The organism is Pseudomonas iranensis, from assembly GCF_014268585.2.
Classification (GTDB): Bacteria; Pseudomonadota; Gammaproteobacteria; order Pseudomonadales; family Pseudomonadaceae; genus Aquipseudomonas; species Aquipseudomonas iranensis.
The window spans coordinates 2231245-2288915 of record NZ_CP077092.1; the positions used below are offsets into that span (position 1 = coordinate 2231245).

At 62.6% G+C, this 57671-nt stretch carries 27 protein-coding genes (2 of these 27 only partly in view); 13 read left to right on the forward strand and 14 right to left on the reverse strand.

From position 1 onward, the window contains the following. A protein-coding gene (locus HU724_RS09935; protein ID WP_186565714.1) for a GlxA family transcriptional regulator crosses the window boundary here: on the forward strand, nt 1-949 show its 3' portion. 74 nt of this gene lie to the left of the window's left edge; only the last 949 of its 1023 coding nucleotides appear in the window; its start codon lies off the left edge, out of view; it ends in the stop codon at nt 947-949. A gap of 2 nt (nt 950-951) precedes the next feature. Here the strand turns inward: HU724_RS09935 and HU724_RS09940 are convergent, their stop codons facing one another. The 5 genes from HU724_RS09940 to HU724_RS09960 all read right to left on the reverse strand — a co-directional run bounded on the left by HU724_RS09940 (nt 952) and on the right by HU724_RS09960 (nt 6010). Next, a complete protein-coding gene (locus HU724_RS09940) occupies nt 952-1584 on the reverse strand; it encodes a BRCT domain-containing protein (RefSeq protein WP_186565712.1) in 633 nt (210 codons plus the stop codon). 12 nt (nt 1585-1596) lie between these two features. Continuing rightward, nucleotides 1597-1986, reverse strand: coding sequence for a hypothetical protein (locus HU724_RS09945; RefSeq protein WP_186565710.1), 390 nt, complete (start codon nt 1984-1986; stop codon nt 1597-1599). A gap of 310 nt (nt 1987-2296) precedes the next feature. Then, on the reverse strand, nt 2297-4123 hold the full coding sequence (locus tag HU724_RS09950) for a glycoside hydrolase family 15 protein (protein WP_186565708.1): 1827 nt from the start codon (nt 4121-4123) through the stop codon (nt 2297-2299). Next, nucleotides 4116-4916, reverse strand: a complete 801-nt coding sequence (locus HU724_RS09955) for a glucose 1-dehydrogenase (RefSeq protein WP_186565706.1) — start codon at nt 4914-4916, stop codon at nt 4116-4118. Before HU724_RS09955 ends, HU724_RS09950 begins: the two co-directional genes overlap by 8 nt. Nucleotides 4917-5005: 89 nt before the next feature. Further along, complete coding sequence (locus tag HU724_RS09960) at nt 5006-6010, reverse strand: family 2 encapsulin nanocompartment cargo protein terpene cyclase (RefSeq protein WP_186565704.1); 1005 nt, start codon at nt 6008-6010, stop codon at nt 5006-5008. A 244-nt stretch (nt 6011-6254) separates the two neighbouring features. On the opposite strand from HU724_RS09960, the gene HU724_RS09965 reads away from it, so the two are divergent. Beyond that, on the forward strand, nt 6255-7427 hold the full coding sequence (locus HU724_RS09965; protein ID WP_186565702.1) for an MFS transporter: 1173 nt from the start codon (nt 6255-6257) through the stop codon (nt 7425-7427). Between the two features lie 134 nt (nt 7428-7561). On the opposite strand, the gene HU724_RS09970 is transcribed toward HU724_RS09965, so the two are convergent. Continuing rightward, the gene (locus tag HU724_RS09970; RefSeq protein WP_186565700.1) at nt 7562-8695 is read right to left on the reverse strand and encodes a cupin-like domain-containing protein; all 1134 of its coding nucleotides are present in this window, start codon (nt 8693-8695) and stop codon (nt 7562-7564) included. Nucleotides 8696-8830: 135 nt separating this feature from the next. Here HU724_RS09970 and HU724_RS09975 point away from each other — a divergent pair, with 135 nt between their 5' ends. From HU724_RS09975 to HU724_RS10000, 6 genes are all read left to right on the forward strand, one after another. Then, nucleotides 8831-9571 (forward strand): thioesterase II family protein, encoded by a 741-nt coding sequence (locus HU724_RS09975; protein WP_186565698.1) that lies wholly within the window; start codon nt 8831-8833, stop codon nt 9569-9571. Between the two features lie 34 nt (nt 9572-9605). Further along, nucleotides 9606-10589 (forward strand): TauD/TfdA family dioxygenase, encoded by a 984-nt coding sequence (locus HU724_RS09980; RefSeq protein ID WP_186565696.1) that lies wholly within the window; start codon nt 9606-9608, stop codon nt 10587-10589. Between the two features lie 187 nt (nt 10590-10776). Beyond that, nucleotides 10777-14178, forward strand: coding sequence for a non-ribosomal peptide synthetase (locus HU724_RS09985; RefSeq protein ID WP_186565694.1), 3402 nt, complete (start codon nt 10777-10779; stop codon nt 14176-14178). After that, nucleotides 14175-21998 (forward strand): non-ribosomal peptide synthetase, encoded by a 7824-nt coding sequence (locus HU724_RS09990; protein ID WP_186565692.1) that lies wholly within the window; start codon nt 14175-14177, stop codon nt 21996-21998. Before HU724_RS09985 ends, HU724_RS09990 begins: the two co-directional genes overlap by 4 nt. 13 nt (nt 21999-22011) lie before the next feature. Then, nucleotides 22012-34326 carry a non-ribosomal peptide synthase/polyketide synthase gene (locus tag HU724_RS09995; protein WP_186565690.1) on the forward strand — a complete coding sequence of 4105 codons (12315 nt, stop codon included), beginning with the start codon at nt 22012-22014 and terminating at the stop codon, nt 34324-34326. 69 nt (nt 34327-34395) lie between these two features. Next, nucleotides 34396-35358, forward strand: coding sequence for an alpha/beta hydrolase (locus HU724_RS10000; protein ID WP_186565688.1), 963 nt, complete (start codon nt 34396-34398; stop codon nt 35356-35358). 879 nt (nt 35359-36237) lie between these two features. Here the strand turns inward: HU724_RS10000 and HU724_RS10005 are convergent. From HU724_RS10005 to pvdM, 5 genes are all read right to left on the reverse strand, one after another. Continuing rightward, a complete protein-coding gene (locus HU724_RS10005) occupies nt 36238-38721 on the reverse strand; it encodes a TonB-dependent siderophore receptor (protein WP_186565686.1) in 2484 nt (827 codons plus the stop codon). A 115-nt stretch (nt 38722-38836) separates the two neighbouring features. Continuing rightward, nucleotides 38837-40486 (reverse strand): cyclic peptide export ABC transporter, encoded by a 1650-nt coding sequence (locus HU724_RS10010; protein WP_186565684.1) that lies wholly within the window; start codon nt 40484-40486, stop codon nt 38837-38839. A gap of 109 nt (nt 40487-40595) precedes the next feature. Then, nucleotides 40596-41483: a dihydropyoverdine dehydrogenase gene (pvdO, locus tag HU724_RS10015; protein ID WP_186565682.1), complete on the reverse strand. Its 888-nt coding sequence runs from the start codon at nt 41481-41483 to the stop codon at nt 40596-40598. A 36-nt stretch (nt 41484-41519) separates the two neighbouring features. Next, nucleotides 41520-42806, reverse strand: coding sequence for a pyoverdine-tailoring periplasmic protein PvdN (pvdN, locus tag HU724_RS10020; protein ID WP_186565680.1), 1287 nt, complete (start codon nt 42804-42806; stop codon nt 41520-41522). Next, complete coding sequence (gene pvdM, locus HU724_RS10025) at nt 42803-44167, reverse strand: pyoverdine-tailoring dipeptidase-like protein PvdM (protein ID WP_095179475.1); 1365 nt, start codon at nt 44165-44167, stop codon at nt 42803-42805. The genes pvdN and pvdM overlap by 4 nt, the downstream gene beginning before the upstream one ends. Before the next feature lie 207 nt (nt 44168-44374). Here pvdM and pvdP point away from each other — a divergent pair, with 207 nt between their 5' ends. Then, on the forward strand, nt 44375-46000 hold the full coding sequence (gene pvdP / locus HU724_RS10030; protein WP_186565678.1) for a pyoverdine maturation tyrosinase PvdP: 1626 nt from the start codon (nt 44375-44377) through the stop codon (nt 45998-46000). Between the two features lie 1198 nt (nt 46001-47198). Here pvdP and HU724_RS10035 read toward each other — a convergent pair. Genes HU724_RS10035 through HU724_RS10045 form a run of 3 tightly spaced genes read right to left on the reverse strand, consistent with a single transcriptional unit; the run spans nt 47199 to nt 51735 of the window. Further along, the gene (locus HU724_RS10035; protein WP_186565676.1) at nt 47199-48593 is read right to left on the reverse strand and encodes an efflux transporter outer membrane subunit; all 1395 of its coding nucleotides are present in this window, start codon (nt 48591-48593) and stop codon (nt 47199-47201) included. Between the two features lie 7 nt (nt 48594-48600). Then, nucleotides 48601-50571 (reverse strand): MacB family efflux pump subunit, encoded by a 1971-nt coding sequence (locus HU724_RS10040; protein WP_186565674.1) that lies wholly within the window; start codon nt 50569-50571, stop codon nt 48601-48603. Beyond that, nucleotides 50572-51735: an efflux RND transporter periplasmic adaptor subunit gene (locus HU724_RS10045; RefSeq protein WP_186565672.1), complete on the reverse strand. Its 1164-nt coding sequence runs from the start codon at nt 51733-51735 to the stop codon at nt 50572-50574. A gap of 280 nt (nt 51736-52015) precedes the next feature. Between HU724_RS10045 and HU724_RS10050 the strand changes: the two genes are divergently transcribed. The 4 genes from HU724_RS10050 to HU724_RS10065 form a co-directional block, all read left to right on the forward strand. After that, nucleotides 52016-52498, forward strand: a complete 483-nt coding sequence (locus HU724_RS10050) for a sigma-70 family RNA polymerase sigma factor (protein WP_016773904.1) — start codon at nt 52016-52018, stop codon at nt 52496-52498. Nucleotides 52499-52631: 133 nt separating this feature from the next. Then, complete coding sequence (locus tag HU724_RS10055; protein WP_186565670.1) at nt 52632-53969, forward strand: lysine N(6)-hydroxylase/L-ornithine N(5)-oxygenase family protein; 1338 nt, start codon at nt 52632-52634, stop codon at nt 53967-53969. Nucleotides 53970-54528: 559 nt separating this feature from the next. Continuing rightward, nucleotides 54529-57228 carry a magnesium-translocating P-type ATPase gene (mgtA, locus tag HU724_RS10060; protein WP_186565668.1) on the forward strand — a complete coding sequence of 900 codons (2700 nt, stop codon included), beginning with the start codon at nt 54529-54531 and terminating at the stop codon, nt 57226-57228. Between the two features lie 230 nt (nt 57229-57458). After that, nucleotides 57459-57671, forward strand: the start of a protein-coding gene (locus tag HU724_RS10065; RefSeq protein ID WP_186565666.1) for an ANTAR domain-containing protein. The gene runs 222 nt beyond the window's last position; 213 of the gene's 435 nt are visible here — the first part of the coding sequence; its start codon is at nt 57459-57461; its stop codon lies beyond the right edge, outside the window.

The window sequence follows — 57671 nt, forward strand, 5'->3', positions numbered from 1 at the left end:
CGCCTCGGCCAACGATCTGGCTCGCCAGCGCGGTTTGCCCGCGCCCTATGCGCCGAGCGTGATCGCCAGCGGCGGCGGGGCGGTGCTGTCATCGGCGGGGTTGGCGGTGCTGGCCGAGCCGTTGCCACAAACGCCCAGCGACACCCTGATCATCGCCGGTGGCTGGGGCATTTATCCCGCCGCCGAAGACTCGCAACTGGTCGACTGGGTGCGCGAGCACGGCACTCATTGCCGGCGCGTGGCTTCGGTGTGCACCGGGGCCTTTCTGCTCGCCGCCAGCGGCTGGCTCGATGGCCGCCGCGTGGTCACCCATTGGACGCGCTGCGAGCAACTGGCCGCGCAACATCCCAATCTGCGCGTCGAAGCCAATCCGATTTTCATCAACGACGGCCCGGTGTGGACTTCCGCCGGGGTCACGGCCGGTATCGATCTGGCGCTGGCCATGGTCGAAGAAGATCTCGGCCGCGACATCGCCCTCGACGTCGCCCGGCACCTGGTCGTCTTCCTGAAACGCCCGGGCGGGCAGTCGCAATTCAGCGTGACGCTGTCGCTGCAACAACAGGGCAACCGCTTCGATGAACTGCACGCCTGGATCGCCGAGAACCTGACCTGCGACCTCGGCGTCCCGACCCTCGCCGAACAGGCCGGCATGAGCGAACGCAGCTTCATCCGCCACTACCGCGCCGACACCGGCCAGACCCCGGCGCGGGCGATCGAATTGATCCGCGTCGAAACCGCTCGACGACTGCTCAGCGATACCGGCCTGCCGGTGAAACGCATTGCAGCCAATTGCGGGTTTGGCAGTGAAGAGACGCTGCGGCGCAGTTTTCTCCGTGCCATTGGCGTGACACCGCAGGCTTATCGGGAGCGGTTTTCGGTCAGCGTTGCAGCAGATCCAGTGCCTTCAGGTGTTTTGGGTTCTATTGATGAAGATCGACCAATGACCTAAGGCTAGCCAAACAACACTTTTTGCCAATGGTCTTCACTGATGATTGCTATCGGTATGCCGCTGCCCCGAAGTTCGACGGCTTTTTTGATCTTGGTGCCGTAGGTACTGTGAAGCCATTGATCATTACCGATGCTGCCTACCACCAGATAATGAATTTTTTTGCTGACGGCGCCACCAATCAGTCCTCCTCGCTCAGTCACGCGCAATTCGCATTCCTTGCGCGGCCCGTAAGCCATGACGCCGGTAAAAAGAAAGACGCGATCCGTCCAGCTCAAGGTTGGGAAAGGATTATCGAAGGGTAGGGCATTTGGCGCTGTAAAGGTTTGGATTGACCCTACGGGCAGCCCGGCAAACTGATGAAGCATTCCCAATAGCTCCACTGATTCATCCGAATCCAGCACGCCATCGCTGAGCATCTCGGCAAGGCGCTTGTAAAGGATGTTAACCACCGGATCGCTTAGATGAACCAGATGAGTTTCAATCCATGTCTTGAGAAATTCTGCTTCTTGCTGGTTGATCTTGCCGTCGGCGGCAAGTCCCGCTGCGACACCAACCAAGGCATCCGCAGAGCGACGATCGATACGCGCTTCGTGAAAGAAACCGCTGCTTTGAAACTCCTGATGTAAATCGACCATCTCTGCCTCTCCTTAAGCCTCAACTTCCGCGACCTGATTGAAATACTTCGTCCGATCCGGCGTAAACGTCACCTTCATCTTCGTCCGCGAGCACGTCAGCGAACGCTCCTGCGCCAGATCGATATCCAGATCTTCGCCACGCAGACCCTGCCACTGCGCCAGATATTTCAGTGAGCCGTATTTCTCGTTTTTCTTCAGGCTGCGACTGACGCCACCCTTCCAGCCAAGCACCGGCAATTCACCGGCCAGGCAGCGCTGGGCCAGTTCGGGAAAGCGTTCGGCGCGCTGGCGGCCGATTTCCCAGCATTTGATCAAGCCCTTGTCGGCGGCTTCCCAGAGCTGGGTGCGGCTCAGCCCGGTGCGAAGAGGGGAGGCGATGCTGCGCTGGACGTGGTGAGGCATTCCGGTTCCTTGAATTCGGGGGTGGTTGGACAGCTCCGCTGTGCCCGTTGCGTTGGATGGTAGGTGTGGATGTAACGGCTGGCAACAAGGTATTTCGGGGTGTAAGCGCAGGTTACGGGAAGCGTTCCAACGTGACGTGAGTGGTTTTTGTAGGCGCGTTTTTTACACAGACTGTCGCCAGACGTAACCGCCGCACAGGTTTCAAGGTGGGTAGGGGCCTGATCCGGTTGTCTGGCGAGCAGGCCTGTGGTGGAAAAAAACCGTGCGCACAGAGATCGGTCTTACAAGCGCTGACGAAAAGTAGTCAGCGCTATGGCTGCCAGGAACTCTTCTCGCCACTCAATTTTCGATCAAGAAAACTCGCCGCACTGATCAACGCCAGATGCGTCAGCGCCTGCGGCGTGTTGCCCAGATGCCGGCCGTGGCTGTCGAACTCTTCGGCGTATAGCCCAAGCGGGTTGGCATATCGCAGCAATTGCTCGAACTCCAGATGGGCTTTTTCCACCTGGCCGGCGCGGGCCAGGCATTCGACATACCAGAACGAGCACGCGGCGAATGCGCCTTCGGTGCCGCTGAGGCCATCGATGTTGGCGTCCTCGTTGCGATAGCGATAGACCATGCCGTCGCGCACCAGGGTTTTTTCGATCGCTTCCAGAGTCGACAGCCAGCGCGGATCCTTGGCGCTGACGAAACGCACCAGCGGCATCAGCAGCATCGAGCCGTCCAGCGCGGTGCCGCCCTTGTACTGAACGAAATGCCCGCGTTCCTCATCCCAGAAGTTGTCCCAGATGTCGGTGTAGATCGCTTGCCGGGTCTGGTCCCAACGGGCGAACGGCGCCGGCAGCGAACGTTTGGAAGCCAGCCTGATCGCCCGGTCCAGCGCCACCCAGCACATCAGCCGCGAGTGCAGGAAGTGATGAGTTTCACCGCGCATTTCCCAGATGCCGACATCTTCGCTCTGCCAGTTCTCACAGACCTGATCGACCACTTCGCCGACGTGCCGCCAGCCTTCGTGGGAAATCGCGTCGCCGTATTTGTTGACCAGATACACCGCATCCATCAGCTCGCCGAAGATATCCAGCTGGATCTGCTCGTAAGCGCCGTTGCCAATGCGCACCGGTTGCGCGCCGCCGTGGCCGGACAGGTGCGTGAGTTCGGTTTCCGGCAGTTCCTGCTGGCCGTCGATGGCATAGAGGATGTTGAGTTTCATCGGTTTGCCGCAGCAATCGCTGACCCGACCACGCAGCCATTGCATGTAGTGGTTGGCCTCATCGACAAAGCCCAGGCGCATGAACGCATACACGGTGAACGAGGCATCGCGGATCCACGTGTAGCGGTAATCCCAATTGCGCTCGCCTCCAGGCGTTTCAGGCAGGCCGAAAGTGGCGGCGGCGAGGATTGCACCGTGGCGGCGTGAGGTCAGCAGTTTCAGGGCGAGGGCGGAGCGGTTGACCATTTCCCGCCAGCGCCCGCGATAGTTGGATTGGCCGATCCAGCCACGCCAGTATTTAAGGGTGCGCTGCATGCACAATTCGGCGGCGCCTTCGGCAAAGCGTGGGTCGTCGCTGCCGCCGAGCATGAATGCGGCGCTTTCATTGTGCTTGAGGGTGAATTGCGCGACGGCCGCTTGCGCGTCGATCTGCAGTGCCTGATCTGAAGCCAGGCGTATCGACGGCTGTCCAGCGGCGTGGAACGTCACGTCCTTTGCGTCCATCTCTGCCCGGGTGTCGGCGCGGCCGTAGTCGTGGCGCACCGCGCAACGCAGGTTGAACGTCGCCAAGCCGCTGACCACGCGCACCCGGCGCATCAGCAGGGGCAGGGCGTCGACATCGTCACCGATGGGCAGCAGATCGGTGATTTCCACCACCGCGTGTTCGCTCAGCCAACGGGTCTGCAAGACGTTGGTGTCGGGTAGATAAATCTGTTCCCGGCGCGCATCCGGCAAGTCCGGCGCGAGCTGGAAAATCCCTGCTTCAGGGGTATCGAGCAGCGAGCAGAAGATCGTCGGGCTGTCGAACTCCGGCCAGCAGAAAAAATCCACGCTGCCCTTGTCGTTAACCAGTGCGGCGCTGCGCATGTCGCCGATGATGCCGTGGGCACCGATGGGACTTTGTTGTTCCACTTCAGGCTCAGCCATTGCCGCGAAACTCCGGATAGAGGCTCATCCCGCCATCGATGAACAGGGTGGTGCCGACGATGTAGTCGGACAGGTCGCAAGCGAGGAAAACCACTGCGTTGGCAACATCCTCGACATCGCCAATGCGTCCGTAGGGAATCAGCTCAAGAAGTTTTTCGCCGGCCGCGCCTTCAGTGGCTTCTGTGTTGATGGCCGTACTGATTGCACCGGGCGCGATGCTGTTGATACGGATGCGCTGGTGGCTGACTTCCTGAGCGAGGCTCTGCATCAGCTGATCGACGCCGCCCTTGGACGCCGCGTAATTGACATGCCCGGCCCATGGAATGCGCTGGTGCACCGAACTCATGTGAATGATCTTGCCCGCCGCGCGCGACACGCCTTCGCGCACGCCCTGACGCTGGAAAATCCGCAATGCCGCGCGGGCGCAAAGGAACTGCCCGGTGAGGTTGACGCCGATTACCGTGTTCCAGTCGTCGAGGGTCATGTCCACGGCAGCAGCGTCTTTTTGCAGGCCGGAATTGGCCACCAGAATGTCCAGCGAGCCGAAGGCTTCGACGGTCTCGGCGAACAGCCGCTCGACATCTTCTTCTTTCGAAACATCGGCGCCGATGGCGAGGGCCTTGCCGCCTTCGGCGTTGATCTGTGCAGCCAGTTCTTCGGCGGGTTCGGCGCTGCTGTTGTAGTTGATCACGACCGCAGCGCCGGCTGCAGCGAGTGCTTTGGCGACGGCATGGCCGATGCCGGAGCTGGCACCCGTGACCAGCGCCACCTGATTAGCGAGGGAAATCTGCATGACGATTCGCGCCTTGGTTCCAGAGACTTAAGTAGCTGACTGATGGCCCGTGGCGAGAGTTCATCTGCAACCATGAAAAGTTGGCAGCTTCAGACCTGATAGCGGCCACTGCTGCGATGCCATTCGACGTTGCCAGCCAGCCAGCTCTTGAGTCCGCGCAGGTAGCGTTGGAGTAGCTGCGAGGCGTGCGGCAATACCGCCCGTTCTGCCGCCTCATACAGATGCATGATGTCATCGTGAACGGCAGCACTTTGCGCCATGGCCTGCGCGGGGGAGCAGCCCTGTTCTTGGATCAGCAGCAAAGGCAGGTTGAAATCGCCGATACCGGCCTGCTGTTCCTTCAGCGCGGAAAACAGATCATTGGCAATGATCGTGGCGCTGGCGGCCAGCGCCGTGACGCGCCTCACCTCAGGTGCGCTGTATTCATTGGCCGGCAATTCATACCCGCCGATGATGTCGATCAGCGACAGGCACGGCAGAAAACTGTTGACCTGACGTTGAGCCAGATATTCCCAGAGCGCGGGCGTGAACCCTTCGATACGCCAGGCCGCTTCGGCGGTCATGGTGACGAACATGGCAATGATTTCATGGCGAACGCGGGCAACCTGCGCCGCGGTCGCGAAAGTCTCGACCCGCCTCAGATAGGCACGCAGCGCGACCAGCACCGGATCGCCGCTCAAGGCCTGCTCGAGCTCAGGGCGGAACCGTGCGCTCAGGTAAACCGGTTCCAGCGCCGCCAGCGCCAGGGAAAGGCGCGGCCCGACCATTCTGGGTTCGGACCCGGTTCGCTCATCGTCGCAGTAGTAGTCGTCCACGGCGAACAATGCGGCGAAACATTGCGCCGCGAGCAACAGCCGATCGGGCTCATCGGTGTCGGTATGACACAGCATGGCGAAGCGCCCGAAACCCATGGCGCGGACCTTGTCGTGCCGACCCGGGAAAATCCCCACCTGCTCGATCCACGGCATCAGCCGATCATCCACCTCGTCTGCCAGCGCGGCGTTGTTGCGAAAGGGCGCCAGGCCATACAGAGCGGGGACGGCCCAGGGCACTTTTTCCGCTTCGGGTGAGACGAACATTGACGATTTGTCCATGGCGAGACTCCTGAGTGCGTTTGCAGGGTTCACGGTGACACATGAAGATCCAAGGCCTCATCAAAGCGCAAAAGGCAAGGGACCACACCTGTCAGGTCTGACAGGTCAGCGTGGGTTTTCGACCAATGGTCATCGTCGTTCAGCGCTGGAAAGATCAGTGGCCTTCACAGACCGCTAACAATTGCGCGCTTCCACGGCATTCAAGGCTATGGCAACTTGGCCGCCCCTGATGAGGCTGCAATCGATGGCAAATCCCTACCGCGAATTGTTCTCCGCCCCCGGTGCCCGTGCGTTTGTACTGGCCGGGATGCTGGCGCGCATGCCGATTTCCATGACCGGCATCGGCCTGATCACCATGCTTGCGCAGTTGAACGGCGGATATGCGCTGGCGGGTGCGGTGGCGGCAACGTTTGCTTTGGCCACGGCGTTTTGCGCGCCGCAGGTATCGCGGCTGGTGGACCGTTATGGGCAGGGGCGGGTGCTGCCAATCGCAGCGCTGACCGGTGGCGGCGGGTTATTGATGTTGCTGCTGTGCACGCGTTTGCAGGCGCCGGACTGGACGTTGTTCGTCTTCGCCGCGCTGGCCGGGTGCATGCCGAGCATGTCGGCGATGGTGCGGGCGCGCTGGACCGAGATCTATCGTGGCCAGCCGCAATTGCAGACGGCGTATGCGCTGGAGTCGGTGCTCGACGAAGTGTGTTTTATCGTCGGGCCGCCGCTGTCGGTGGGCCTGTCGGTCGCGGTGTTTCCCGAGGCCGGGCCGCTGGCGGCGCTGTTGGCCCTGGCCATCGGCGTGACGGCGTTTGTCGCCCAGCGCAGCACCGAACCACCGGTGCACGCGCAGGAGTCGCAGCATCAGGGTTCGATCATTCGCTCGACCGACGTGCAATGGCTGCTGGCGTTGATGCTGGCGATGGGCGTGATCGTCGGGGTCATCGATGTGGTCAGCGTCGCTTTCGCTCAACATCAGGGCCAGCCGGCAGCGGCGAGTATTGTTTTGTCGGTGTACGCAATCGGCTCGTGCCTGGCCGGGATTGCCTTCGGTGCGATGCGTTCGAAACTGCCGTTGCCGCGCCTGTTTCTCTACGGCGGCGTGGCGACGGCGGTGACCACGCTGCCGCTGCTTTTGGCGAGCAACATCCTTGGCTTGTCGGTGGCGGTATTCATCGCCGGCCTGTTCTTTTCACCGACGCTGATTGTCGCGATGGCGCTGATCGAACGCATCGTGCCGCCGGCCAAACTGACCGAAGGCCTGACCTGGCTGGTGACCGGGCTGAGCATCGGCGTGGCGATCGGCGCTGCTGGCTCCGGCGCGCTGGTGGATGCGTTTGGCGCGCGTAGCGGCTTCTGGCTGGCGATTGCGGCGGGAGCGGTGGTGCTGATTTCAGCGTTCCAAAGTTTCCGTCACTTGAAATAAAAATCCTGTTGTAGGAGCTGACGAGTGCAACGAGGCTGCGATCTTTTGACTTTGACTTTGGATTTTGAAGATCAAGATCAAAGATCGCAGCCTCGTTGCACTCGTCAGCTCCTACGCTCCTACAGGAAATGGGGTTACCAACCTCGTCCTGAGTTGATCCAGAAGTTGACGGACAGCGACGTCGACACCGACTCCACCTGATGGAACCAGCCCTCTGGCAAAAACAGCAGATCCCCAGCCTCCAGCGTCACTCGCAAAAACGTCACCTCCCGCGCTGCCGGGAAGCGCTCATAGTCCGGCGCATCCGGGTTGAAGTCGCAGCCATCCAGGCCACCCTTGGGCGCGGTCGACCAAGTGCCCAGTGCCTCGCGGTGATGCGGCGCGGCAAGGGTGAATTTCTTCTGGCCCCAGACCTGGGCGAAGAGGTTGTCTGTGTCATCGCGGTGCAACGGCGTCAGCGTGCCCTTGGGGCCGATCCAGATGCGCGGCGGGATGAACAGCGACGTGTCGAAGTAGGGCGGGTACTGGATCTGCTGCAACAACTGCGCCGGCAGGATGTTGTTGCCCATGTACGCCGGCGGCTCGCCATCGGCGCCTTTGATTGCCGGGCTGTCCAGCGAGGCGATGAACTCGGCCATCGAGGTCGAGCGGAAATCACGCTCGGTGGAAAACGTCTTCTTCACGTAATCGCCATGGCGGGTGATGCCCTGCAGTTCAGCGAAATGCACCAGTGATTCCTCGCGGCTCAGGCTGAACAATGGCCAGTCGTGCAGGGCATCGCTGATCACCAACGGAGTGCCGTTGGGCAGATAACGGGTTTCGAATTCGTGCCGGCTCAACTCGGCGCGCGCACGACGTTCGACGCTGGTCTGGCGAGGCAGCGCGGCAGTGAGCTTTTCGCTGAAGCGTGGCGGCGTCGGGTAGCGCTTGTTCATGTCGACCTTTTCCACCGTGCCGCCACCTTGGCGGGCGTGGTCGATGATCTGCGGCAACATCGTCGCCAGGCCCATGTTGCCGCCGATCTTCAGCCGCCCGCTGGCGAACAGTTCCTCGACGTTGACCACGCCGGCCATGATCCCGAGGAAGTCCTTTTGCGCCACTTCAATGGTCACGTCCGGGCTTGGGTGGCGCCCGACTTCCGTGCGCTGGCTGGTCTTGATGTCGTACCAGTACGCCTGCTGCGCGCTGAAAATGAACTGGAAAACCCCCTCGATGCCGACCGCGCCGGCGTTGGCGAACAACTTGCCCAGAATGCTCTGCAGGTCCACGGTGATTCCCTCGCGATTGTTGTTTTTTTCCTGAACAGGCAACGAGCGGCTGGCGGGGGAATTTAGCGGCCGGCGACTAATTTGTCCGGCCAGTGATCCGTCTTTCTTGCAGACACATTTTTCAAGGAAAGCGCGGTGACCAAGCTGACATTGCTGTGCCTGCCCTATTCGGGCGCCAGCGCCATGGTTTACAGCCGCTGGCGGCGCCAACTGCCGACGTGGCTGCAATTGCAACCGGTTGAACTGCCGGGACGTGGCGCGCGGTTCGATGAACCGCTGCAAACCGACATGCGCGCACTGGCGCGGCAACTGGCGCGCGAGCACAAAGCGGGGCTGCAAGGCCCGTACGCGTTGTTCGGGCATAGCCTCGGTGCATTGCTCGCCTGCGAAATGGCCCATGCCTTTCGCGAGTTGGGTGTGCCGGAGCCGCTGGCGCTGTTCGCCTCCGGCACCGCCGCACCGTCCATGCGCAGCGATTACGACCGCGGCTTTGCCGAACCGCGCAGCGATGCAGAGCTCATCGAACAGTTGCGCACCTTTCAGGGCACCAGCGAAGAAATCCTCGCCAATGAGGAATTGATGAGCCTGACCCTGCCGGTGCTGCGCGCCGATTTCATGATGTGCGGGCGCTTTACGCCTGCCGAGCGGCCCTTGCTCAATTGCCCGGTGCACGTGCTCGGTGGCAAGGAAGACCGCGCCACCACCGAACAGCTGATCGGCTGGAGCAAGGAGACCCTGGGCAGTTTCTCGGTGGACATGATGACCGGCGGGCACTTCTTCATTCATGAGCACGAAGCGCGGGTCATTCGCACGATCAAGACGCATCTGGAAGTGCATCACCGGCGCCATGCGCAGGCCGCGCAACCGGCGTTTTGAGACCGCCTCATCTATCATTTTCAGGAGGCCAGTCATGGCTGTTGCTCTGGGGTTTTCCGTGCGGCCGTTGCTGCCGCAGCGCGGACGTTTGCCGCTGTTGGTCGAGGCGGGCGATGCCGACACCGATCTGTTGGCGGTATTCGATGAATTGAAGGCCTTGGTCGACGAGCACCTGCTGCGCGACGGTGGTGTGCTGTTTCGCGGTTTTCGCCTCGATGGCGCCGAGCAGTTCCGCCAGTTTGCCGCGAGTTTCGGCCATCCATTGCTCAACTACGAGTTCGGCTCGACGCCGCGCACCAACGTCACTCAAGGCGTGTACACCTCCACCGAATACCCGGCGCACCAGAGCATTCCGTTGCACAACGAGCAAGCCTATTCCCGCGACTGGCCGATGAAGATCTGGTTCTACAGCATGATCGCCGCCAGGTCCGGCGGCGAGACGCCGATTGCCGACAGCCGCGAAGTCTACCGGCGCATCCCCGTGGCGATCCGCGAGCGTTTTGTCAGCAAAGGCCTGATGTACGTGCGCAACTTCGGCAATGGCCTAGATGTCGCTTGGGAAGACGTGTTCAGCACCGAAGACCGTGAAGTCGTCGAGGCCTACTGCAAGGCCCACGGCATTGTCTGCGAATGGAAGGACGACGGTGAGCTGCGCACGCGGCAGACCTGTCAGGCGGTGGCGGTGCACCCGGTGACCGGCGACCACGTCTGGTTCAATCAGGCGCACCTGTTTCACATCTCCAACCTGCCAGCGGACGTGCGCGAAAGCCTGCTCGACATCGTTGACGAAGAAGACCTGCCGCGTAACGTCTATTACGGCGACGGCTCGCCGATCGAAGACGAAGTGCTGGCGCAGATTCGTGCGGTGCTCGACGACTGTGCGATCAGTTTCCCCTGGCAGGAGGGCGATGTGCTGATGCTCGACAACATGCTTTCGGCTCACGCGCGCTCACCGTTCGAAGGGCCGCGCAAAGTCATCGTGGCGATGGCCGAGGGGCATTCGCAGGACGTGCGCTGACCTGTTCGCAACCCTTCAACTCAAATGCCGAATCCGGGCCTGTACCGGCTTCGGCATTTGTCTGTCTGGCCTTTGTACCGTCGGGCCGTGATTGCCGCTGGCGCGCTAAATCGTTGCGCGGGCCATTCGTTCTTGTTGATACGACCGGGTCTCCAGGTCACGCCGCCGATCAGCAAGGACTCCACGCATGAATGCCGCAGACGCACAGAAACTAGCCCGCCGCTTTATCGAATTGCCTCAGGACAAACGCCGTCTGTTCCTCGCCGGCATGGCCCGCGAAGGCATCGATTTTGCGCAGCTGCCCATGACCGCCTGCGACGGCATCGCCGAGCGTGACGGCCTGTCTTACGCGCAGCAGCGCATGTGGTTTCTCTGGCAACTGGAGCCGACCAGCGCCGCCTACAACCTGCCGATGGCGGTGCGTCTGGAGGGCGATCTGAACGTCGAGGCACTGGAACAGGCCTTCAGCCGTCTGGCGGCGCGCCACGAATGTTTGCGCACCACCTTCGGCCAGGACGGCGAGCGTGCCTTCCAGCGTGTGGCCGAACCAAAGCCACTGAAGTTGCCGGTAACTGACTTGAGCGAATTGCCCCAAGCCCAGCGCTGGCCGCTGGCGCAGCAGCACATGATGGCCGAGGCGACCCAGGCCTTCGACCTGCAGAACGGCCCGCTGCTGAGCCTGCGGCTGTTGCGCCTGGCCGCGCAGGAACACGTGCTGCTGCTGACCCTGCATCACATCATCGCCGACGGCTGGTCGATGAACATTCTGATCGACGAATTCATGCGCACTTACGACGCGCTGGTCGCCGGGCGTGAACCGACGCTGGCGCCCTTGACCGTGCATTACCGCGACTATGCGCTGTGGCAGCGCAGCTGGCTGGAGGCCGGTGAGCGCGAGCGGCAACTGGACTACTGGCGCACGCAACTGGGCGACGAACATCCCGTGCTGGAATTGCCCACCGACCGCGCTTATCCGGCGCAAGCCAGCCATCAAGGCGCACGCCTGGAAACGGTGATCGACGCAGCCCTGCGCGAAGAACTGAAAAATCTTGCCCAGCGTCAGGGGGTGACCTTGTTCGTGGTGTTGCTGGCAGCGTTCAAGACCCTGTTGCATCGCTACAGCGGCCAGACCGATATTCGTGTCGGCGGGCTGATTGCCAACCGCACCCGCAGTGAAACCGAAGGGTTGATCGGCTTCTTCGTCAACACCCAGATTCTGCGCAGCGTGGTCACCGCACAAACGCCATTCGCCGAGCTGCTGCAGAACCTGCGCCAGGCCGCCCTCGGCGCCCAGGCCCATCAGGATCTGCCGTTCGACGCCCTGATCGAAGCCCTGCAACCGGCGCGCAGCCAGAGCCACAATCCGCTGTTTCAAGTGATGTTCAACCACCAGCCGCTGGTCACCGATTTGCACCAGGCGCAACTCGCTTCGGGCTTGCGCGTGGGCTATCTGAGCGAGGAACAACTGGCCGGCAGCGCTCGGCAACATGCGGCCACCAGCGACCTGATGCTCGACACTCGCGAGGAGGGCGAGCAACTGTTTGCCGCCTTCACGTACGCCACGGATATTTTCGACGCCGCGACCATCGCCGCGCTGGCCGGGCATTGGCGCAACATTCTCCAGTCGGTGTGCCGCGATCCGCAGCAGTTGATCGGCGAAGTGGCGATGCTCGCCGACAGCGAACGCCACGGGTTGATCCAGGCCACAGCGCCAGCGCCTCGCTTTATCAGCGTGCAAAGCTTGTTCGAAGCGCAGGTCGCGCGCGCTGCGCAAATGCCGGCGGTGCTGTTGGCCACCGCGCCTTCACGGGCATTCAGCTACGACGAACTAAACGTTCGAAGCAATCGCTTGGCCCATCAGTTGCGCGCACAGGGTGTCGGCCCGGACGTGCTGGTCGGCGTCGCACTGGGGCGTTCGCTGGAATTGGCGGTGGCGCTGCTGGCGGTGCTCAAGGCCGGCGGTGCCTATGTGCCGCTGGATCCGCAAACCCCGGCCGAACGCTTGCGCCATGTGCTCGCTGACAGTGGTTTGCAACTGTTGCTCAGTGATCAGCAAAGCCTCGCCAAGCTGCCGCCACTGGATGGCATCGAGTGCCTGTCTCTGGAGCAATTGCCCGACAGCGAGCAGAGCGACAACCTGCCGGTCACGGTCGAGGCTGACAACCTCGCTTACGTGATCTACACCTCTGGCTCCACCGGGCGGCCGAAAGGCGTGGCGGTCAGTCATGGCGCGCTGAGCGAGTTCATCGCCCGCGCCATCGACTACAGCGATCTGCGCGAAGGCGACCGGGTTCTGCAATTCGCCACCAGCAGTTTCGATGGCTTTGTCGAGCAGTTTTTCCCACCGCTGTGCCATGGCGCCAGCGTGGTCATGCGCGATGCGCCGTTGTGGGACAGCGCGACGCTGCATCAGGTGATAATCGATCAGGGCATCACTCTGGCCGACCTGCCGGCGGCTTATTGGTATTGGCTGGTGCAGGAATACGCGGCGAAACCGCCGGCCAGTTTCGGCGCGCTGCGGCAGATTCACGTTGGCGGCGAAGCCATGGCGGTGGACGGTTTGCGCTTGTGGCAACAGGCCGGGCTCGGCCATGTGCGCCTGCTCAACACCTACGGCCCGACCGAGGCCACGGTGGTCTCGACGATTCATGACTGCACCGCGCTGACCGCACAGGACGTGTCGTGGCGTGGCATGCCGATCGGCCACGCACTGGCAGCGCGGCGTCTGTACGTGCTCGACGATGATATGAACCTGCTGCCGCAAGGCGCGGTGGGCGAGTTGTACATCGGTGGGCCGGGGCTGGCGCGCGGTTATCACCGTCAGCCGAGCCTCAGCGCTGAGCGGTTCATCGCCGACCCTTTCGCCGACGGCCAGCGCCTGTACCGCACCGGCGACCGTGCGCGGCTGCGCGGCGATGGCGCGCTGGAATATGTCGGCCGGGTCGATCATCAAGTGAAGATTCGCGGCTTCCGCATCGAACTGGGCGAGATCGAATCGCGCCTGCAGCAATGTCCGGGCGTTCGCGAAGCAGTGGTGCTGGCGGTGCCGTTCGCCGGCGGTGCGCAACTGGTCGCCTACGTGGTGACGGAGTTGGCAGTGCTCGCGAGCACGGCAACGCAAACTGCGTTCCGCCAGCAGACCCGGGCCGTGCTGCAAGCCAGCCTGCCGGATTACATGGTGCCGGGGCATCTGCTGTTGCTGGCGAACCTGCCGCTGACGCCGAGTGGCAAGCTCGACCGCAAGGCCTTGCCAGCGCCGGATCCGGCGCAGTTGCAGGGCGATTACCGCGCCCCGCAATCGCCGGCCGAACAATGTCTGGCGCAGGTCTGGGCCGAGGTGCTGCACGTGCCGCGTGTGGGCCTGGACGATCATTTTTTTGAACTGGGCGGCCACTCGTTGCTGGCCGCGCAGGTGATTGCCCGGGTCAAGGAGCAGATGGGCGTGGTGCTGCCGCTGCGCAGCCTGTTCGAAAAACCGCTGCTCGCGGATCTCGCCGAGGTGCTTGAGCAACTGGCCGAGGCGAGCGGCGACGACGACTGGTCCGACATGGATCAGTTCATGAATGCTTTGCAAGGAGAAGAAGTATGAGCGGCACGATGGCGGAACGTATTGCAAAAAGGTTCGTCGGCCTGCCGCTGGAACAGCGTCGGCTGTTTCTCGCCAAGCTGCGCGAGGAGGGCAAGGATTTCAGCCTGTTGCCGCTGCCGGTCAGCCGCCACGACTGCGCGCAGATTCCCCTTTCATTCGCCCAGCAACGCCTGCTGTTTCTCTGGCAACTGGAACCGCACAGCGCGGCATACAACATGGCCGCTGGCTTGCGTCTGAAAGGCCGGCTGGACGAGTCGGCCCTGAGCCGCTCGTTCGATCATCTGCTGGCGCGCCATGAAGTGTTGCGCACGGTGTTTCACACCGACGGTGATCAAGCGCATCAGCTGATTCTCGAACAACAAAGTATTGCGCTGGAACGCTTCGACCTGACTGGCACCGCCGCGCAAGAGCGCGAAGAACTGCTCGCGCAACACGTGCAAGACGTCACCGCGCAACCGTTCGATCTGCGCCATGGCCCGCTGTTGCGCGCGAGCCTGTTTGCCCTGGCCGACGATGAGTTCGTGCTGGTGGTGAGCATGCACCACATCGTCTCCGATGGCTGGTCGATGGACGTCATGGTCAAGGAATTCGTGCAGTGCTATCAGGCGTTCAGCCTGCAGCGCGAGCCGCAATTGCCGGCGCTGCCGTTGCAGTACGCCGACTATGCGATCTGGCAGCGGCGCTGGCTGGAGGCCGGCGAGGGCGAGCGCCAGCTCGACTACTGGCGTCAGCAATTGGGCGACGAACATCCGCTGCTGGAAGTGGCGCCGGACTTTGCCCGACCGCTGACGCAAAGCTTTGCAGGACAGACCCTGAGTTTCGATTTCGGTGCTGACCTTTCGCAGCAGCTCAATGCCTTCGCGCGCAGCCAGGGCATCAGCCTGTTCATGCTGGTGCTGGCCGGGTTCTCGCTGTTCCTTTCGCGTCTGGCCGGCGAGCGCGACATTCGTGTCGGCGTGCCGAATGCCAACCGTGGCCGCGCCGAAGTCGAGGGACTGATCGGTTTCTTCGTCAACACCCAGGTGCTGCGTTGCCAGGTCGATGAGCGCGGCAGTTTCGCCGATTTGCTCGCGCAGGTGCGTGAAGCGGCGTTCGGCGCACAGGCACATCAGGAGTTGCCGTTCGAGCAACTCGTCGACGAATTGGTCGCCGAACGCACCCTGGGCCACAACCCGCTGTTCCAGGCCAAGTTCAACCAGAACGTCGGCATGCAGAAACAACGCTCGATGGCCTTGCCCGGCCTGACCGTCGGCGAATACCCGCTGGCCAAGGACGGCACGCACTTCGATCTGGCCTTGGATATCACCGACGACGGCGCGCTGATCCACGGCCAGATGACCTACGCCAGCGATCTCTATCGGGCGGAAACGGTCGCCGGTTTTGTGCAGATTTTGCTGGATCTGTTTACCCAGTTGCTCGACTCGCCGCAGGCGCCACTGCACACGGTTGCCACACCACCGCCTGCTGCGCTTGCCAGCCAACGCGAACCGGCGTTGACGGTGTTGCAACACTGGGCGCGTGAAGTGGCTCGGCAGCCGCAGGCGCTGGCGGCTCGTGATTTGCAGAAGACAATGAAGTTCCAGGCGCTGGATGAGGAGGCCAATCGTCTCGCCCATTATTTGCGTGCGCAGGGCGTCGATGTCGGCGACCCGGTGGCGGTGCTGCTGGAACGTTCGCTGGACTGGCTGACTTGCCTGTTGGCGATTCTCAAGGCTGGCGCGGTGTACATGCCGCTCGACGTCAAGGCGCCGAGCACGCGCCTGCAACAGATGCTCGGCGCTGCGCAGGCGCGGGCGCTGATCGGTGCTGAAGGCGACGCACGGCTCAGCGAATTGGCGGGTGAGAGCTGTCAGGGTCTGGAGTTTGCGCCGGGGCAATGGCAGTCACTGCCGACGTCCGCGCCTGAACTGACGCTGTATGCGCAGTCGCCGGCCTACGTGATTCACACCTCCGGTTCCACAGGGCAACCCAAGGGCGTGCTGGTCAGCCACGGCGCGCTGGGCAGTTATGTGCGCGGTGTACTCGAGCGTCTCGCGCCAGCGCCCGAGGCGAGCATGGCGCTGGTCTCGACCATCGCCGCTGACCTTGGCTTCACCGTGCTGTTCGGTGCGTTGTGCTCGGGCCGACTGCTGCATGTGCTGCCGGAAGAACTCGGCTTCGACCCGGACCGCTTTGCCGAATACATGGCCTGCCATCGCGTTGGCGTGCTGAAAATCGTCCCCGGACATCTCGCCGCGCTGTTGCAGGCGGCCAAGCCTGCCGATGTGCTGCCGGAACACGCGCTGATCGTCGGCGGCGAAGCCTGTTCGCCGGCGCTGGTCGAGCGCGTGCAGCAACTGAAACCGGGCTGTCGTCTGATCAACCACTATGGCCCGAGCGAAACCACCGTGGGCGTGCTGACCCACGAGGTCGAAGAACTCGCCGCCCAGGCGCGCAGTGTTCCGATCGGCACAGCGCTGGTCGGAGCCCATGTCCATGTGCTCGACGATGTGCTCAACCCGGTAGCTGATCAGGTTGCCGGTGAGTTGTACATCGGCGGCGACAGCGTTGCCCTGGGCTACCTGAATCAGCCGGGGCTCACCGCTGAGCGTTTCCTGCCTGATCCGTTTGGGAACCCCGGCGCGCGGGTGTACCGCAGTGGCGACCAGGTCCGGCGCAATCGCGAGCAGGCGCTGGAATTCATCGGTCGTGCCGACGATCAGGTCAAAGTGCGCGGCTACCGTGTGGAGCCTGCGGAAGTCGCGCGGGTGTTGCTCAGCCTCGATGGCGTCAGCGAAGCCGCCGTGCTCGCGCTGCCACTGGATGACGACCCGGCGCGCCTGCAACTCCTGGCATGGTGCGTGCCGGCGGTGGGCGCGAAGGTGCAGGCGCAGGAACTGCGCGAGCAGTTGCAGGCGCGGCTGCCGGATTACATGGTGCCGGCGCAGTTGCTGTTGCTGGAAAAGCTGCCGCTGACTGCCAACGGCAAGCTCGACAAGCGTGCCTTGCCAGTGCCCGGCGTGGTCAGCCAGCAGTTCGTCGCGCCGGTCGGTGAGATCGAGGAGAAACTGGCGGCGATCTGGGCCGAAGTGCTCAAGCTCGAAAGGGTTGGCAGCAGCGATAACTTCTTCGAGCTGGGTGGCGACTCGATCCTCAGCTTGCAGATCATCGCCCGGGCCAAGCGCCAGGGCATCAAGCTCAGCCCTAAGCAGTTGTTCGAAAAACAGACCATCGGCCAATTGGCTACCGTCGCCAAACTGATCGAAGCCAAACCGGTTGCCGTCGCGGCACCAGTGGCACGCGGGCCGTTGCCGTTGCTGCCGATCCAGTTGCGCTTCTTCGACACGCCGATTGCCCAGCGCCAGCACTGGAACCAGTCGGTGATGCTGCAACCGACCCTGGCGCTGGACGCCGTGTATTTGCGCAAGGCGCTGGCGACGTTGGTCGAACAGCACGAAGCGCTGGCCTTAAGCTTTGTGCAGTCGGGCAATCACTGGCAGGCACTGCCGCAGCCGCAGGGTGATGCCGAATTGCTCTGGGTTCGCGAGCTGGACAGTCTCGATGCCTTGCCGGCCGTGGCCGACGCGGCGCAGCGCAGCCTTGATCTGCAACGCGGGCAGTTGCTGCGCGCGGTGCTGGTCACTCTGCCGAATGCCGAGCAGCGCTTGTTGCTGGTCATCCATCACCTGGTGGTCGACGGCGTGTCGTGGCGCATTCTGCTTGAGGACTTGCAGCAGTCTTACCAGGCATTGGCGGCGGGGACGGCGGCGGTGTTGCCAGGCCAGAGCAGTTCGCTGCACAACTGGGCCGAGCAGTTGCATCGTTATGCGCAGAGTGAAGCGCTTGCCGGCGAACGCGATTATTGGCGCCAGACCCTGGCGGCGGAAGACGCGGCACTGCCACAAGATTTCGCCGTGGACAGCCAGACCCGCGCCCAGGCCGCTCGCGCCAGTACGCGCCTGAGCCAGACATTGACCGACAAGCTGCTGAAAGTCGCCCCGGCGGCGTACCGCACGCAGATCAACGACCTGTTGCTGACGGCTTTGGCGCGGGTGCTGTGTGACTGGAGCGAGCAGCCGTCGGTGTTAATCCAGCTCGAAGGCCATGGTCGTGAAGACCTGTTCGACGACATCGACCTGAGCCGCACGGTCGGCTGGTTCAGCAGCCTGTTCCCGGTGCGCCTGACCCCGCAGGCGAGTCCCGCTGCGTCGCTGTGTGCGATCAAGGAGCAACTGCGGGCGGTGCCGGGCAAAGGCATCGGTTATGGCGTGCTGCGTTACCTCACGCGTGCTGCCGAGTTGCAGGCGCTGGCGCAACCTCGGGTAACCTTCAATTACCTCGGTCAGTTCGACGGCGCGTTCAGCGCTGAGCAGGGCGCGTTGTTCCTGCCAAGCGCTGACAGCACCGGCGCCAATCAGGATGGGCAGGCGCCGCTGGGCAATTGGCTGAGTGTTGACGGCCAGGTTCTCGGCGGTGAGCTGGAACTGACCTGGACCTTCGGCACCGGCATGTATCGCGCCGAGACCATCGAGGCGTTGGCCGAGGCTTATCGCTGCGAGCTGGAACGCCTGATCGAACATTGCTGCGCGAGCGGCACAGGTGGCGTGACACCTTCGGATTTCAACCTCGCCAACCTGACCCAGGCGCAGCTGTCGGCATTGCCGATGGCGCCGCGTGACATCGTCGATCTGTACCCGCTGTCGCCGATGCAGCAAGGCATTCTTTTCCACAGCCGCAACGAGCCGGACAGCCCGGCCTACACCAATCAGCTGCGCGTCGACGTCGAGCAGCTCGACGGCGAGCGCTTCCGCCAGGCCTGGCAGCAGACCGTCGATGCCCACGATATTCTGCGTACCGCGTTCGTCTGGCCGCAGGATGCCGCCGCGCCGGTGCAAGTGGTGCGCAGCCGCGTGCAGATGCCGTGGCAGGTGCAGGACTGGCGCGGTCGCGCTGGCCTGGATGTCGCGCTTGATCATCTCGCCACTGAAGATCTGCATAACGGCTTCGATCTGCTCGATGCACCGCTGTTGCGCGTGACGTTGGTGCGCACCGATGAGCACACTCATCACCTGATCTACACCTGCCATCACATCCTCATGGACGGCTGGAGCACTTCGCAGTTGTTCGGCGAAGTGCTGCAACGTTACGCCGGCATCGTGCCGAGCGCAGGGCAGGGGCATTATCGCGATTACATCGAATGGCTCGGCCAGCGTGATCAGCAAGCCAGTCAGCAGTTCTGGCGCGCAGCGCTGGCGGACCTTGAACAGCCGACGCGACTGGCCAGTGCCCTGCCGGTCAGGCACGCGGCGAACGGCTATGCCGATCACGAGCAGGTGTTCAGCGAACCGCTGACCGCAGAACTGAACCGCTTCGCCCGCGAGCAGAAAGTCACCCTCAACACGCTGTTACAAGCGGCGTGGCTGCTGCTGTTGCAGCGCTATACCGGGCAGGATCACGTGGCGTTCGGCGCGACGGTCGCCGGACGGCCGACGGATTTGCCGGGTGTCGAGCAGCAGATCGGCCTGTTCATCAACACCTTGCCGGTGGTGGCGGCGCCATCGCCGGAGATCGGCGTCAGCCAATGGCTGCAACAGGTGCAAGACCTCAACCTGGCCTTGCGCGAGCACGAACACACGCCGCTGTATGACATTCAGCGCTGGGCCGGTACGGGCGCCGGGGCGTTGTTCGACAGCATTCTGGTGTTCGAAAACTACCCGATGGCCGAGGCGTTGGCGCAGGGCCCTGAGACGGGCCTGAAGTTCTCGGCAATCCGCCGGCAGGAGCAGACCAACTATCCGCTGACGCTGGTGGCGATCACCGGCCGCGAGCTGAGTCTGGGCGTAAGTTACGATCAGGCCAGCTTCGACGCTCAAGCGATCCGCGTGTTGAGTGCGCAGTTGCAAGGCCTGCTCGAGCAGTTCCTCGCCGACGCCACGCAGCCGCTGGGCACGCTGCAACTGCTCGCCGAGCCACAACGGCAACAAGCGATCGAGTGGGGCAAGGCGCCGGTTACCACGCCGGATCAACGCACGGTGCTGGCGTACATCGCCGCGCAGGTGCAGCGTCAACCGCAGGCGAACGCGGTGCTGTTCGCTGAGCAATCCATCGATTACCAAAACCTCGATGCCCGGGCCAATCGTCTGGCGCACAAGCTGCAAGGCATGGGCGTCGGGCCGGAAGTGCGCGTCGGCGTGTGCATGCGCCGCACGCCGCAGATGCTGGTCGGCTTGCTGGCGATCCTCAAGGCCGGTGGCGCTTATGTGCCGCTGGACCCGGATTACCCGCAGGAACGCTTGCTGCACATGCTCGACGACAGCCGCGCGGCGGTGCTGCTCACTGAGCCAGCGGCATTGGCGATGCTGCCCGAAACCTTGAGTGCGCAGGTGCTGCTGGTGGACGAGAACGTCGCCAGCGAATACCCGGCCACTGCGCCGCTGGTTAACCTCGCGGCAGACAATCTGGCGTACGTGATCTACACCTCCGGCTCCACCGGCAAACCGAAAGGCGTAGCGATCAGCCACGGCAATCTATCGGCGCTGATTCAATGGTCGGCTGGGGTCTATCGCGAAGAACAATTGCGCGGCGTGCTGGCCTCGACCTCGATCTGCTTCGATCTCTCGGTGTGGGAAATCTTCGTCACGCTGGCCTGCGGTGGCTGCCTGGTATTGGCCGACAACGCCCTGGCGGTGGCCGATTTGCCGGCGCGCGATCAGGTCACCCTGATCAACAGCGTGCCGTCGGCGATTGCCGCGTTGCAACGGGCCGGGCAGATTCCGGCTTCGGTCGGCACCATCAATCTGGCCGGCGAACCGCTCAAGCAGAGTCTGGTCGACAGCCTCTACGCCAGCACTCAGGTGCAGCAGGTTTACGATCTTTACGGGCCGTCGGAGGATACCACTTATTCGACCTTCACCCTGCGCACGCCGCAGGGGCGGGCGAACATTGGCCGGCCACTGGACAACACCGTGGCCTACCTGCTCGACAGTCAATTGCAGGTGCTGCCCGAGGGCGTTGCGGCCGAGCTGTATCTGGCGGGTGCCGGGGTGACGCGCGGCTATCTGCGCCGCGCCGCGCTGACCGCCGAACGCTTTGTGCCGAATCCTTACGCGAGCAACGGCGAGCGCCTGTACCGCACCGGCGATCTGGTGCGCCAGGGCGACGATGGCAACATCGAGTACATCGGTCGCGCCGACCATCAGGTGAAGATTCGCGGTTTCCGCATCGAACTCAGCGAGATCGAAGCGCGCCTGCTGGAACTCGACGATATCCTTGAGGCGGTGGTACTGGCGCAGGACGGCGCCGCTGGCAAACACCTGCATGCCTACCTCGTCGCCGCGCCGGACAGCGAGCGGTCGACGCTGGCCGAGCGGGTGCGCAGTGCGCTGGTCAGCCGCTTGCCGGCGCACATGGTGCCGGGGCATCTGCACCTGATCGACGCGATCCCGCTGACGCCCAACGGCAAGCTCGATCGCAAGGCGCTGATGGCGTTGGGCGAGAGCCCGACGCATGAGCAATACCTAGCGCCGCAAAGCGATCTGCAATGGGAGGTCGCGACGATCTGGCAGGAAGTGCTGGAGGTCGAGCGGGTAGGGCTGGCGGACAACTTCTTCCAGCTCGGCGGTCATTCGTTACTGGCAACGCTGGTGGTGACCCGGGTGCAGGAACGTCTGGGCGACAAGGTGCCGCTCAAGGCGCTGTTCGAGACCGACACGCTCAAGGATTTCTGCGCGCGGATCGAAGCGCTGCGCGTCGAAATGTCGCCCGTTCAGGATGAATTGGCTAAATCACTGGAGGCCCTCAAACGTCTATCCCTCGATGATCTGGAAAAACTGATTTCTTGAGAGGGAAAAACGCGTGCAAGAGTTAATCGAGTCGGTAGGACAACTTTCGGCTAAGCAAAGAAAGGCTCTGGCGGTTCTGCTCAAGCAGAAAGGCGTCAACCTCTTTGACATTGCCCCGGTTTTCAAGCGCACGGCTGAAGAGCCGTTGCTGCTGTCCTACGCTCAGCAGCGCCAGTGGTTCCTCTGGCAGTGGGCACCGCACAGCGCGGCCTACAACATTCCGACGGCCCTGCGCTTGCAGGGGCCGCTGGATGTGCCGGCACTGGAACGCAGCATCGCGGCGCTGATCGAGCGCCACGAAACCTTGCGCACGGTGTTCTCTCAAGACAGCGCGCAACCCTTGCAAGTGGTCCTGCCCGCAGGACCTTTTACCCTCGATATTCACAACCTGAGCGCTGATCTGGCGAATGACCCGGAGCACTCGATCGAGGCTTTCGTCCAGACCCAGAGCCAGAAGACTTTCGATCTGCAGCACGGCCCGTTGCTGCGTGCCGCGCTGCTGCAGGTCAGCCCTGATGACCATGTGCTGGTGCTGACCCTGCACCACATCGTTTCCGATGGCTGGTCGCTGCAAGTGATGATCGAGGAACTGGTGCAACTCTATGCCGGTTTCAACCTCGGTCACGACGCCGGTCTGCCGGCCCTGCCGATTCAATACGCCGATTACGCCTTGTGGCAGCGCCAGTGGATGGAGGCCGGTGAGCAGGAGCGACAACTGGCCTACTGGCAGGAAAAGCTCGGCGGCGAACAACCGGTGCTGGAACTGCCGCTTGATCGCCCGCGCGCGGTCGATCAAAGCTTCGCCGGCGCCAGCCATAACCTGATTCTTGATCCGGCGCTGAGCAATGCCCTCAAGGCCTTTGCCCGGCAGGAAAACGTTACCCTGTTCGTGTTGCTGCTGGCCTCGTTTCAGGCCTTGCTGCATCGCTACAGCGGGCAAAGCGACATCCGTGTCGGCGTGCCGGTGGCCAACCGTGGCCGGGTGGAAATCGAGCGCCTGATCGGCTTCTTCGTCAACACCCAGGTGCTCAAGGCGGATGTCGACGCAGAGCTGCCGTTTATCGAACTGCTGCGTCAGGTCAAACAGACGGCGCAGGAGGCGCAGGCGCATCAGGATTTGCCCTTCGAGCAACTGGTCGAAGCGCTGGAACCGGGCCGCAGCCTCAGCCACAGTCCGCTGTTCCAAGTGATGTTCAACCACCAGGCCGAGCGCCGCGCAAGCGTCGCCACACGCCTCAACGGCCTGAACATCGAGCCGCTGGAATGGCAGCGCCAGACCGCGCAATTCGACCTGACCCTCAACACCACCGAACAGGCCCACGGCATCGAAGCGGTGCTCAAGTACGCCACTGACCTGTTCGACGCAGCGACCATCGAGCGCCTGGCGCAACACTGGACCGCGCTGTTGCAAGCGATCATCGCCGAGCCGAGCCAGCGCATCGGCCAATTGTCGATGCTCGACGCCGGCCAGCAGCAACAGCTGTTGGCGCAATGGAATCCGTCGCTGATTGAACAACCGCTGACCCAGTGCATCCAGCAAGCCATCGAGGCCCAGGCCGAGCGGCATGCCGATGCGGTGGCGGTGAGCTGTGCCGGGCAACGCCTGACCTACGCCGAACTCAATCACCGCGCCAACCTGTGGGCGCATACGCTGATCGAGCAGGGCGTCGGCCCGGACGTGCGCGTCGGCCTGGCGGTGGAGCGTTCGCTGGACATGATCGTCGCTATTCTCGCGGTGCTGAAGGCCGGCGGCGCCTATGTGCCGCTGGACCCGAGCTACCCGGATGACCGCTTGAGCTACATGATCGACGACAGCGGTATTCAATTGCTGTTGACCCAGGGCCATTTGCTCGGGCAGCTGCCGCTGCCGCCGGGGCTGATCTGCCTCGATCTGGATCAAACGCCGGAGCACGGCATCGCAAGCAACCCGCCATGCCTGACCACGCCGGACAATCTGGCCTACGTCATCTACACCTCCGGTTCCACCGGCAAACCCAAGGGCGCGCTACTGCCGCACGGCAACGTGATGCGCCTGTTCAGCGCCACCGAGCAGTGGTTTGATTTCGGCGCGCAGGACAGCTGGACGCTGTTCCATTCCTACGCGTTCGACTTTTCGGTGTGGGAGATTTTCGGCGCGCTGCTGTACGGCGGCAAACTGGTGGTGGTGCCCCACGACGTCAGCCGTTCGCCGGAGGATTTCTACACGCTGCTGTGCGATGAAAATGTCACGGTGTTGAACCAGACGCCGTCGGCGTTCAAGCCGCTGATGCAGGTCGCCTGCGAGTCGAGCCGCAGCAACGCCCTGCGTTATGTGGTGTTCGGCGGCGAGGCGCTGGAAGTACAAAATCTGCGTCCGTGGTTCGAGCGTTTTGGCGACCGCACGCCGACGCTGATCAACATGTACGGCATCACCGAAACCACCGTGCACGTGACTTACCGGCCGTTGTCGCTGGCGGATCTGCAGAGCAATCACAGCAGCCCGATCGGCGCACCGATTGTCGACCTGTCGTGGTACTTGCTCGACAGTTCGCTCAACCTGGTGCCGCAAGGCTGCATCGGTGAGTTGTACATCGCTGGCGCCGGTCTGGCCCGTGGTTATCTGAATCAGGCCGGCATGAGCGCCACGCGCTTCGTGCCCGATCCGTTCAACCGCAGGGCCGGCCAGCGTCTGTACCGTACCGGCGACCTCGCACGGCTGCGCGGCGATGGGGTGATCGAGTACATCGGCCGTATCGACCACCAAGTGAAGATCCGTGGTTTCCGCATCGAGCTCGGTGAAATCGAAGCGCAACTGCTCAAGCATCCGCAGGTGCGCGAAGCGGTGGTGCTGGCGGTGGACGGCGTCAGCGGCCAGCAACTGGCGACCTGGGTCGTGCCGGTTGAGACATTGAACGCGGACGAGCAGGGCGCGTTGCGCGATTCGATCAAGGCGCACCTGCGCGAAACCCTGCCGGATTATATGGTCCCGGTCAGTTGGGCGTTCCTCGACCGACTGCCGCTGACCGCCAACGGCAAGCTCGATCGCAAACAACTGCCGCAGCCGGATGTTGCGCAGGTGCAAGAGGCCTACGCGGCGCCGCGCAGTGAACTGGAACAGCGTCTGGCGGAGATCTGGCAGGACGTGCTCAAGGTTGAACGGGTCGGCCTTCACGACAACTTTTTCGAGCTGGGCGGCGATTCGATCATATCGATTCAAGTGGTCAGTCGCGCGCGGCAGGCCGGCATTCGCTTTACGCCCAAGGACATTTTTCAGCACCAGACCGTGCAGCGTCTGGCCACCGTCGCGCAGCAGAGCGATGCGGTGCAGACGGAGCAGGGCGAGGTGCTTGGCGAAGCGCCGCTGACGCCGATCCAGCAGTATTTCTTCCACAGCGACATCCCGGCGCGGCATCACTGGAACCAGTCGATCCTGCTGACCCCGGCGAAAGCCCTGCAAGCCACGGCGCTGCAACAGGCGCTGGCGCAGGTGCAAAAGCAGCATGACGCCTTGCGTCTGCGTTATCGCCAAACCGAGCAGGGCTGGCAGCAAAGCCACGGCACGGCGGATCAGCCACAAGCGTTGTTGCGCACTTTCACGCTGGACGACAGCGCGGCATTGCCAGCGCTGTGCCTGGACCTGCAACGCAGCCTCGATCTGCAAAACGGCCCGCTGATCCGCGCGGCGCTGATCGATTTGCCGGACGCCAGTCAGCGTCTGTTGCTGGTGATTCATCACCTGGTGGTCGATGGCGTGTCGTGGCGGATCCTGCTCGAAGATCTGCAAAGCGCCTATCAGCAGATCAGCAGCGGACAGAGCGTGCACCTGCCGGCCAAGACCAGCGCGTTCAAGGGCTGGGGTTTGCGCCTGCAAGAACATGCGCGCAGCGCTGCGCTGAACAGTGAGCTGAGTTACTGGCGCGAGCAGTTGCGCGACGCGCCGCTCGGTTTGCCATTGGACAATCCGCAGGGCCAATTGAACAACCGCTTCGAACGCAGCGTCGACACGCGGCTGGACGCCGAACGCACTCGCCAGCTGCTGCAACAGGCCCCGGCGGCCTACCGCACTCAGGTCAACGACCTGCTGCTGACCGCACTGGCGCGGGTGCTTTGCGAGTGGACCGCTAGCGACAGCGCGTTGGTGCAGCTCGAAGGCCATGGCCGCGAAGACCTCTTCGATGACATCGACTTGAGCCGCACCGTGGGTTGGTTCACCAGCATGTTCCCGGTACGCCTGACACCAAACGCCAGCCTGGAAAGCTCGATCAAAAGCATCAAGGAGCAACTGCGCGCGATCCCGAACAAGGGCATCGGCTATGGCTTGCTGCGTTATCTCGGCACCGCCGACGCACAAGCGGCGTTGCATGAGCTGGCGCAACCGCAGGTGACGTTCAACTACCTCGGCCAGTTCGATAACAACTTCGATGAAGACGCCTTGTGGCGGCCTGCCACCGAAGACAAGGGCGCCGGTCAGGACGCAAACGCGCCGATGGCCAACTGGCTGACCATCGATGGACGGGTTTATCAGGGCCAGTTGAGCCTGACCTGGACCTACAGCAGCGACGTCTTCGAAGAAGCGACCATTGACGCTCTGGCCCGCGCCTACGAAGTGGCGCTGAGCGAATTGATCGACCACTGCCTCAGCCATGCGGGCGGCCTCACGCCGTCCGACGTGCCGCTGGCCGGTTTGTCCCAGGCGCATCTGGACAGCCTGCCGATTGCCGCCCAGCGCATCGAGGACATCTATCCGCTGGCGCCGATGCAGCAGGGCATTCTGTTCCACAGCCTGTACGACGCCGACGCCAGCGCCTACGTTTATCAGATGCTGCTGGACATCGACGGCCTCGACGTTGCGCGGTTCCAGCAAGCCTGGCAACGGGTGGTCGATCGCCATGAAGTGCTGCGCGCAGGTTTCATCTGGGGCCGCGATGGCCTGGACGCGCCGTTGCAGGTGATCAATCGCCAACTGACCCTGGAAATGCCGGAAATCGACGTGCGCGATGCCGCTGATCTGCCGGCGGTGCTTGAAGCACGGGCGCAGGCCGACCGTGAACGCGGGTTCGATCTGCAGAATCCGCCGCTGTTGCGCCTGTGCCTGTTGCGCACTGCCGACGATCGCCATCGACTGATTTTCACTTGTCACCACATCCTCATGGATGGCTGGAGCAACTCGCGGATGTTCGGCGAAGTGCTGCAGGATTACGCCGGCCAGCCGGTGTCGAGCGCGCAGGGCCGCTATCGCGATTTTCTGGTCTGGCTGCAGGACCAGGACAAGGCGGCCGCGCAGGAATTCTGGCGCGGGCAACTGGCCGAACTCGACGAGCCGACCCGACTGGCCTCGGCCTGCCACGGACGCACCGTGCCGGGGCCGGGCAAACAGATGCATCGTCTGCATTTCGATGAAGCGTTGACCCAGCGTCTGAACAGCTTCTCCCGTCAGCAACAGGTGACCCTCAACAGCCTGGTGCAGGCGGCATGGCTGCTTGTGTTGCAGCGCTACACCGGCCAGGCCACGGTGGCGTTTGGCGCCACGGTATCCGGGCGTCCGGTGGATTTGCCGGGCATCGAGGAGCAACTGGGGCTGTTCATCAACACCTTGCCGGTGATCGCCAGCCCGCAGGCCAGCCTCAGCGTCGGCGATTGGGTGCGCAGCGTGCAGGACAAGAACCTGCTGTTGCGCGACTACGAACAGACGCCGTTGCAGGACATTCAGCGTCTGGCGGCGTTGAGTGGCGAAGCGTTGTTCGACACCTTGCTGGTGTTCGAGAACTACCCGGTATCCGACGCGTTGGAGGCCAATCCGGGCGGGCTGCGTTTTTCCGGTCTGGAGCATCGCGAGCAGACCAACTACGGTCTGACCCTGATTGCCGGCGCCAGCGAAGTGCTCAACCTCGATTTCAACTACCTCACCGAACACTTCGCCGAGCGCAGCGTGCTTGCTCTGGCGGCGCATTTGCGTGAAGTGCTGGAGCAATTTATCGCAGCGCCGCAACGGGCACTCGGCGAGATCGGTCTGCTGCCGCTGGCCGAACGGCAGACGCTGGCGCAGTGGAGCGACAATCACGCGGCTTATCCGGCTGAGCGGTTGATCTCGCAGAGCTTTGAAGCACGGGTGGCGGCGCATCCTCAGGCACTGGCGTTGAGTCATGCCGGCGTGGCCCTGAGCTACGGCGAACTGAACCGGCGGGCAAACCAGTTGGCCCGGCATCTGGTGACGCTGGGTGTCACCGCCGAAGTGCGCGTCGGCGTGGCGCTGCCGCGTTCGGCGGAACTGGTGATCGCCCTGATGGCGGTGCTCAAGGCCGGCGGCACCTACGTGCCGCTGGACCCGGACTACCCGGCCGACCGCGTGGCCTACATGCTCGACGACAGCCAGGCGAAAGTCCTGCTGACCCAGCAAGCCTTGCTGGCGCAACTGCCGTCCAGCGAAGCCCACGTGGTGCTGGTCGAGGCCGGCGGCGAGGCGTTCGCCGCGCAAGCGCCGGACAACCTGCCGGCGCGCGCCGACTCGGCCAATCTTGCCTACGTGATCTACACCTCCGGTTCCACCGGCAAACCGAAAGGTGTGGCCATCGCCCATCGCAACGTGCAGGCGCTGATTCATTGGTCCGCCGAGGTCTACAGCGAGGACGATCTGCAAGGCGTGCTGGCCTCGACGTCGGTGTGCTTCGACCTGTCGGTGTGGGAGATTTTCGTCACCCTGGCGCGTGGCGGGTCCATGGTCATGGCGCGCAATGCCCTTGAGCTGCCGGACTTGCCCGAGCGTGATCAGGTGCGCCTGATCAACACCGTGCCGTCGGCGATTGCCGCGTTGCAACGCATCGGCCAGATCCCGTCGTGTGTGCGCATCATCAATCTGGCCGGCGAGCCGCTCAAGCAGGCGCTGGTCGACACCTTGTACCGCGAAACTTCGGTCGCCCACGTTTACGATCTGTACGGGCCTTCCGAAGACACCACGTATTCGACCTGGACTCGTCGTGAACTCGGCGGTCAGGCCAATATCGGCCGGCCATTGCGCAATACCACTGCGTACCTGCTCGATGAGCAATTGCAGGAAGCGCCGCTCGGCATTGCAGCGGAGCTGTATCTGGCCGGTGAGGGCATCACCCGTGGCTATCTGTTGCGCCCGGGCCTGACTGCCGAGCGTTTCGTGCCGAATCCGTTGGCGAGCAACGGCGAGCGCATGTACCGCACCGGCGACCTGACGCGTTTCATGGACGACGGCCGTATCGAATACGTCGGTCGCATCGACCATCAGGTCAAAGTGCGCGGCTTCCGTATCGAACTCGGCGAAATCGACGCGCGTCTGCTGGCCCAGGCCAGCGTGCGCGAAGGCGTGGTGCTGGCGGTGGAAGGCGTCGGCGGCCAGCAACTGGTGGCTTATGTGGTGCCGGCCGAGGCCGATCAAAGCCTGGCGCAACTGGACTCGCTGAGTGCTGAGTTGCAAGCCGCGCTCAAGGCGCATCTGCCGGACTACATGGTTCCGACGCAGTGGCTGTTCCTCGAACAGTTGCCGCTGACACCCAACGGCAAACTTGATCGCAAGGCCTTGCCGGCACCGGATGCCAGCCAGGCACAACGCGATTACGTCGCGCCGTCGACGCCGCTGGAGCAGCAACTGGCCGAGGTCTGGCAGGACATTCTGAAGATCGAGCAGGTCGGCGTGACCGACAATTTCTTCGCCCTCGGCGGCGATTCGATCATCTCGATTCAACTGGTCAGCCGCGCGCGGCAGCAGGGCATTTGCTTCACGCCCAAGGACCTGTTCCAGCAGCAGACGGTGCAGAAACTGGCCGTAGTGGTTTCGCATGCAGACGTGCAATCCGCCAGCGCTGCCGACTACCCGTTGGCGCAACTGGATCAGGCGCAGCTCGATGCCTTGCCGGTGCCGGCAGAGCTGATCGAAGACGTCTATCCGCTGTCGCCGATGCAGGAAGGCATGCTCTTCCACACCCTGTCGGATAACGGCAGCAGCCTCTATGTGCAACAGGTCAGCCTGCCGATCAAGGGCCTCGACGTTGAGCGTTTCCGCCGGGCCTGGGAATTCATCATCGTCCGTCAGGCGATCCTGCGCACCAGTTTCCATTGGCAGGATGGGCTGGCCAAGCCGTTGCAGGTCGTCCATCGCCAGGCGCCGCTGCAGATGCAGGTGCTCGATTGGCGTGGGCAGGACTGCAGCGAGGCGGCGATTGCCGAGTTCGCCAGCGCTGATCGTGCGCTGGGCTTCGACTTGGCTGAAGCGCGATTGCAGCGGGTGACCCTGCTGCAGCTGGGCGACGAGCAGTACCAGATGATCTGGACCAGCCACCACATCCTGATGGACGGCTGGAGCAGTTCGCGGCTGTTCGGCGAGGTCTTGCAGTACTACTCCACGGGCGAGGTGACTGGCGAAAATGGCCGCTATCGCGACTTCATTGCCTGGTTGCAGGCGCAGGATCAGGATGCCCAGGAGCTGTTCTGGAAGGCGCGTCTGGCGGTGGTCAACGAACCGACCGCGCTGAGTCAGGCGATGCACCCGCGTCACAGTGCCGACGTTACCGGTCACGATGCGCTCTATTCGAATTGGGACAAGGCGCAAACCGCGCGCCTGCTGGAGTTCTGCCGCGATTTGCGCATCACCCCCAACACGCTGATTCAGGGCGCGTGGCTGCTGCTGTTGCAACGCTACACCGGCCAGCAGACGGTGACCTTCGGCGCCACCGTATCAGGGCGTCCGGAAAGTCTGCCGAACGTCGGCAACATGCTCGGCCTGTTCATCAACACCTTGCCGATCATTCAGACCCCGCAGGCCGATCAGCGTCTGGCCGACTGGCTGGGTGAAGTGCAGGCCTACAACCTCGACATCCGCGATTACTCCCAGGCACCGCTGGCCGATGTGCAGCGCTGGTCGAACCTCGGTGGTCAGGCGCTGTTCGACAGCATCGTGGTGTTCGAGAACTTCCCGATCGACGAGCGCTTGCAGGAAGAAACCAACACCGAGCTGACCTTCGGCAAATCCATCGGCCACGGCGTGACCAACGTGCCGATGGACCTTGCGGTGATGCTCGGCGACGAGTTGTCGATCGAGTACCTGTACCTGCGCAGCCACTTCAGCGCCGAGGCGGTAGAAGGCATTCGCCTGACCCTGGAAAACACCCTCGCGGCGATGATGGCCGCGCCGTATGAGCGGCTGGGCAACTTGCAGCGTCTGTCCGCTGAACAATGGCAAGCGGCGCAGGCCTGGAGCGCCGAGCCGGCGCACCGCCATGAGCCTCGCCTGTTGCCGGAGTTGATCAGTCGTCATGCGCAACAGCAGCCCGACGCGATCGCGGTGCAATGCGCCGGCGAAAGCCTGAGCTACGCCGAACTGGAGCGGCAGGCCAATCGACTTGCGCAGTGCCTGATTGCCCACGGCGCCGGGCCGGAAGTGGTGATCGGCGTGGCATTGCCGCGCTCGCTGGAAATGCTGGTGAGTTTCCTCGCCGTGCTCAAGAGCGGTGCGGCGTACGTGCCGCTGGACATCGATTATCCGCCCGAGCGCTTGACGTACATGATCGAAGATTCGCGCATGGCCCTGCTGCTGACGCAAACCAGCCTGCGCGCGACATTGCCTGCACCACAAGGCGTGCGGCGTCTGGAAATCGATCAACTCTATCGCAGTCTTTACAGCGATGCTGCCCCGGTCTGCGATGTTCACGAGCAGAGCCTGGCCTATCTGGTTTACACCTCCGGTTCCACCGGACGGCCGAAAGGCGTGGCCGTGACCCAGGGACCGCTGAGCATGCATTGCCAGGCCATCGCCGAGCTGTACGAAATGGACGCGAGCAGTTGCGAGCTGCACTTCATGTCGTTCGCTTTCGACGGTGCCCATGAACGCTGGCTGAGTACCTTGTACAGCGGCGGTCGTCTGGTGATCCGCGACGGTTGCCTGTGGACGCCGGAGCAGACCTATCAGGCCCTGCATGATTACGGCGTGACCATCGCTTGTTTCCCGCCGGCCTATCTCAAACAACTCGCCGAGTACGCCGCCGCCAGTGGCATCGCACCACCGCCAGTGCGCATCTACTGCTTCGGTGGCGATGCGGTGCCGGAGCAGACCTTCGAACAGGTCAAAGCCGCGTTGCGTCCGCAATACTTCACCAACGGCTACGGCCCGACCGAAACCGTGGTCACGCCGATGCTCTGGAAAGTCGCCATCAGCCAGCACTGCGAAGCGGCGTATGCGCCGATCGGTCGCGCCGTCGGTGCGCGTTCGCTGTACGTGCTCGACGACGATCTGAATCCGCTGCCGCCGGGTTTTGCCGGTGAGTTGTACATCGGCGGTTACGGCGTCGCTCGAGGTTATTACGGGCGCCCCGACCTGACCGGCGAACGCTTCGTGCCCAACCCGTTTGTGCCCGGCGAGCGCCTGTACCGCAGCGGCGATCTGGTGCGCCGCCGCGCGGACGGCGTGGTCGATTACGTCGGGCGCATCGACCATCAGGTCAAGGTGCGTGGCTTCCGCATCGAGCTGGGCGAAGTCGAGGCCAGCCTGCGTCAGTTGCCGGCGGTGAGCGATGCGCTGGTGATTGCCCGCGACAATGCCTCCGGCAAGCAACTGATCGGTTATGTGGTCACCGCCACGGGTGATGATATCGGCGATGAACTCAAGGCCGGGCTGCGTGCTTCGCTGCCGGAATACATGGTGCCGGCGCAGATCGTCTGCCTCAGCGCATTCCCGGTCACGCCCAACGGCAAACTCGATCGCAAGGCCCTGCCGGAGCCGGAGTTCAAAAGTGACGAATATGTAGCGCCGCGCACCGAGCAGGAACGCCTGCTGGCGGAAATCTGGGCGCAAGTGTTGCAGGTCGAGCAGGTCGGTATCAGCGATAACTTCTTTGAACTGGGCGGCGATTCGATCCTCAGCCTGCAAGTGATCTCGCGGGTGCGAAACCACCCGACGCTGCAGATGGAGCTGAAGCTGCGCGATCTGATGCGCTATCAAACCATCGCCGGCATTCTCGAGCAGCAAGTGGCGAAGGAGGGCGCCGGGCAAGCGCTGCCGGACCTGACTCAGGTTGCCGCAGAGGGCGCGTTCAATCTGCTGCCGATCCAGCAATGGTTCTTCGCCGAAGGCATGGCCGAGGCGCATCACTACAACCAGTCGTTGCTGCTCAGCGCACGTCAGCCGCTGGATCTCGATGCACTGGAACAGGCGCTGGGCTTGATCGAACAGCATCACGATTCGCTGCGCCTGCGTTTTTCCAACGACGGCGGACGCTGGTTGCAGCGCTACAGCACCAGCGCCTCCGACGAGGCTGTGCTGTGGCGCCGTGAAGCGCAAAGCAGCGAAGAGGTCGAAGCCTTGGCCAACCTCGCGCAGCGTAGCCTCAAACTCAATGACGGGCCGGTCTGGCGGGTCATGCATGTGGCGTTGCCGGATGGTCAGGCGCGGTTGCTGGTGGTAATTCATCACCTGGTGGTCGACACCGTGTCGTGGCGGATTCTGCTCGACGATCTGAAAGTCGCTTATGAGGCGTGCGTGCAGGGGCTGGTGCCGCAGCTGCCGATTCGCACCAGCAGTTACCGTTCGTTTGCCGAAGCGTTGCAGGCGCAGGCACCAGTCATAGCCGAGCAGGAATTGAGCTATTGGCTGGAGCAACTGGATCAGCCCGGCATTGATCTGCCGTGCGATAACCCGCGTGGCAAGAACCTTGTGCGGCAACAGGCGCAGGCACGGCTCAAGCTGTCCCGCGAGCACACCGAACAACTGCTCAAACAGGCCCCGGCGGTGTACGGCACGCAGATCAACGACTTGCTGCTGTCAGCGCTCAGCCGCGCGCTGTGCCGCTGGAGCCAGCAACCGTCGGCGCTGATTCTGCTTGAAGGGCACGGTCGCGAAGACCTCTTCGAATCGATCGACCTGAGCCGCAGCCTCGGCTGGTTCACCAGCATGTTCCCGGTGCGTTTGCGCCCGGACAGCGACGACATCGGCCAGTCGATCATCGATGTGCAGGCGCAACTGGCGGGCGTACCGCAGAAGGGCATCGGCTACGGCGTGTTGCGTCATCTGGCCGGGCCGGAAATCTCGGCGCAACTGGCTGCATTGCCGCAGGCACGGGTGACGTTCAATTACCTCGGGCAGTTCGACCAGAGCTTCGATGAACAGGCGTTGCTGGTGCCGGCACTGGAAGAGACCGGCGACAACTACAGCCTCAAGGCGAACCTGGGCAACTGGCTGGAAATCGTCGGCCAGGTCTATGACGGGCAACTGGCCTTGCGCTGCATTTACAGCAGCCAGCGTTACCGCGCCGGCACCATGAATGCGCTGATGAGCGATTACCAGCGCGAGCTTGAAGCGTTGATCGAACATTGCGTGGCACGGGTGGGTTGATCACCCGGTCTTTTGCGCGGGCGCTGCCCAGGCGCGCCCGTCCTATCGCGGATACAAGGATTTTTATCGATGTCGTTACACCCTGATCTGGAAGCTTTCCTCGACCTCGCTCAAGACAGCCAGGACGCCGGCCTGCCGGCCATGCACCAACTGACCCCGAGCGAGGCCCGCGCCACCTTCGAACAGACCACCGCGCAACTGCGCTGGCCGGCGCCGCAGGATGTTGAACTCACCGAGATTGAGACACTGGCCCGCGATGGTGCGGCGCTGGCGTTGCGTTTGTATCGACCCAACGGTGTTGGATCGCCGCTGCCGGTGCTGGTGTATTTCCACGGTGGCGGATTTGTCGTTGGCAGTCTGGATTCCCATGACGGCGTCTGCCGCGAGTTTTGCCAGCGCACGCCGTGTGCGGTGCTTTCGGTCGGTTATCGACTGGCGCCGGAGCATCGCTTTCCGACGGCGCTGGAGGATGGCGAGGACGCTTTGGCCTGGCTGGCCGAACAGGCTGCGAACCTCGGACTGGATGGTTCGCGCGTTGCGTTTGGCGGTGATAGCGCGGGTGCCACATTGGCGACGGTATTGGCGATTCAGGCGGTGCGGCAGCCGCACACGGTGGCTATCGCGCCGAAGGCGCAGTTGTTGTGTTATCCGGTGACCGATGCTTCACGGGTGCATGATTCGCGGCTGTTGTTTGGCGAGGGGTATTTGCTCGAGAACGACACGCTGGAGTGGTTTTATCAGCACTATGCGCGTGGGCCGGAGGATTATCTGGATTGGCGCTTTTCGCCGTTGCTGGCGGAGGATTTGCGTGGGGTGGCGCCGGCTATTGTGGTATTGGCCGGGTTTGATCCGCTGCTGGATGAGGGGCAGGCTTATGTCGACAGGCTGCGTGGGCAGGGGTTTGAGGTCGACGTCGAGGTTTGTGCCGGGTTGACTCATGATTTGTTGCGGTTGGGGGCGGTGGTGCCTGGGGTTCTGGAGGTGTATTTGCGGGTGGGTGGGGCGCTTGCGCGGGCTCTTGAGATTGGGTGAATATCCGTTGCTTTGGTAGCGGCTGCTGGCGGTTTCGCCTGACGGCGACTTACTTTTTTACAAGCGCCAAAAAAAGTAAGCAAAAAACGCTAGCTCCTGCGTTCGGCCCTCGCAGGCTCGGGTTCCTTCGCTGCGTGATCGATCCGGGCGCAGCGGCTACGGTTTGCTTCGCTGCACCTCCTTCCGCTGTGTCTGGCTGCGCCAGACGGTCGCTGCGCTCCCACGCCCGGATCAATCCCTCCACTCAGCCTTCCGATGTCGCCGGTGGATCAAAAGCACTCGAGCTAACGCTCATTGTTGAGTGATTAGAAGCGTCGCATGGCTTGAGATTTTCGGTGGATTCGCCCCTCACCCCAGCCCTCTCCCGAGGGAGAGGGAGCCGATTTGTGTGGTGTTCAAAACCTGCATTCGACTCGATATCTCATGTTGCCGTACCTCGTCCAAACACCTCGGTCAGTTCCCTCTCCTTGCGGGAAAGGGCTAGGGAGAGGGAGCCGGAGCCGATTTGCGGGCTTTGCAGAATCTGCATTCGACTCGGTATCGCAAGTCGGCGTACTTCGTCCAAACACCTCGGTCAGTCCCCTCTCCCTCTGGGAGAGGGCTAGGGTGAGGGGATCTTGATCTGGCTTTTTGATTTTTTGCCTCTTCGGCAGACTTCGTTACGGGATCGATCCAGGTGTGGGAGCGCAGCGAGCGGGCCGTACGCCGGGGCAAAGCCTTTTGGTTCCTTTTTGCTGGGCCGGCACTCCGGCGTTTGAAAAAGGGACTCGCTGTAATTGCGAAACCATAAGAAGCCTTCACCGCAACAACGGATATGCCCCCAATCCCAAAAATCAAAAAGCCCCGCCAAGGCGGGGCTTCTAAACAACATCAGACCAATCAGAAATCAGCCTTCACCGACATCACAAAATTGCGCGGATCCCCATAGAAGTTACCGAACCCCTCGGTACCAATGGTCGCGTAATAACGCTTGTCGAACAGGTTATTGCCGTTCAACGCCACCGACCAGGTGTCATCGATCCGATAACCAATGCGACCGTTCCAGACGGCATAACCCGCGCCGTCGACATTGTCCCCGCCCAGAGGCGAAACGCGGTAGGTGCCCGTCTGTGCATTGACACCCGCACCAATGGTCACACGGTCCAGCGGTCCGCTCAGGGCGTAATCACCCCAGACGCGCAACAGGTGACGCGGCACGTAGGAGTTGTAGACCGCGCCATCCTGAGTAGCATCGGCGTCTTCCAGCACTTTGGTCTGGGTGTAGGTATAACCGGCCAGCAATTGCAGGCGGTCGATCACTTCACCGCTGACTTCAGCTTCAAAGCCCTGGGCGCGGACCTTGCCGGAGTTGATCTGGCAGGAGCTGTCTTCGCACCGCAGGTCATCCTGGGCCGCGTCTTTCTGGATGGTGCGGAACAGGTTGAATGTGGTGTTCAAGCGACCGTCGTACCACTCACCCTTGATCCCCAGCTCGTAGCTCTGGCCAATCAGCGGCTTGAGCGTGCTGCCGTCGATGGTTTTGTACGAGCCTTGCGGGGTGAAGATGTCGGTGTAGCTGGCGTAGGCGGTCAGGTTGTCGTTGAGGTCGTAGAGCAGGCCGGCGAACGGCGTGACCTGGCCGGTTTCGGTGGATTGGGTGTTGACCTCGGTGCCTTCGCCACGGAAGTACTGCACCGAGTCGGTGTCGGATTTGTACCAGCTGACCCGGCTGCCGAGTACCACGGTCATCGGGTCGGCGAGTTTCAGGCGGGCGATCGAGTAAGCGCCATATTGCTTGATGTGCATGTCCACCGGGCCGCCACGGGAGGCGTTGGCCAGGTAGTAGCTTTCATCCGGCTGCGGGATGTTGTGGTTCGGGTTGAACACGTTCTGACGCTGTGGCAATGCCGCCACCGCGTAGAAGTCGTCCTTGTGCGAACGGCTGGCGTTGGCGCCGACGATCAGTTCGTGCTGCTGGCCGAAGGCGTCGAATTTGCCGTCGACGTAAGCATCGAAACCGTAGTCGCGCTGATCGTAATCATAGGTACTGCCGAGCATCAGCGTGTTGGTGGCGGTCGCGCCCAAGGGAACTGTGCCGCTCGGGAAGGAATATTCCATGTCCTGAGTATTGCGCGAGTACACGCCGGCAACTTTCAGCGACCAGTCATCGTTGAACTGGTGCTTGACGTCGGCGAAGTAGGTGGCGCGTTTGCTGCGCTGGTTGTTCCACGAGGTGTTCAGGCAGGTGGAGCGTTTCAGGTGCAGGTCGGAACCGTCGGCGTAGCGCGGCAGGCCGCCCCAGCACGGGGTGGCGTCGACGTCTTCATAGGCCATGCCCAGACCGAGGGTGGTGTCGGGGCTGAGGTCGAAGTCCAGGGCGCCGTAGTAGATCTGGTCGCGGCGTTCAGCCACATCGTAGAAATACTGACGGGTCTGCTGGGTCACCACGGCGCGGCCACGGACAGTGCCGGCGTCGTTCAGCGGGCCGCCGGTGTCGACCTGGCCGCGATAGTTGTCCCAGGTCCCGGCCGACAGCGACAGCTGCGTGTGCGGGGTGTCTTGGCCGCGCTTGCGCACGAAGTTGACGCCGCCGGCGGTGCCGCCCGCGCCCTTCATCATGCCGGCCGCGCCGCGGAGGATTTCCACGCGGTCATAGATGGCCATGTCGCTGTTGAAGCTGTCCGCCTGCACGTAGCTGCTGCCGATGTCCAGCGGCACGCCGTCGTACTGGTACTGGCCGGTCATGCGGAAACCGCGCGAGTAGAAATACTTGCCGCCCATTGGCGAGTCGTAGACGGTGATGCCCGGGGTCTTCTCCATCACCTGTTCGATGGTGTTGAGGTTCTGGTCATCGAGCATCTTGCGGGTCATCACCGTGACCGACTGCGGCGTTTCCTTCAGCGAGTGCACGCCCTTGCCGATGGTCACGCCGCCGGTGGTGTAGGAGTTGCTGCCTTCGGTGGTGGCGCCGAGGCGGTTGGCGTTGACGTTGGTCGGCGCCAGCTCCATCGCGCTGCCGCCAGTGGCCGGGCCGAGCACGGTGACGGTGTTGCCGTCACGCTGATAGCGAATGCCGGTGCCGCTGAGCATGGCCTTGAGCGACTCGTCATCCTGATAGCGGCCGTTGAGGGCGCTGGAGCGCAGGCCTTGCAGGCTTTCCGGGCTGTAGACGATTTGCAGGCTGGTCTGCTGACCGAGGGTTTGCAGGGCCTGGGCCAGCGGTTGGGCCGGGATGTTCAGGGTCCATTCCTGGGCCTGGACATACGGCGCTGCCGCGAGGGTCAGTGCCAGACCCAGGCCGCTACCGGCCAGGCGTGTGCGGGTCGCGCCGTGCATCAGCAGGGCTCGAGTCAGAGGGCGAAGCATGAAACGGGATGCGGACATGAGGTTAAGACCTTGGCAGGTATAGTTGTTAATGGTTCTTATTCATCTCATTAAGACGAGGAAGCCGCGGCAAACCGGAAAAGTTTTTTCTCCGGCCCGGTCGCGGCTGCCTCGATCAAGCGGTTTGCAGTTCGCTTCTGACCTTGCCGGCCTCCATGCGCACCAGTTGATCGGCGACGTCGAAGTAACGGTCGTCGTGGGAAATCACGATGATGGTTTTGCCCAGACGCTTGAGGTCGGGGAGCAACTCGGTATAGAAAATCCGCCGGAAGGTCGGGTCCTGATCCGCCGCCCATTCATCGAACACCAGCACCGGGCGCTCTTCGAGCCAGGCGTTGACCAGTGCCAGGCGTTTGCGCTGACCGGTGGACAGGTCGGTGGTGCTGAAGGCGCCGTCGCGCACGCTGACCTTGTGCGCGATCTCCAGACGTTCGAGGTAGCGGGTGGCATCCTGCGGCACTTCACGATCGCCCTGGATCAAGTCATCGAACAGGTAGTAGTCGGCGAAGATCGTCGTGAAGTTCTGCCGGTAATCGTCGCGGTTGACCGCAGTGATCGGCTTGTCGTTAACGCGAATTTCGCCCTCGGTCGGCGCGTACAGGCCCAGGAGCAATTTGATCAGCGTGGTTTTGCCGCAGCCGTTCTCACCGACGATAAACACAATGTCGCCCTGTTCGATGCGCAGGTTCACCGGGCCGAGGCGGAACGGTTCGCTGCCTTCGACGGGCGGGAAGGCGTAGCGCACGTTGCGCAGTTCCAGGCTGTTGACGGCGGCTGGCTTGCTGCCCTGATCCTGCAGCAACAGGTGTGGTTCCGGTGAGGAGAACTGTTCGCTGAGTTCGGCGATGCGGCGGAAGGCAATCTGTGCGCGGCTGATGATCGGCAGGGTGCTGATCAGGTGTTCCAGCGGCCCCTTCATGTACAGCAGCACCAGAACGAAACCGCTCATCACCGCTTTGTCGGCACTCGGCCACAGCGATTGCAGGGCCAGGGCCATGCCGATGACCACGAAGAACAGCATCGAGCCAAACGACTTGGCGATGACGAAGGTGTTGATCGATCTGATCTGGGTGTCGCAGATTTTCTCGGCGGTTTTCTGAATGCCGGCGACGAACATGCGCTGGCGACGCGGCCGGTGGATACGCAGTTCCTTGGCGCCTTCGGCAATTGCGTTGTAGTGCTTCTGCAGTTCGTCTTCGCAATCGCGGGCGGCGTAGAAACCGCGCATGCCTTTGGCCCGGGCGATGGCCTGGATGGTGCTGCCGATGGCGATGGCCACCAGCATCATCAGGAACATCGGCCACGACAGCATGGCCAGATAGCCGAGACAACCAAGGGTCACGGTCATGGAGATCGCCAGGGGCGCGAAGGCGAAGGCGAAGTCGCTGATGGTATCGACGTCGTGGGTCAGCACCGGAATCAGGCGATGGCTGCGATAGCGTTCGATCTGGTCGATCGGCGCCGACAGGACTTTCTCCCCCAGTTCTTTGCGCAGTTTGGCGATGATGTGCTGGCCGACGTAGTTGGTGCCGATGTCCGACAGGATCGTGGTCAGCAGGGCCAGGGCGCAGAGGCCGGCGAAGATCATCACCACGGTGCGGGTCAGGCCGTCATCGGAATGCAGGGCGTTGTTGATGGTCGCCAGCAGCACAGTGACGCTCAGGCCGCCGAGCATGCCGAGCACGATGGACGCCGAGACGATCAGGCGGAAGGGCTTGAGCAGGGCGAACAATTCGTTGATCGCCCCACGCGTAGGCTTGGTCATGGAGGATTCCTGCTTCGATGCGGAGGGAGTGCCGGTACTTAAGGAAAACGAATGGTCGCGGAGTTTCTTTAACCGAGCGCAGGCGTGGCTGCGCTCGTCGAGGGCGGGATCAGAGGTCGCGCACTACGCGAAAGCCCAGCCAGTCGCCCTTGCTGGTCGGCCAGCTGCTGTTGCGGTTGCCCGAGCGGGAAAAGATCGGCGCCTCGCCCCAGTCATTGCCGCGCATGACCTGGCGTTCGCAGTTTTCCTGGGTCCATGGGCGACCGTCGGCGGGCACGCCGGAGTAGTCCGGGTGGTAGCAATCGGCTGTCCATTCGTAGACGTTGCCGTGGGCGTCGAACACGCCAAACGCATTGGCCGGGAAGGTGCCGGCCGGCGAGGTGAAGTTGTAACCGTCGGCCGCGCCGTAGGTGTTGGCGTGCTTGGAAATTTGGTAATCCTTGCCCTCATCGAACGGGAACGGGAAAGGCCCGGTGCTGCCGCCACGCGCGGCGTATTCGCGGATCGATTCGCTTTGCAGGCGATAGGCGTGGCCGGTCTTTTTCGACAGCCAGTCGATGTAGCCCTGGGCTTCGGCGACGTTCATGCACACCGCCGGATCGCGGGGCGTCTGTTTGAATTCCGGTTTGCCGGCGGTGCAGCGGCGGCCGGGGCGGTCATCGAAGTCGTAAGGTATGTTGCCGGTCTCGCGCACATAGGCGTCCCATTCGCCCACCAGCACCTGCGAGCGGCTGATAGCGAACGGTTTGCTGAACGTCACGGTGTGCAGCGGGCCTTCGTCGGGTTGGCGGCCGACTTCATCGTCCGGTGTGCCCATGGTGTAGCTGCCGGTCGGCAGCACGACCATTTCCGGGCAGTCCTTGCAGTCCTTGAACACTTTGCCCGCAGCGGGCGCGGTCGCCGCCAGCGCGCTGCCGGGCAACAGCGCAGCGCAGAGGGCGCTTAGCGCCAGTGCGGGCAGGGCTTTGGAGAGGAGTGACGCGTGAGGCTTTTTCATGGGTCGTCTCTTTGAAAGGAAAACGGCAGTCGAGGGTCAGGCACGCAGCTTTTTGCCGAGGATGTCCATGAAGCGATCCACTTCGGCTTCGTTGTTGAGCAAGCCCGGCGCGGTGCGAATCACCGGCCCGACGTCGCGGCTGACCGCGTCGCAGATCACCCGGTTCTGCATCAGCCAAGTAGCTACTTCATCGCTGTCCTGACCCTTGATCCGGAAGAAGGTGAAACCGGCGGAGAACTGCGAGGCGAGCGGGGTCACCAACTCGATGTTGCGGTGCTCCTGCAAGCGTTGCTTGAGGTAACTGTTGAGCTGATGAATGCGCGTCTGCACCTCGGCCTTGCCCAGTTGCAGGTGCAACTTGAAGGCTTCGTCCAGCGCCCAGCGATGCTCGAAAGCGTGGTAGCCGCCCGGGGTCATGATGGTCGAGAAAGCCGTGGCCTCGGAGAAGGTCGGCACGCTGGGGCTGACGTATTTCAGTTCTTCGGTGCGGCTGCAGACGATGCCGGTGCCGCGCGGGCCGAACATCCACTTGTGCGTGCCGGCGATGAAAAAGTCGCAGTTCATCTGCGGGAAACTCAAGTCGTCGACGCCAAAACCGTGCACGCCATCGACCACGTAGATCAGTCGATCCTGGTCGTCGCGCTGGCGGTTGTGCTCGTCGACCAGCCGCGAGATCTCGCTGATCGGCAGCTTCACGCCGCTGCCCGAATGCACCCAGGTCATGCCCAGCACGCGGGTCTCGGGGAGGATATTGCGATTGATCGTGTTGAGCACCTGATCCAGCGAAATGCTCTGCGGGGTTTCGAACAGCTTGAGTTTGCGCACTCGCGTGCCGTCGCGACGGCTGCGGAAATCGAGAATGTTGCGCGTCGAATAATGCTCATGAACCGTGGTGAGAATTTCCTGATCCGCGCGCACTTGCACGCTGCCGTAGATCATCGCCAGGCCTTCGGTGGTGCTGCCGGTCAGGGCGATCTGCGCCGGTTTGGCTTGCAGGTACTGGCCGGCCCAGTGACGCACGTTTTCTTCACGCTTCTCGGTGACGCCCAGATCCCAATCCATCGCCAGACCCGGATTCAGATCCAGCGCCGCGCGATGGCGTTCGATGGCTTCGCGCACCGGTTGGGGATGCGAGGTGACGAGGAAATTGGCGAAGTGAATCGCCTGAGGATCCTGCTCGAACAACTGACGCAACTGCGCCCATTTGTCCCGCGAGGCATTCGGCACAGCAGCGATGGCCGCCGGTGCAGTCAGGCTGGCACCCAGGGGCAGGGCGGCGGCGAGCAGGCCCGCCTGCTTCAGGAAAGTGCGACGATCAGTCATGGTCGAGCCACCTCCTGGCGTGACGCCAGCGCCGGTTTCGCGGCTTTTTGTACCTGATCCCAGACGCGCATGAAGTTGCCGCCCCAGAGCTTGGCGATGTCCGCTTCGGAGTAGCCGCGCTGCAGTAGCTCGGCGGTGACGTTGCGGATCTCGCCGACGTTTTCCCAGCCCTTGATGCCGCCGCCGTCGTTGAAGTCCGAGGCGATGCCGACGTGGTCGATACCGATCTTGCGCACTGTGTAATCGATGGCGTCGCCGAAGTCCTTGAGGGTGGCTTTCGGTTCTTCTTCAAGGATCGCGTAGAGGCCGCTGGCGTACTGGCCGAGCTTCTGTTCCGACCAGGCGGTGATGATCGGATCGCCGGGCATCAGCGCCATCGCCAGGTTGGGCAGCGGCGGCAGATCGAAGCGTGCACGCAGCGCATTGAGTTTGTCCTGCGTGCCTTGGGTCAGCGGTTTCAGGTATTGCGAGAAAGCGACCACTTGCACCACGCCGCCACTGTTCTTGATCAGTTGCAGCTCTTTGTCGCTGAGGTTGCGCGGGATATCCACCGCCGCCCGGGGCGCCGAGTGCGAGGCCACCAGCGGTGTACGGCTCAGTTCGGCGACTTGCTCGAGGGCTTTGGTCGACATCTGCGAAACATCGATGATCACGCCCAGATCGTTCAAGCGCTGCACCGCTTGTTTGCCGATGTCCGACAGACCGTCGAGGGCATCGGGCGAATCATTGAAAAACGGCAGCGGTCGCGATGAGTCGGCCCAGCTGTTGTTGCCGATGTAACTGAAACCGAACATGCGCATGCCGCGCCCGGCCCACAGGTCGAGCTTGCTCAGGTCATTGCCCAGCGGGTAGGCGTTGAGCATGCTGATGAAGATCGCAAACTTGCCTTCGCCGTGCAGACGGCGGAAATCATCTGGCGTGTAGGCGATGCCGGCCTGATTGGGGAAGTCGCGGACAATCCCGGAAATGATCTTGTAGCGCACCTCCTGCTGATTGCGCGCTTCTTCGACAAAACCCTCGGTGGGACGGTGCGGGGCGTTCGGGCCGTTCCACATTTCCGGCCAGCCGAATACCGTCAGCGCCGCGCCGGACAGGCGTCCGCGATTGGCCTTGATGAGGTCGAACTGGCCCGAGCCATCCTTGTCGGCTTCGTGGTCGTGGCTGCCGAAACTCAGCGGCACGGTGATGTGGCTGTCGAACGACAGCAGGCGATCCTGCAACTCCGTCGCCTGTTTCATTACCTTCACCGGGTAGCCGGGGTTGTTCCAGTAATCCCAGGCCAGAAATCCTGCGCCGGCACTGATCGCCAGGGCCAGCGGCAGGCCGATGAATAGAGCCTTTTTCCAACGCGGTTTTGTCATTGCCATCTCATTCAGGTTCGCCGTCGAGGTACAGGCGCAGGGGCCTTTGCTATCTGGGAAGAACGAGTGGCTGCACGGCTAATTTAGGTGTGCGTTACAAATGCCCGGCAGCGGCGCGGGTGATGATTGCCGGCGGCGTAAATTTCCGCGCCGAGCAAACGTCCTAGCTTGGATAAAGCCTGCTTCATGGCTGACACAGGTAGGGCAATGACGATCTCTCGACGCTGGTTCATGGCGGGCATGGCACTCACGGGCGCCGCGCTGCCTGCCGCTTTTTATGCACATCGTGAACTGACTCGCGAGGAGTTTCCGATCACCCCTGGCGAGGCCACGGTCGATCTGGCGGACACTGCCGGGCAACAGCTGGCGGACAATCTGCGCGGGGTCTGGGACATTCGCTTTACCGGTGCGGCGGCCGGGCTTGATGGTCTGCCGGCGCAAGGCCTGGAGCTGTTTCTCGACATTGCCCATCGTGGGCGCGGTTTGCGTGGTTATCTCGACACCGGAGCGAATCTGCGTGCCGACGGGCCTGTGCGTTATCAAGTGATTGGCGATCTGGCACCGGGCAACGGCGCCGAGATGTATTGGCGCCTGCTGCGCACCGATGCGCCGCTTGCGCCGCCGGTGTATGAATTCAAAGTCAAACTGGATGAAGTCTGGGCGGCGTTCGGCAATGCCGGCAGCGCCACGTTCACCGGGCAGGTACTGCGTCTGGATCGGCCGTTGGCCTTGCCCGAGCTGGACAATCAGTTCATCGCTATCAAGCGGCGTTTTCCCGAGGCCCGTGAACGCACCGGGCTTAATCCGCAACTGTTGGCCTGGCTGGTGGCGCCCGAGCATCGTTTGTTCCATCAGCTCTGGCACGCTACCCGCGACAAGTGGCACAAGCTCTCGGAGAAAAAACGCGAAGCGCTGCGCGGCATCGGCTGGCAGCCCGGGCCGCGTGACAAGGAGCGCGACGCCCGTGGGCCAAGCAAGGATCGCAATGGCTCGGGCGTGGATTTTTTCTTTATGCACCGGCACATGCTCGGCATCGCCCGCTCGATGCAGGACTTGCCTTCCTGGCCGGCGTTCCCGCCGCCGCAGCCTGAGCTGGAACGGGACCGCCAAGGCTTCGCGCGTTATTTCGACAACCACGACGGCAACTCACTGCCGCCGACCTGGCTGGCCGAGGGTGATGACGAGTACACCAAATGGGTCAGCGACATCAAAGCGGCGGAGACTTTCCAGAGCAATTTTCTGGTCTGGGAATCGCAGTATCGCGACCCGCGTTATTTGTCGAAATTGACCCTTGGCCAGTTCGGTTCGGAAGTCGAACTGGGCCTGCACGACTGGCTGCACATGCGCTGGGCCTCGGTGGCGCGGGATCCGTCCAACGACATTCCGGTGCCGATGGCGCGTGATCAGGCGGACTTCGCTGCGCGCTGGTATGCGCCGGAAAACGACTTTCTCGGTGATCCGTTTTCCTCCCATGTGAACCCGGTGTTCTGGCGCTTTCATGGTTGGATCGATGATCGCCTGGAAGACTGGTTCCGCGCCCATGAACGTTTTCATCCGGGCGAAGTGAGCCGTTTGGAAGTCAACGGCGTGCCGTGGTTTGCACCGGGACGCTGGGTGGAAGTCGCCGACCCCTGGCTCGGCCCCGACACCCACGGCTGCAGCACCGTGCCCGGCCTGCAAGTCGGACGTTCAGTGGAGATGGACCCGGAAACCATGAAACTGGCGCTGCGCATCACTTTTGGCGACGAAGACAACATGACCGAACTGTTCCGCAAAGTGCCACAGCGCCCCTGGTATGCGCGGCACCTGAAGGTCAAGGGCCGACAGCTCTAGATTGGTTCAACACACACACACACACACACACACTCAGAATAGTTCGCAATCCCCTTGTGGAAGCGAGCCTGCTCGCGAATGCGGTGTGTCATTCAGGTGCATCAGTGCCTGACAGGACCTCTTCGCGAGCAAGCTCGCTCCCACATGGGCCTTGGTCGTGCCGAAAATTTCTGTCCAAACCGAATTCCATTTGTGGGAGCGAGCCTGCTCGCGAATGCGGAGTGTCATCCAGATGCATCAGTGCCTGACAGGACCTCTTCGCGAGCAAGCTCGCTCCCACATGGGCCTTGGTCGTGCCGGAGATTTCGGTCCAAACCGAATTCCATTTGTGGGAGCGAGCCTGCTCGCGAATGCGGAGTGTCATCCAGATGCATCAGTGCCTGACAGGACCTCTTCGCGAGCAGGCTCGCTCCCACATCGGGCCTTGGTCGTGGCGGAGATTTCTGTCCAGACCGAATTCCATTTGTGGGAGCGAGCCTGCTCGCGAATACGGTGTGTCATTCAGATGCATCAGTGCCTGACAGGACCTCTTCGCGAGCAAGCTCGCTCCCACATGGGCATTGGTTGTGCGGAAAATTTCGGTCCAATCCGAATTCCATTTGTGGGAGCGAGCCTGCTCGCGAATGCGGTGTGTCATTCAGATGCATCAGTGCCTGACAGGACCTCTTCGCGAGCAGGCTCGCTCCCACAGGGGGCCTTGATCGTGCCGGAGATTTCGGTCCAAACCGAATTCCATTTGTGGGAGTGAGCCTGCTCGCGAATGCGGGGTGTCATTCAGATGCATCAGTGCCTGACAGGACCTCTTCGCGAGCAAGCTCGCTCCCACATCGGGCCTTGGTCGTGGCGGAGATTTCCGTCCAAACCGAATTCCATTTGTGGGAGCGAGCTTGCTTGCGAATGCGGGGTGTCATCCAGATGCATCAGTGCCTGACAGGACCCCTTCGCGAGCAAGCTCGCTCCCACATGGGTCTTGTTCGTGGCGGAGATTTCGGTCCAAACCGAATGCCATTTGTGGGAGCGAGCTTGCTCGCGAATGCGGTGTGTCATTCAGATGCATCAGTGCCTGACAAGGCCTCTTCGCGAGCAGGCTCACTCCCACATGAGGCCTTGGTCGTGGCGGAGATTTCGGTCCAAACCGAATTCCATTTGTGGGAGCGAGCTTGCTCGCGAAGGCGTCGGTTCAGTCGACGCATCTCTGTCAGATCACCTCCCAGCCACCCCCCAGCGCTTTGTACAAGGCAATGCTCGCCTGCAACCGCGACAGGCGCAGTAGCACGTTGAGGTCTTGCGCCGCATACAGCGTGCGCTGGGTTTGCAGGACGGTGAGCAGGTCTTCGGCGCCGGCCTGGTAGCGGCTCTGGGCGATGTCGAAGGCGGTTTGTGCCTGGTTCAGTTCTTCGCTTTGCCATTGCCGTTGTTCATCGAGGCCACGAATGCTGCTGAGGGCTTTTTCGACGTCGGCGAAGCCGTTGATGATTGCCCCGCGATAGGTCTCCAGCAATTCGTCCTGCCGCGCCTTGGCCTTGTCGCGTTCGGCGCTGAGGCGGCCGTTGTTGAAGATCGGCGCGGTCAGCCCCGAGGACAGGTTGTAGAACGTCGTGCGCAGCAGGTCGGCGGCAAGGTCGGCGCCGCTGCCGAGGCTGGCGGTCAGGGTGATTTTCGGCAGCATCGCGGCGCGGGCGACGGTGACATCAGCCTGGGCTGCGGCGAGCTTGGCCTCGGCGCTGGCAATGTCCGGACGCCGGCTGAGCAAGTCGCTCGGCACGCCGCTGGCGATGTCCGGCCAGTGCAATTGGGCGAAGGATTGCGTGGGCAACGGTAACGCTTGCACCGGTCGGCCGAGCAGGGTGGCGAGGCTGATCAGTGCTTCGCGGGCCTGTTGTTGCACCAGCGGCAGACGACGCTGTTGTTCGGCCACCAGGCTTTTCTGCTGGGCCAGCTCCAGCGCGGTGGCGCTGCCGGCGTCGAAGCGGGTCTGCACCAGATGCAGCACGTTTTGCGCATTGGCCAGATTGAGTTCGGCAATGCGCGCCTGCTCACGCAAGGCCAGGGCCTGGGTGTAACTGTTGGCGACGCCGCTGAGCAAGGTCAGCTCGACGGTGGCGCGGTCGAACTTGCTGGCCTGTACGCCGAGCACGGCACTGTCGCGGGCGGCTCGCTTACCGCCCCAGAAATCGATCTCGTAACTGGCGCTGAGCTCGGCATCGTAATAGTCAAGCGAGCGATTCTCCGGGCTGACATCCAATTGGCTGTAGCCCTTGCCGTGGATCAGTTTCTGCCGGTTGGCATTCAAACCGGCCTTGAGCTCGGGCAGCAGCGGGGCGCCGGCGATGGTTGCGCTGGCCTCGGCCTGTCTGACCCGCGCCACGGCGGCGGCGAGGTCGTAGCTGCCCAGCCGCGCCTGTTCCACCAGCCGCTCCAGCTCGGGGCTGCCGAATTGCGTCCACCATTGCCGATTGCTCTGCAGCGCGCCGTGGCTGTCGCCGGACTGCCACGCGCTCGGTGGCTGCACGCCGCTGTCCAGGCGCGGCGCCGGGCTGCTGCAGGCTGCCAGCAACAGGCTGGCGGCGAGGAAGGTCAGTCGCACTTTCATAGGTCGATCATTCACTGGTAAGGGCCGTGACCGGGTCAAGCCGGGCAGCTTTGCGGGCCGGCATAAAGCCGAAGATGACGCCGGTGACCAGCGCACAGGCAAACGCACCGATCACCGCCAGCCCTTGAAAGGCGATCGCCACGCCGCTGAGCAACAACACGCCGCCGACCAGCAGCGCCAGGCCGATTCCGGCGATTCCGCCGACCACCGAGAGCATCAGCGCTTCGGTGAGAAACTGACGGAGGATGTCGCGCTGACGGGCACCGGTGGCCATGCGAATACCGATCTCGCGGGTGCGTTCGCGTACGGTCATCAACATGATGTTCATCACGCCGATACCGCCGACCAGCAGGGAAATCGCCGCAATTGCCCCCAGCATCAGCGACAGCGTGCCTTGCGTGCGCGCTTCGGCCTGGATCATCGCGGCATTGTTGGTCAGCTCGAAATCCTTCTTGCCGTGGTGCCGACGCAACATCGCTTGTTCGATGGCCTGTTCGGCGTCCTTGACCTTGCGCGCATCCTTGGCGGCAATCACCACGTATTGCGGATTGCGGCTGCCGAACAGGCGCGTGCTCGCCGCCGAATAGGGCACGGCGATGCGATTGTCGCTATCGGAGTCGCCGGAGCTGGCGCCTTTTTCCGCAAGCACGCCAAGGATCTGGAACGGCACGTTTTCGATGAGAATGTATTGACCGATCGGGTCGGCGACATCCTTGAGCAATTTGTCGCGGACCTTGGTGCCGATCACCGCGACGGCGGCGGCGCTGTCCTCGTCGGCCTGGGTGAAGTAACTGCCCTGGATCACCGGCCAGTTGAAAATCTGCGGAAAGTTGGTGTCATTGCCGCCGACGTAACTGCTGTGGTCGGCATTGCCAAAGCGCACCCCGGCGGTCGAGCCGTTGACCGGCATGATCCGTTCCACCTGGGGCAGGGCGGACAGTTCGGCAACGTCGTCGAGGGTGATGATGCCCTCCGGCGTGCGCGGGTTCGGCGCCGAGCCGCTGAGATAAATGATGTTCGAGCCGAACGCACCCATTTGCGCCATGACCTGACGCTTGCTGCCTTCGCCGACGGCGAGCATGACCACCACCGAGGCCACGCCAATGACGATGCCCAGCAGGGTCAGCGCCGTGCGAAAGCGGTTGATCCACATCACTCGCCACGCCGCTTGTACAGCGTCAACCAGTTCACCTTTCCAGGCGCCGGTCTGGCTGCTGCCGTTGCTCAGGCGCTGGCGCAGGTCGACCGCTTGCAACGCCCCGGGATTGGCCACAGGCGGCGCGCACGCGTGCTCGGCGCTGTCGCTGATGATCAGACCGTCGCGGATTTCGATGATGCGCTTGGCCCGTTGCGCCACTTCGCGGTCGTGGGTGATGAGGATCACCACATGACCCTGATCGGCGAGTTCGTCGAGCAGGGTCATGACCTCGGCGCCGCTGTGGCTGTCGAGGGCGCCAGTCGGCTCGTCGGCGAGGATGATATGGCCGCCGTTCATCAGCGCACGGGCAATCGACACCCGCTGTTGCTGGCCGCCGGAAAGCTGATGCGGACGATTGCCAGTGCGAGTGCCGAGGCCGAGACGTTCCAGCAGTGCGTGAGCTCGGGCATGCCGCTCGGCGGCCGGGGTGCCGGCATAGATCGCTGGCATCTCGACGTTTTCCTGGGCCGAGCCGGAGGGAATCAGGTGGTAGCCCTGAAAGACAAAACCGAAGGCTTCGCGGCGCAGCCAGGCCAGTTCATCGCTGTCCAGCTGCGCGACATTTTCCCCGGCGAAGCGGTATTCGCCGCTGGTCGGGCGGTCGAGGCAACCGAGAATGTTCATCAGCGTCGATTTGCCCGAACCGGAGGCGCCGACGATGGCGACGAACTCGCCGGCATGGATCGACAGATCGATCCCGCGCAGCACTTCCACCAGCGGGCTGTCATCACCGCCATAGGCTTTGCGGATCTGCCGCAGGTCGATCAGGGGCGTGTGCATTCAGCCTCCATGACCAGCGGCCGGCGCGCTGAGAACATGCTCGCCCTCGGCCAGACCTTCCAGCACCTGGGTGCGCAGGCGATCGCTGATGCCGGTGCGTACTTCGCGCGCCTGAATATCACCGTTGGCAGCGACGATCTGCGCTCGCTGCCACTGCGGACGCGAGCCCGGTTGCAGGGCGGCAGTCGGCACGGTCAGGGTGTCTTGCGCCTGTTGCGCGACAAAGAACACCTGGGCGGTCATGTCGGTCATCAGGCTGTTGTCGGCGTTGTCGACGTCGAGCAGCACGGTATAAAGAACCACCCGTTCGCTGCCGCTGCGGCCGCTGGTGGGGCTGCCGCCCTGGTTCTGTTCGAGCGGACGCGGCGGCACCGGCAGAATCTGCCGCACCGTGCTGCTCCAGCGCCGAGTGCCGCCGCTGAGGGTGGTGAAGTAGGCGCTCATGCCGGGTTTGACATGGCCGATGTCGGCCTCCGAAACTTCGGCCCACACCGTCATCGGCGACAGTCGGGCGATGCGCAGGATCAGCGGGGTCTGTTGTTGCGCGTTGAGGGTCTGGCCTTCGCGCGCCCCGACGGCGACCACGGTGCCGCTCATCGGCGCATAGATGCGCGTGTAACCGAGTTCCGCCTCGTCACTGCGCAGGCTGGCCTGGGCCTGACGGATCTGCGCCTGGAACATGTCGATGCGCGCCTGGGTTGCGCGGACCTCGGCGCGCGCGGTCTGCACGTCTTCTTCGCGGGTGGCGCCTCCGGCGGCGAGTTTCTGCTGGCGCTGGTATTTCTGCTGCGCCAGATCGTGCTGGGCACGTTGCTCCTGCAACTGCGCCTTGAGGTTTTCGATGGAAAAGCGCCCGGCATCGAGCTTGGCTTTCTGTGTCGACGGGTCGATTTCCACCAGCAACTGGCCTTCCTTGACCGTATCGCCGGCCTCGACGTGAATCTTCTGAATCTGCCCCGAAGCCTGCGCGCCGACATCCACATAGCGGCGTGGCTGCAAGGTGCCGAGCGCTGTCACGCTGTTTTCGATATCGCCGCGGCTGACCTGCACAGTGGCAACGGCGTCGCGACCGGGTGGCAAGACTTGCCAGGCAGCGACGGCGATCACGGGAATCAGACAGAGAGCGGCAAACAGCGCGCGACGGGCGGGGCGGGGACGATTCATGCAGGGTTCCGGCCAGTGGTTGCGGCCCGTCGCAAGGCACGACAGACACAGGGGCTGTCCTGTAAACGAGGCATGGGCGACGGAATTTAGCCGCAGACACATCGAGTTACCGCACGCCGGGCCACCACTATTTGTCCGGGATATGGAATCAACTCTTTAAATCTATATGAGAATTACTATAAATTACGCACTTCAAGTTGCCACTATCTTGCTACTGCGTGATTTGCAGGTCTGATCAGTGCGCTCAAGGACAGAAACGGCATCGATGCGGTCGGGAGTCATGTTGGAAAACTACTATCGTGAGCTGGTGTGTTTCCTCAACGCCAGACTGGGCAACCGTCAGGTCGCCGAGGATGTGGTGCATGACGCCTATGTACGCGTGCTGGAGCGCTCCAGCGAGGTGCCGATCGAACAACCACGGGCCTTCCTTTATCGCACCGCGCTGAACCTGGTTATCGATGATCACCGCCGCAACGCGCTGCGCCAAGTCGAATCGCTGGACGTGCTCGATAACGAAGAGCGCTATTTCACCCCGTCCCCCCACGGCACCCTCGATCACGGCCAGCGTCTGGAAATGCTCCAGCGCGCACTGGCCGAATTGCCGCCGCTGTGCCGCGACAGTTTTCTGCTGCGCAAGATCGAAGGGATGTCCCATCCGGAAATCGCCCAGACCCTCGGCATCTCCCGGGCGCTGGTGGAAAAACACATCGTCAACGCCATGAAGCATTGCCGCTTGCGCATCCAGCAATGGGATGGCCAGTGATCCGCACCGGTTAAATTTCCTTTCATCGTCCTCGTTCCTACTCAACAGACGACCTGCTGACCTGATTCAGGCCGGTCAGGCCACCCAGGCTTTATTTCCCCGCGTTGAGGGGTTCATCCAGAGGACACTGGAAATGACACAGGCAATTGCATCGCCCATCGTTCACGACCTGATCGGCGTCGGTTTCGGCCCTTCGAACCTGGCACTGGCCATCGCTCTGCAGGAGCGCGGCGTGACCCAGGGCGAACTGGATGTGCTGTTCCTCGACAAGCAGGCCACTTACAGCTGGCACGGCAACACCTTGTCGACGCAGAGCGAGTTGCAGATTTCCTTCCTCAAGGACCTGGTGACCCTGCGCAATCCGACCAGCCCTTACTCGTTCGTCAACTACCTCAAGCACCACGGGCGTCTGGTCGATTTCATCAACCTCGGCACCTTTTATCCATGCCGCATGGAGTACAACGACTACCTGCGCTGGGTGGCCGGGCAGTTCACCGAGCAGAGCCGTTATGGCGAAGAAGTGCAGTTCATCGAGCCGGTTCTGCACAACCAGCAGGTCGAAGCCTTGCGGGTGATTTCCCGTGATGGTGAAGGCCAACAGTTCGTGCGCACCACGCGTTCGGTGGTGGTCAGCGCTGGCGGCACGCCGCGTATTCCGCAGGCGTTCAAAGCGCTGAAGGGCGACCATCGGGTGTTCCACCATTCGCAGTATCTGTCGCAAATGGCCAGGCAGCCGTGCGTGAACAATCAACCGATGAGCATCGCCATCATCGGAGGCGGGCAGAGCGCGGCGGAAGCCTTTATCGACCTGAATGATTCGTTCCCGTCGGTGCAGGTCGACATGATCCTGCGCGGTTCAGCGTTGAAGCCTGCGGACGACAGCCCGTTCGTCAACGAAGTGTTCTCGCCGGAATTCACTGATCTGGTGTTCCAGCAGAACAGCGTCGAGCGCGAGCGCCTGGTCAACGAGTACCACAACACCAACTATTCGGTGGTCGACATCGACCTGATCGAACGCATCTACGGCATCTTCTACCGGCAGAAGGTTTCCGGGATTGCCCGCCATGCGTTCCGCACCCTGACCACCGTCGAGAGCGCCACTGCCACGGCAAACGGCATCGAACTGGCCGTGCGCAACAACGCCACCGGCGAAGTCACGGTGCGAATCTATGACGCCGTGGTACTGGCCACCGGTTACGAGCGGCAGATGCACCGCAAGTTGCTCGCGCCGCTGGAGGAATACCTCGGCGAATTCGAAGTCGATCGCAACTACAAACTGATCACCGACGAGCGCTGCAAGGCCGGCATATATATGCAGGGCTTCTGCCAGGCCAGCCATGGCCTGAGCGATACGCTGCTGTCGGTGCTGCCGATTCGCGCCGACGAAATCGCCGGCTCGCTGTATGAGCATGGCAAACAGCGCGGGCACAGTCGCTCGGTGGCGGAGCTGTTGCTGGCGACTGCCAGCTGAATCTGCATTGCCTGACATATCGCCTTCGCGAGCAGGCTCGCTCCCACAATGGTTCTGTGAACGCAGGCCAGAATGCGGGAGCGAGCCTGCTCGCGAAGGGGCCATGGAAAGCCCCACAGATCCTGAATCTGAACCCTTCCTGAACACCCCCCACATTCCCCGAAAACACCCCTTCCAGCCGTTTCGCTGCGGGCGTAAGCTGCGCGCGTTTTCATCAATTGCGGAGACCCACAGTGGGTACTTGTTCGAGTGACAGTTGTCGGCCGGTCTCGATCACCGGCAGATTCTCGGCAAGATAACGCGCAGCCTTTCCCTGCCGTTGTCTCGCCGTAACAGCGAGCAGCGGCATCCCGTGCACGACCCGTTCTGGGTCGTGTCTCGACGTCCTTCTCATCGACGCTGAACCAGGCGTGATGGCGACCTCAATCGTCAGCGCCGCCTATCGACACGCCTGTCATTCCCGACGGGCGCGCCACGCCTTGCCGCGCCGGTTGTCCCGGTGCCAGGGCGCGGCGGTACCTGCTCGACGGTTTCCCGGCTGACCACAGGGGACACAGCCATGAAACTCACGCTCAAGGAATTTTTCGCAGGCTTTCTGCGCAGCCGCCACATCGCCCGGCACTTCCGTCGCCTCGCGTTGCTGGATTCGATCAACGACACCAAGGTCAACCGTGAAGTGCCGCCGACGCTGGCCAGTACGCTGGTGGCTGCCGCCCATGCCGACAGCGCCGCGTTGCTGTCGTCGTTGGGCACGCACGGCGAGGGGCTCACCGAGGTCGAGGCCGATGTACTGCGCGCGCAACACGGCCTTAACGAAGTCGAACACGAGCAGCCGCTGCCGTGGTGGACCCATCTGTGGCACTGCTACAAAAACCCGTTCAACCTGCTGCTGACCTTACTCGCGGTGATCTCCTGGCTGACCGAAGACCTCAAGGCGGCCGTGGTGATTTTCTCCATGGTGGTGCTGTCGACGCTGCTGCGCTTCTGGCAGGAGAGCAAATCCAATCAGGCCGCCGATGCGCTCAAAGCCATGGTCAGCAACACCGCCACGGTGCTGCGCCGCGATGGCCCACGCCGGGAGCTGCCGATCAAGCAACTGGTGCCCGGCGATCTGATCGTACTCTCGGCCGGCGACATGATTCCCGCCGATTGCCGCGTGCTCAGCGCCAAGGATCTGTTCGTCAGCCAGGCAGCAATGACCGGTGAGTCGATGCCGGTGGAGAAATTCACCCGGCAGACCGATCGCGACACGCGTAACCCGCTGGAGCTGGACAACATTCTGTTCATGGGCACCAACGTTGTCTCCGGCAGCGCGATTGCGCTGATTCTCACCACCGGCAACAGCACCTACTTCGGTGCGCTGGCGCAACGGGTCGGCGCGACGGACCGGGCGGTGACCTCGTTTCAGCAGGGCGTCAACAAGGTCAGCTGGCTGCTGATCCGCTTCATGTTCGTCATGGCGCCACTGGTACTGTTCATCAACGGTTTCACCAAGGGCGACTGGAGCGAAGCGCTGCTCTTCGCGCTGTCAATTGCCGTCGGCCTGACTCCGGAAATGCTGCCGATGATCGTCACCTCGACCCTGGCCAAAGGCGCCGTGTTCCTGTCGCGCAAAAAAGTCATCGTCAAACGCCTCGACGCGATCCAGAACTTCGGCGCCATGGACGTGCTGTGCACCGACAAGACCGGCACTCTGACTCAGGACAAGATCTTTCTGGCGCGTAATGTCGATGTCTGGGGTGAGGATTCTGACCATGTGCTGGAACTGGCCTACCTCAACAGCTACTACCAGACCGGCCTGAAAAACCTGCTGGATGTGGCGGTGCTGGAACACGTCGAAATCCATCGCGAGTTGAAAGTCGGCAGTGCGTTTCGCAAGGTCGATGAAATCCCGTTCGACTTCAATCGCCGGCGCATGTCGGTGGTCGTGGAGGGCCGCGGTCAGCCCCATCAATTGATCTGCAAAGGCGCGGTGGAAGAAGTGCTGGCGGTGTGCAGCCGGGTGCGTCACGGCGAAGTTGATGAGGCATTGCGCGATGAATTGCTGGCGCGGATTCGCCAGGTCACCGGCGCTTTCAACGCCGAAGGTCTGCGCGTGGTGGCGGTCGCGGCTCGCTCAATGGCAGAAGGGCGCGAGACTTACAGCCTGGCTGATGAACAGGAACTGACGCTGATCGGTTACGTGGCGTTCCTCGATCCACCGAAGGAAAGCACCGCGCCAGCGCTCAAGGCCTTGGCCGAGCATGGCGTAGCGGTCAAGGTGCTGACCGGTGACAACGAACTGGTGACGGCGAAAATCTGCCGTGAGGTAGGCCTCGCCCAACAGGGTTTGCTGCTGGGCAATGACATTGAGCGCATGAGCGATGCTGAGCTGGCCATGGCGGTCGAGACGACCAACGTCTTCGCCAGACTGACGCCGTCGCACAAAGAGCGTATCGTCGGCATTCTCAAGGGCAACGGCCATGTGGTCGGGTTCATGGGCGACGGTATCAACGACGCGCCGGCGCTGCGCAGCGCCGACATCGGCATTTCCGTGGACAGCGCGGTGGACATCGCCAAGGAAGCGGCGGACATCATCCTGTTGGAAAAAAGCCTCATGGTGCTGGAGGAGGGCGTGCTCGAAGGGCGGCGCACCTTCGCCAACATGCTCAAGTACATCAAGATGACTGCCAGTTCCAACTTCGGCAATGTGTTCTCGGTGCTGGTTGCCAGCGCGTTCATCCCGTTCCTGCCGATGCTGCCGATGCACCTGCTGGTGCAGAACCTGCTCTACGATATTTCGCAGATCGCCATTCCGTTCGATAACGTCGACGACGAGATGCTGAAACAGCCGCAGCGCTGGCAGCCGGCTGACGTCGGGCGCTTCATGCTGTTTTTCGGCCCGATCAGTTCGATCTTCGATATCACGACGTTCGCCTTGATGTGGTACGTGTTCGACGCCAACACCCCGGATCACCAGACGCTGTTCCAGTCCGGCTGGTTCGTGGTCGGGTTGCTGACCCAGACGCTGATCGTGCACATGATCCGCACGCCGAAGATCCCGTTACTGCAAAGCCGCGCCGCCATGCCGCTGCTGGTCATGACCGGGGTCATCATGGCGGTCGGCATTTTCCTGCCGATGGGGCCGCTGGCGCATTACTTCAAATTGCAGGCGCTGCCGTCGCTGTATTTCGTGTTTCTGCCGGTGATTCTGCTGGCGTACATGGCGCTGACCCAAGCCGTTAAAGGCTTCTACATCCGCCGGTTCGGCTGGCAATAACCGCCATGGAATGCTTTCCCCTGTGGGAGCGAGCCTGCTCGCGAAGGCGTCGTGTCAGTCAGTACATCTCTGACTGGTATAGGCACTTCACGAGCAGGCTCGCTCCCGCAGGGGATATTGGTGCGTCAGGGCCGCCGGATGAATGACCTGTTTTTTAGGAAAAGTCCTACAGAGCTATCGCCGACGCTTGCGTAGTCTTGCCCTCCCCAAACCTCACCGGGAGAATGACCATGAGCAACAAAGCGTTGCGCATCCTGATCGCCGACCCGCAACATTTTCATCGCATGAAAATCGAGCGCCTGTTCAATGCGCTCGGCTACTACCGCGTCGCCCCGGTGCAGACTCTCGGCGAATTGTTGACCTTGGTCGACTACGGCTGCGAGCCGTTCGATGTACTGGTGATCAATGCCGAACTGGCGGCGGGCTCACTGAATCTGCTGGGC

Excerpts from the sequence above, each read along its gene's own strand:
- HU724_RS10000 (WP_186565688.1), top strand. The coding sequence starts at position 34,396 with ATGTCGTTACACCCTGATCTGGAAGCTTTCCTCGACCTCGCTCAAGAC.
- HU724_RS10050 (WP_016773904.1), top strand. The coding sequence starts at position 52,016 with ATGTTGGAAAACTACTATCGTGAGCTGGTGTGTTTCCTCAACGCCAGA.
- HU724_RS10040 (WP_186565674.1), bottom strand. The coding sequence starts at position 50,571 with ATGCACACGCCCCTGATCGACCTGCGGCAGATCCGCAAAGCCTATGGC.
- HU724_RS09965 (WP_186565702.1), top strand. The coding sequence starts at position 6,255 with ATGGCAAATCCCTACCGCGAATTGTTCTCCGCCCCCGGTGCCCGTGCG.
- HU724_RS10055 (WP_186565670.1), top strand. The coding sequence starts at position 52,632 with ATGACACAGGCAATTGCATCGCCCATCGTTCACGACCTGATCGGCGTC.
- HU724_RS10010 (WP_186565684.1), bottom strand. The coding sequence starts at position 40,486 with ATGACCAAGCCTACGCGTGGGGCGATCAACGAATTGTTCGCCCTGCTC.
- pvdO (WP_186565682.1), bottom strand. The coding sequence starts at position 41,483 with ATGAAAAAGCCTCACGCGTCACTCCTCTCCAAAGCCCTGCCCGCACTG.
- HU724_RS09945 (WP_186565710.1), bottom strand. The coding sequence starts at position 1,986 with ATGCCTCACCACGTCCAGCGCAGCATCGCCTCCCCTCTTCGCACCGGG.
- HU724_RS09980 (WP_186565696.1), top strand. The coding sequence starts at position 9,606 with ATGGCTGTTGCTCTGGGGTTTTCCGTGCGGCCGTTGCTGCCGCAGCGC.
- HU724_RS10045 (WP_186565672.1), bottom strand. The coding sequence starts at position 51,735 with ATGAATCGTCCCCGCCCCGCCCGTCGCGCGCTGTTTGCCGCTCTCTGT.
- pvdN (WP_186565680.1), bottom strand. The coding sequence starts at position 42,806 with ATGACTGATCGTCGCACTTTCCTGAAGCAGGCGGGCCTGCTCGCCGCC.
- mgtA (WP_186565668.1), top strand. The coding sequence starts at position 54,529 with ATGAAACTCACGCTCAAGGAATTTTTCGCAGGCTTTCTGCGCAGCCGC.
- HU724_RS09950 (WP_186565708.1), bottom strand. The coding sequence starts at position 4,123 with ATGGCTGAGCCTGAAGTGGAACAACAAAGTCCCATCGGTGCCCACGGC.
- pvdM (WP_095179475.1), bottom strand. The coding sequence starts at position 44,167 with ATGACAAAACCGCGTTGGAAAAAGGCTCTATTCATCGGCCTGCCGCTG.
- HU724_RS10035 (WP_186565676.1), bottom strand. The coding sequence starts at position 48,593 with ATGAAAGTGCGACTGACCTTCCTCGCCGCCAGCCTGTTGCTGGCAGCC.
- HU724_RS10005 (WP_186565686.1), bottom strand. The coding sequence starts at position 38,721 with ATGTCCGCATCCCGTTTCATGCTTCGCCCTCTGACTCGAGCCCTGCTG.
- HU724_RS09985 (WP_186565694.1), top strand. The coding sequence starts at position 10,777 with ATGAATGCCGCAGACGCACAGAAACTAGCCCGCCGCTTTATCGAATTG.
- HU724_RS09940 (WP_186565712.1), bottom strand. The coding sequence starts at position 1,584 with ATGGTCGATTTACATCAGGAGTTTCAAAGCAGCGGTTTCTTTCACGAA.
- HU724_RS09955 (WP_186565706.1), bottom strand. The coding sequence starts at position 4,916 with ATGCAGATTTCCCTCGCTAATCAGGTGGCGCTGGTCACGGGTGCCAGC.
- HU724_RS09990 (WP_186565692.1), top strand. The coding sequence starts at position 14,175 with ATGAGCGGCACGATGGCGGAACGTATTGCAAAAAGGTTCGTCGGCCTG.
- HU724_RS09960 (WP_186565704.1), bottom strand. The coding sequence starts at position 6,010 with ATGGACAAATCGTCAATGTTCGTCTCACCCGAAGCGGAAAAAGTGCCC.
- pvdP (WP_186565678.1), top strand. The coding sequence starts at position 44,375 with ATGACGATCTCTCGACGCTGGTTCATGGCGGGCATGGCACTCACGGGC.